The sequence below is a fragment of the Phaeodactylibacter xiamenensis genome, assembly GCF_000759025.1.
GTDB classification, from domain to species: domain Bacteria; phylum Bacteroidota; class Bacteroidia; order Chitinophagales; family Saprospiraceae; genus Phaeodactylibacter; species Phaeodactylibacter xiamenensis.
The window spans coordinates 288,358-333,837 of the sequence record NZ_JPOS01000020.1 but is presented as its reverse complement, the minus strand read 5'-3'; the positions used below and the strand labels follow the sequence as shown (position 1 = coordinate 333,837).

General features: G+C 52.4%; 35 protein-coding genes (1 of these 35 only partly in view). 12 read left to right on the top strand and 23 right to left on the bottom strand.

Annotated features, from left to right (window positions below; all coding sequences use genetic code 11):
* The coding region (locus IX84_RS10470) for a T9SS type A sorting domain-containing protein (protein ID WP_044219729.1) at positions 1–732 on the top strand (732 nt) is incomplete at its 5' end.
* Between the two features lie 87 nt (positions 733–819).
* On the opposite strand, the gene IX84_RS10465 is transcribed toward IX84_RS10470, so the two are convergent.
* The 5 genes from IX84_RS10465 to IX84_RS10445 form a co-directional block, all read right to left on the bottom strand.
* The gene (locus IX84_RS10465) at positions 820–1,044 is read right to left on the bottom strand and encodes a hypothetical protein (protein WP_044219727.1); all 225 of its coding nucleotides are present in this window, start codon (positions 1,042–1,044) and stop codon (positions 820–822) included.
* Between the two features lie 95 nt (positions 1,045–1,139).
* Positions 1,140–3,083: a putative porin gene (locus IX84_RS10460; protein WP_044219724.1), complete on the bottom strand. Its 1,944-nt coding sequence runs from the start codon at positions 3,081–3,083 to the stop codon at positions 1,140–1,142.
* A 136-nt stretch (positions 3,084–3,219) separates the two neighbouring features.
* Positions 3,220–4,668 (bottom strand): choice-of-anchor B family protein, encoded by a 1,449-nt coding sequence (locus IX84_RS10455; protein ID WP_044219721.1) that lies wholly within the window; start codon positions 4,666–4,668, stop codon positions 3,220–3,222.
* A gap of 71 nt (positions 4,669–4,739) precedes the next feature.
* Positions 4,740–5,975, bottom strand: a complete 1,236-nt coding sequence (locus tag IX84_RS10450; protein WP_044219718.1) for a serine hydrolase — start codon at positions 5,973–5,975, stop codon at positions 4,740–4,742.
* Between the two features lie 21 nt (positions 5,976–5,996).
* On the bottom strand, positions 5,997–7,013 hold the full coding sequence (locus IX84_RS10445) for a dipeptide epimerase (RefSeq protein WP_044219717.1): 1,017 nt from the start codon (positions 7,011–7,013) through the stop codon (positions 5,997–5,999).
* A 75-nt stretch (positions 7,014–7,088) separates the two neighbouring features.
* On the opposite strand from IX84_RS10445, the gene IX84_RS33845 reads away from it, so the two are divergent.
* The 3 genes from IX84_RS33845 (at position 7,089) to IX84_RS10425 (ending at position 10,413) form a co-directional block, all read left to right on the top strand.
* Complete coding sequence (locus tag IX84_RS33845; RefSeq protein ID WP_052515928.1) at positions 7,089–8,150, top strand: RpnC/YadD family protein; 1,062 nt, start codon at positions 7,089–7,091, stop codon at positions 8,148–8,150.
* Positions 8,151–8,303: 153 nt separating this feature from the next.
* Positions 8,304–9,731 carry an L-serine ammonia-lyase gene (locus IX84_RS10430; RefSeq protein WP_044219714.1) on the top strand — a complete coding sequence of 476 codons (1,428 nt, stop codon included), beginning with the start codon at positions 8,304–8,306 and terminating at the stop codon, positions 9,729–9,731.
* Positions 9,732–9,810: 79 nt separating this feature from the next.
* Positions 9,811–10,413 carry a bifunctional nuclease family protein gene (locus tag IX84_RS10425; protein ID WP_044219712.1) on the top strand — a complete coding sequence of 201 codons (603 nt, stop codon included), beginning with the start codon at positions 9,811–9,813 and terminating at the stop codon, positions 10,411–10,413.
* Here the strand turns inward: IX84_RS10425 and pdeM are convergent.
* The 5 genes from pdeM to IX84_RS10400 all read right to left on the bottom strand — a co-directional run bounded on the left by pdeM (position 10,410) and on the right by IX84_RS10400 (position 17,846).
* Complete coding sequence (pdeM, locus tag IX84_RS10420) at positions 10,410–11,084, bottom strand: ligase-associated DNA damage response endonuclease PdeM (protein ID WP_044219709.1); 675 nt, start codon at positions 11,082–11,084, stop codon at positions 10,410–10,412. The two genes, IX84_RS10425 and pdeM, sit on opposite strands and share 4 nt — an antisense overlap.
* 6 nt (positions 11,085–11,090) lie before the next feature.
* Positions 11,091–12,341 (bottom strand): alpha/beta hydrolase, encoded by a 1,251-nt coding sequence (locus IX84_RS10415; RefSeq protein WP_044219707.1) that lies wholly within the window; start codon positions 12,339–12,341, stop codon positions 11,091–11,093.
* 185 nt (positions 12,342–12,526) lie between these two features.
* Positions 12,527–14,980: a ligase-associated DNA damage response DEXH box helicase gene (locus tag IX84_RS10410; RefSeq protein ID WP_044219831.1), complete on the bottom strand. Its 2,454-nt coding sequence runs from the start codon at positions 14,978–14,980 to the stop codon at positions 12,527–12,529.
* Positions 14,981–15,031: 51 nt separating this feature from the next.
* The gene (locus IX84_RS10405) at positions 15,032–16,522 is read right to left on the bottom strand and encodes a Na+/H+ antiporter NhaC family protein (protein ID WP_044219705.1); all 1,491 of its coding nucleotides are present in this window, start codon (positions 16,520–16,522) and stop codon (positions 15,032–15,034) included.
* Positions 16,523–16,562: 40 nt separating this feature from the next.
* Positions 16,563–17,846 carry a D-alanyl-D-alanine carboxypeptidase/D-alanyl-D-alanine-endopeptidase gene (locus tag IX84_RS10400; RefSeq protein ID WP_044219828.1) on the bottom strand — a complete coding sequence of 428 codons (1,284 nt, stop codon included), beginning with the start codon at positions 17,844–17,846 and terminating at the stop codon, positions 16,563–16,565.
* 112 nt (positions 17,847–17,958) lie between these two features.
* Here IX84_RS10400 and IX84_RS10395 point away from each other — a divergent pair, with 112 nt between their 5' ends.
* Positions 17,959–19,857: a serine hydrolase domain-containing protein gene (locus IX84_RS10395; RefSeq protein WP_052515925.1), complete on the top strand. Its 1,899-nt coding sequence runs from the start codon at positions 17,959–17,961 to the stop codon at positions 19,855–19,857.
* Positions 19,858–19,936: 79 nt separating this feature from the next.
* Here the strand turns inward: IX84_RS10395 and odhB are convergent, their stop codons facing one another.
* Positions 19,937–21,232, bottom strand: coding sequence for a 2-oxoglutarate dehydrogenase complex dihydrolipoyllysine-residue succinyltransferase (odhB, locus tag IX84_RS10390; protein ID WP_044219703.1), 1,296 nt, complete (start codon positions 21,230–21,232; stop codon positions 19,937–19,939).
* Between the two features lie 185 nt (positions 21,233–21,417).
* Positions 21,418–22,347: an SdiA-regulated domain-containing protein gene (locus tag IX84_RS10385; protein WP_044219700.1), complete on the bottom strand. Its 930-nt coding sequence runs from the start codon at positions 22,345–22,347 to the stop codon at positions 21,418–21,420.
* 198 nt (positions 22,348–22,545) lie between these two features.
* Here IX84_RS10385 and IX84_RS10380 point away from each other — a divergent pair, with 198 nt between their 5' ends.
* Positions 22,546–23,874: a hypothetical protein gene (locus IX84_RS10380; RefSeq protein WP_044219697.1), complete on the top strand. Its 1,329-nt coding sequence runs from the start codon at positions 22,546–22,548 to the stop codon at positions 23,872–23,874.
* 214 nt (positions 23,875–24,088) lie between these two features.
* Here the strand turns inward: IX84_RS10380 and gyrB are convergent, their stop codons facing one another.
* From gyrB to IX84_RS30915, 7 genes are all read right to left on the bottom strand, one after another.
* Positions 24,089–26,050, bottom strand: coding sequence for a DNA topoisomerase (ATP-hydrolyzing) subunit B (gene gyrB / locus IX84_RS10375; RefSeq protein WP_044219823.1), 1,962 nt, complete (start codon positions 26,048–26,050; stop codon positions 24,089–24,091).
* A 146-nt stretch (positions 26,051–26,196) separates the two neighbouring features.
* A complete protein-coding gene (locus IX84_RS10370) occupies positions 26,197–27,381 on the bottom strand; it encodes a TonB-dependent receptor (protein ID WP_052515923.1) in 1,185 nt (394 codons plus the stop codon).
* An 18-nt stretch (positions 27,382–27,399) separates the two neighbouring features.
* Entirely contained in the window at positions 27,400–28,083 is a 684-nt protein-coding gene (locus IX84_RS10365) for an ABC transporter ATP-binding protein (protein WP_044219695.1), read from the bottom strand.
* Positions 28,084–28,107: 24 nt separating this feature from the next.
* Positions 28,108–29,346: an ABC transporter permease gene (locus IX84_RS10360; protein WP_044219694.1), complete on the bottom strand. Its 1,239-nt coding sequence runs from the start codon at positions 29,344–29,346 to the stop codon at positions 28,108–28,110.
* A 17-nt stretch (positions 29,347–29,363) separates the two neighbouring features.
* Entirely contained in the window at positions 29,364–30,578 is a 1,215-nt protein-coding gene (locus IX84_RS10355) for an ABC transporter permease (RefSeq protein ID WP_044219691.1), read from the bottom strand.
* Positions 30,579–30,586: 8 nt separating this feature from the next.
* The gene (locus IX84_RS10350; RefSeq protein WP_081968696.1) at positions 30,587–31,390 is read right to left on the bottom strand and encodes an outer membrane lipoprotein-sorting protein; all 804 of its coding nucleotides are present in this window, start codon (positions 31,388–31,390) and stop codon (positions 30,587–30,589) included.
* A gap of 29 nt (positions 31,391–31,419) precedes the next feature.
* Entirely contained in the window at positions 31,420–32,004 is a 585-nt protein-coding gene (locus IX84_RS30915; protein ID WP_052515921.1) for a TetR/AcrR family transcriptional regulator, read from the bottom strand.
* A 280-nt stretch (positions 32,005–32,284) separates the two neighbouring features.
* On the opposite strand from IX84_RS30915, the gene metF reads away from it, so the two are divergent.
* The 6 genes from metF (at position 32,285) to IX84_RS10315 (ending at position 42,719) form a co-directional block, all read left to right on the top strand.
* Entirely contained in the window at positions 32,285–33,241 is a 957-nt protein-coding gene (metF, locus tag IX84_RS10340) for a methylenetetrahydrofolate reductase [NAD(P)H] (RefSeq protein ID WP_044219689.1), read from the top strand.
* Between the two features lie 59 nt (positions 33,242–33,300).
* Positions 33,301–35,799: a M14 family zinc carboxypeptidase gene (locus tag IX84_RS10335; RefSeq protein ID WP_152604985.1), complete on the top strand. Its 2,499-nt coding sequence runs from the start codon at positions 33,301–33,303 to the stop codon at positions 35,797–35,799.
* A gap of 111 nt (positions 35,800–35,910) precedes the next feature.
* Positions 35,911–39,159: a T9SS type A sorting domain-containing protein gene (locus tag IX84_RS10330; protein ID WP_044219687.1), complete on the top strand. Its 3,249-nt coding sequence runs from the start codon at positions 35,911–35,913 to the stop codon at positions 39,157–39,159.
* Positions 39,160–39,190: 31 nt separating this feature from the next.
* Positions 39,191–40,462: a fumarylacetoacetase gene (fahA, locus tag IX84_RS10325; protein WP_044219685.1), complete on the top strand. Its 1,272-nt coding sequence runs from the start codon at positions 39,191–39,193 to the stop codon at positions 40,460–40,462.
* A 14-nt stretch (positions 40,463–40,476) separates the two neighbouring features.
* Positions 40,477–41,922 (top strand): D-alanyl-D-alanine carboxypeptidase/D-alanyl-D-alanine endopeptidase, encoded by a 1,446-nt coding sequence (dacB, locus tag IX84_RS10320; protein WP_052515919.1) that lies wholly within the window; start codon positions 40,477–40,479, stop codon positions 41,920–41,922.
* 74 nt (positions 41,923–41,996) lie between these two features.
* Positions 41,997–42,719, top strand: a complete 723-nt coding sequence (locus IX84_RS10315) for a class I SAM-dependent methyltransferase (protein WP_044219682.1) — start codon at positions 41,997–41,999, stop codon at positions 42,717–42,719.
* Between the two features lie 9 nt (positions 42,720–42,728).
* Here the strand turns inward: IX84_RS10315 and IX84_RS10310 are convergent, their stop codons facing one another.
* The 4 genes from IX84_RS10310 to IX84_RS10295 form a co-directional block, all read right to left on the bottom strand.
* On the bottom strand, positions 42,729–43,997 hold the full coding sequence (locus IX84_RS10310; protein ID WP_044219679.1) for an adenylosuccinate synthase: 1,269 nt from the start codon (positions 43,995–43,997) through the stop codon (positions 42,729–42,731).
* Between the two features lie 152 nt (positions 43,998–44,149).
* A complete protein-coding gene (locus IX84_RS10305; RefSeq protein ID WP_044219676.1) occupies positions 44,150–44,497 on the bottom strand; it encodes an STAS domain-containing protein in 348 nt (115 codons plus the stop codon).
* Positions 44,498–44,514: 17 nt separating this feature from the next.
* Entirely contained in the window at positions 44,515–45,015 is a 501-nt protein-coding gene (locus IX84_RS10300; protein ID WP_044219674.1) for a Fur family transcriptional regulator, read from the bottom strand.
* Between the two features lie 19 nt (positions 45,016–45,034).
* Positions 45,035–45,480, bottom strand: the 3' portion of a protein-coding gene (locus IX84_RS10295) for a RelA/SpoT family protein (protein WP_044219671.1). It continues 1,789 nt past the right edge of the window; only the last 446 of its 2,235 coding nucleotides appear in the window; its start codon lies off the right edge, out of view — the gene reads right to left on this strand; its stop codon occupies positions 45,035–45,037.

Genomic DNA, 45,480 nt, shown 5'->3' with positions numbered 1-45,480 from the left:
GCCATCAACAGCAGCAGCGGACGCGTAGACTGGAACCCCTGCTTCTTCAAGCTCAATGCCGATAGGCAGATGGAGTGGGTTCGGGAGTTTAGGGGCCGGACTATGGGGCCCATTTACGCTATTGTGAAAATCGCTCAGGCCACGGACAGCAGCGGCTACCTTGGTGTCAGCCGGATTGCCGACTTCGAGTCCGCAGAAGAACCTCTTAATGGCATGTGGGTCATGAAGGTATCCAATGCAGGCGATAGCCTCTGGGCACGGCACTTTACCCTTATCAACGAAGAGCCTGGCATGCCCGAGCCCATGGACCTCAAAGCCACCCCCGACGGCGGCTACATCGTCTGCGGCGCAATCGACCCGCCCGATGACGGGGGCGTCCACCCCCTGCGCTACGGCTGGCTCCTCAAGCTCGATGAGCACGGCTGCCTCGTGCCCGGCTGCCACCTGCCCAACAGCACCGCGCCGGAGCCCGGCACACCGCCACAGCTCGCCCTCTTCCCAAACCCTGCCCGCGATTTTATCAACTTTGAGCTGCGCGGTGCCCGCCCTGCCCCCGATGGGGCTTTCCGCATCCTCGATATGCAGGGCCGGCTTTTGCAAAGCATACCGGCACGGGAGGCCCTGGGCACGGTGGTAGTGCCCGTGCAGGATTGGGCGGCGGGGGCGTATGTGGTGCAGTACCTGGAAGGCGGGCAGCTCAGAGCAGCGGAGCAGTTCTTGAAAGTGGAGTGAGGCAAGTTCCCATTTGCATGCTCAGGCCGCGATTCCATAATCGCCGCCTGAGTTGGTATGGCACAAACAGGCCAAAGTCAGAACTATTCACACCCCACAACCCGGCGCACGCCAGTCGTCCACATCTTGCCGCAGTTTTTTCAGGTAAGCGGCAATTGCATCTGTACCGGCGATCACTTTGTCCTGCTCCCTTAGTTCCGGTTCCACAAGCTCAGGCGAAGCTTGCAAGCGGTAGGCGACGACCATCTCCCGGAGCTGGCTTTCCCAGCTTTCCACTTCCTTATCGTACTCCGGATAGTAAATAGTGATCATTTTTTGTAACGTTTTGAATGGGGCAGGTATAAAGAAAGTGAAGAATAGGTAGATGTCTTAGGAGCGCCGCCGGGGGGACCAGGCGGTGCTCTTTTTTAGTCCAAAAACCGCCAGTTGATCCCAATCCGGAAGACCGCCCGGTGGTAAGGGTACAGGGCCGTTTGGTAGAAATAATCATCCAAAAAAGCAGCCGTGCCGTTTTCCCATTTGAAAAAGGCCCGGAACCGGGTGACTTTCATCAGGAAGAACGCATCCGCTGCGGGGTAGAAAGGGATGGTCTGCTCGTCCTGCAGCTGAAACTGCCCGGTGATAGGGTTGTAGTAATTGGCGCGGAAGGCTTCATTATAGCGCAGGTCCACGCCCAGCTTGACATCCAGGACCCGGAACCACTTACCGGCATAGTAAAAGCTATGCTTTCCAAAGAAGGTGGGTAGGCGCAGGACCTCCTGTGAAGACTGCTGAAGGGCGAACAGGTTATCGAAGTGCAGGTTCCAAAACAGGTTGAAGTTTTTCTCGACGATCAACTGCCCGATGCTGATGGGCACACCGGTCTGTTGGGGTAGCCCGTCGGTGCCAAAGTAAATGAAGTTGTTGAGCAGGTGATAGCGCGCCTCGGCACTAAACTGAATGCCCGGCAAAATATACTTGCCCTGCAGGGTAGTCGACAGGGTTTTATCAAAGTTATTGCGGTAAAGCTGCCGCTCAGAAAGGTACATGCGGTGCTGCATAAGGGTGGGGCTGTACAACTGACTAACGCCCCTGAGCTCCAGCTGACCAAGCTTTTTGAAATCAAAGAACAAGTCGCCGCTTACCCGGTAGTCCCCGGCATTCGCCAGCAGGCCCAGGTGCCCCCGCAAATCGATCAGCAGGCGCTCACTTGGGTTGAGGCGGTAGCGCCCCGTCAGAAAGAGGTTATTCAGGGTGGAATCCCCATTGGTCTGCACCAGCTGATGCAGGGTATGCACAGCACCCACTTCCAGCAAGTCACGTTGCTGCACGGCCTCGTCTCTGCCCTCCCCCCTCAGCTTAAAGGTCGCCAGTTTGAACTCATTCTCGTACTGCCGGTGGCGCAGGTAAAACCGGGCGCCCCGCGGGTCGATCAGAAAGGTCGGAAAGCGGTTGTAGAAACTATCCACTGCGGGATTATAAGCATCGGCATATTTGTACAGGCTGTTTTGGAACCGGGCCTTGTGTGCAATCGTGTAAGCCCGGCGCGTCCCTTTGATGGAATCCTGCCCCCCACCGAAGCGGTAGTAATGCGTGTAGGACACTTCGCGGTGCGAGTGACGGGTGCGGGCATCGCCCAGAAGCACTTCGGCAGCGCTTGGGCTGCTGAATTCACCGCCCAAAGCAGGCTCTTCCCACACCCCGCCGTTATCTTCCATTTGAATGGTATTGGCGGCTACGCTGAAAAATGCCTCATAGCGGTTATTGGGGTGCTGAAACCAAAGCCCGTTGTTGAAGGTGGTATTCCGTACGTTCTGATTGGGGTACTGCGTGTTCTCTCCAAACTGCGTAATACGGTCGTAGTCCAGCGTATAGTTGAGCCCGTTGGCAAAGTTGCGGGAGAAGTCGGCCTTGGTGTAGCTATCTGCCTGCTCGGAGCCTATGGTGTGGGCGAAAATAGAAACCGGCTTTTCCAGCCGATAGTATTTCAGCTGATCGCCATTAGTCATGTACAGATCGTACTGATGCTGCCCGATATCAAAGCCACGGCGTTCGGGCACCTCAAAAACGATAGGCTCATGGGCCGACCCCAGAATACCCAGCTGCCGGTAATCGAGCCGGCGTCGGCGGGTGGGGTCATACTGCCGGAAGAAATCATCGAGGGTCGTGTCCGAAAAAGGGATTTCCAGATTGGGATTGTCTGCATAAAAGTAGAACACATCAAAGGTGTCGAGGAGGACATCCAACTGATCGAGCCCCTGCTGCTGTCCTTGCTGCTGCTGCCGGTTCGCACCGGGGAACTGTGCCGAGGCCATCTCTGGCAGGGCAAGCAGCGCAGCAATCAGGGGCAATAAGGTCAGAATCGGCTTCATGCAGTTCTTTTGAGGCGGCAAAGATAGGAAGAAAACGCATGTAGCGCAGTATCTATGCACCGGAAGCCAACGCTTAACATTTTGTTGAGCTTTACAAGGGAAGAGGCGGAGGGGTTGTGCCCCCGCCCTCCTGATTTTACTGTAGCAATACCTTCAGGGTATGTGCACCATGCTCTCCGGTGATGCGCAAGGCATAGAGCCCGCCGGGCAGACTACCAGGGCGGCTGAATTCCAGCTGCTGACGCCCTTTGCTTAGCGCGTGGGTCCCAAAATCAGCAACCTGCTGCCCATTGAGATTCCAAAGTGAAAAATGAGCCGGTGCCACGGCCTCGGGCAATTCCACAGACACACCAATTGTGCTTTGGGCAGGCTGCGGAAACACAGACACCTGCGCGCCTTCCACCCATTCCGCCACACTTACCGGATTGAGGCAGTCGAGGTTGACGGGCTCTAATTGCTGATTGGCAGCGCAGTTGTCGCCCATGCCTTCAAAAATAAACAGCCCCTCCTGCATGTCGGAGACCAGGATATTGCCGGAAGGCAGGAGCGGGTAGATACCCCAGGCGCCTTTGTAGCTTGTGCCATTGGGTTCATTAGAGGTATCGTAGTACAGCACTTTCTCCGGGTTGGCAGGGTCTGAAATATCGTACACCACAATGCCATCGTAGTAATAAGACACATACAGATAGTCGCAGGCCACAATCTGATTGTGGGTAATGCTCGTCGGGTTATTAGTTTCGGCATCAAAGGTCCCGGTGATTTCAGGTTCACAGGGGTCACTCACGTCAATGGCTTTGATATCGTAGCCGTGGTTTTCATCCGCCATATAGTAGTACTGCCCGTCATCCGTCAGCCAGCCGGAGTGGTTGTAGCCCCGGAATGGATAGTCGGTGATGGTGCTTATGGTTTCCGGGTTGAAAGGGTCCGAAAAGTCGACCATGGCAAATCCGGATCCGCCTGCGTTCAGAAAAGCTATGCCGTCACGCACGTACCCATCGTGAATATGCCCGACATTCAGCCCGCCGAAGTTGTTGTACTCACCGATGTAATCGAGGTTGAGCGGGTCAGAAATGTCGTATACCCGTAATGCAGAATAATTTTGCGGCCCGCCGGTCAGGGCGAATCCGTACAATTTGGCATGGGTTGTATCAATGAAGATGTTGTGTGCCGTTTGGATACGGGTCGGCGCATCATAGGCAACGATTACGGTGTCCGGCAGCTGAGTGATGTCCATAATTTGCAGACTGCTTTGCCCTTCGTCGCATACCGCATACAGGTAACCGTTGTAATCATGATAATCGCGGTGGATGATAACCGGTCCCTGCGCAGCGCCCGCCACAAAGTGCGCTTCAAAGGGCTGCGTGGGGTCCGTTACATCTATGAAGTGCGTCCCTGCGGTAGACCCAAGGACAGCGTATTCGTGCCCGTTGACAGCAAGGCCCCAGATTTCATTGTAGATGTTGTTGTAAAAGGCTGACCCAACCAGATTGGGATCGCTCCAGGTACCCAGCAGGTTAGCTTCTTCCTGTGCAGACAAGGAAGATATACCCAATAACAGGGCTAAAGACAGTAGCTTGATTTTCATACCATTTGTAATTTTAAACGAAAGTAACAATTTCCAGCCCTTCTATCGGTCAACTTGCTGACAGAGTGCCCCTACCTTTCCGGGAATATAGGCTCATACTGCCGCTCGCGCTCCAATTCGTACTGATAAAGGATGCGCCCAATTTGTGCCAGCACCGGGAAACCAATTGTATCGTACTCGTACACCCCTTCGTTGTAAACCTGATTGGCGTTGACGTGAATATTGGCAGCAACCATGAACTCCACCTTGTTTTCATCATCCACTACGTAAGCCACATCAGTAAGAAAGCCATAGGCATCGCCCACCTTATTGAAAATACGGATATGACCTGGTATAGCCGCTTTGGAATCGCCAAACAGGAAGAATTTGACATAGCTGTCCCAATCGGCATACTGCGGATACGCAGGGTAGTTGCTTTCCCTCGGCAGCATGCTCATGTACTTTCGTAAAAATTGATAATCAGCCGGGGTAAGGTTGAACCGGCGATGGACGGGCACCGCATCCGGAAAAAGCACGGCCTGCAGCATATCGTGCAGTTCCTGCAACCCGACATGGTTTTTATCTCTAAAGTCGAAGGGAGCAGGTACAATTTGCCCCTCCCCGTCCATATAGCCCAGGCCGCGTACTTCTTGCTTTAGATGCAAGGGGCTTTCAAAAGCACTGTACACTTCGCCCTGATGGTACAACAGCCTGTTGCCAGAACCCGTAAACGTTACCGGATTGGTGTACCGGTTGGACTCGGCATCATAGCCCGGTGCGGAAAGCCGGTGGATGATGCGGGAACGGGTGTAGCCTTTTTCCTGCAGCTTTTCGTTCAGATAAGCCTGCCCCAGGAATTCATAAAGGCGGTTGTAGGCATCGTTGTCGCTGACCAGGAAAATCTTTTTTATGTAATGCGCAACCGAGGGCAGCCCTTGCGCTGCTGAGGTATCTGCACGCACGGCCGTTTGTGGTGTCTGCCCTTTGCCGGTAAACATAGGCGTCTCAGCATCAAGCCCCTGAATGCGCAGTTCATTGAGTTTCTCAAGCGCCAAAAAGGCGACAGGCATTTTCACGGTACTTGCCGGATAAAAATACAGATTGGAATCTACGCCCAGGTAGTGGGTGGTAAAGGCAGGCTGATTGTCTTCATTCCGGTTAATTTGGGTGTAAATCAGCTGTAGCTGAAACTTTTCCGGAGCCGCCATTACCGCCTGCAAAGTGCTGTCCCCGGAATTCCGCAGGATCTTTTGCAGTAATGCACTGTTCGATTGGGAAAAGCCATACCGCCCAAACAGCAGTAAGGCAAAAAGAAAAATCTTTTTCATACTAAAGTTGGTTTTTAAGCTTCAGGATTGCCGCAAAGCCGCTCCCGTACCATTCCGGTTAGGAAATACAACACCATCCGGCCTTACTTCTACTCCGACAGCCGGGTCTTCTTTTAACAAAAGTGCCCCGTCCATATCCACGTAATCAAGCAGAGGGAGTAGCTGAGCAATCGCAGAAATGCCCACCGAAGATTCCGTCATACAGCCCACCATTACCTTTAGCCCAAGGCTGCGGGCATGCTCTGCCATGCGGCGTGCCGGGGTAAGCCCTCCGCACTTCATCAGTTTGATGTTGACCCCGTGGAAGAAGCCATAGCAGCGGGCCACGTCTGCTTCACCGTGGCAGCTTTCATCGGCGATCACCGGGAGGACAGATTCGGCATACACCCGCTTCATGCCCTCCCAGTCATCGGCTTTGAGCGGCTGTTCGATAAATTCCACGCCCAGTTCCTTCAGGCGGGGCGCGTAGGCAATGGTTTGGTCAGCCGTCCAGGCCGTATTGGCATCAATGCGGAACACGGCATCCGTTTTGGCCCGGAGCGCCGCTATAATTTTAAGGTCATGGCCGGTGCCCAGTTTGATTTTGTAAAGCGGCCAGGGCTGTTCAGCCATTTTAGCCGCCATTTCCTCCACACTCGCTATGCCGATGGTGTAGTTGGAACGTGGTGTAGTGGCTCGCTCCATTCCCCAAAGTTCGTACACCGGAGCGCCGTGCACTTTGCCAAACAAATCGTGGAGGGCTTCGTCCAAAGCACAAAGCAGAAAGGGGGCATCTTCCAGGTGAGGCTGCAATTGATCCCAAAGGATTTCGGGCGACTTCAGGGGGAGGGCTTCAACGACCGGGCGCAGTGCTTCCAGGCGTTCGGCCATCTCGCTCAGCGCAACTCCGTAGTAGCGGATCTCAGTAGCCTCCCCAAAACCGGAATGAATGCCTTCCGAAAGCTCAACGATCAGGCTGGGCGTTGCATCGCGTGAGCCATGGGCAATGGAAAAGGTGTGTTTGAGCGGCAGCTGGAAGGTGTGAATGTGGAGCCTCATAAGCTTATTTGTTTGAATTTATTTATTGCATTAGTGCGGTTTTTGTCTTATTTTTGGGGTACAATCACTAACGCGATGCCCCGAAAGATCAGAAAAGATATCCTTTGGAAGGGAATTCTCGAAGACTGTTTTGAGGATTTCTTTGCCTTCTTTTACCCGGACGCAGTCGATGATTTCGACTTTTCCCGTGGTGTAGCCTTTTTAGATAAGGAGCTGGAAGCCCTGTTTCCGGAAGCTCAGGAGAAAGACCGCATAGCAGACAAGCTGGCTAAAATCTTCACCGCTGATGGGCAGGAGGAGTGGGTACTCATACATATTGAAGTGCAGGGCTATAAGGATGAAGATTTTGCTAAGCGGATGTTCACTTACTTCTACCGTATTTACGACCGGTATCAGGTGCCGGTGCATGCGATTGCTATACTTACAGATGAGCAGAAATCTTATCACCCCAAGACATTCGAATATCATTTTTTGAAGACGCACTTGCAATATGAATTTGATACCTTTAAATTAAGGAATTGTACGGCAGCTGATTTTCAGAAAGTACCAGACAACCCTTTTTCAATTGCTCTGGAACTGGCCTGGGAGAGTTTCCAAAAACGCCCGGACCAGGAACTCTTGGAATTGAAACTAACGTTAATTAAAAGATTATTGAAGGCAGGGCACAACCGGCAAAAAGTTTCCCGTGTCATGGACTTCATTAAGTTTTACCTAAGCTTTGAGCATATGGAAACAGAACTGCAATTGGATTACCTCATCGATTTAGTCGAAGGCAAAAAAGAGCCCTTCGGCATCCGTGAGCGCATATTAACTGAGCTGGCCCGGCAGTATAAGGAAGAGGGCCTGCAGGAAGGACGCGTGGAAGGACGCGTGGAAGGACGCGTGGAAGGACGCGTGGAAGGACGCGTGGAAGGGCGCGTGGAAGGGCGTGAAGAAGGGCGTGAAGAAGGGCGTGAAGAAGGGCGTGAAGAAGGGCGTGAAGAAGGGCGTGAAGAAGGGCGTGAAGAAGGGCGTGTGGAGCTACAAAAAACCTTGGCCCCAAAACTGATCGCCAAAGGTTACACTATAGAGGAAACGGCCGATTTCCTGGAAATTACGCCAGAAGAAGTTGAAGCCATACTACGCAGCCTGGACTAAACTGAAGGCTAACCCGGCCATTATTATCGTGTTTAGAATAATCACTACGCTTTTACTTTCGGATGTTCCGGAATTAACCGACTTTTGCTTCCGCAAATGAACTAAGCTTGTTACCACAAGATACAAAGCAAGCGACCTAACCAAACCAAAACCATGGAAGCAATCAGCGTATTTGATATGCTTAAAATAGGGGTGGGCCCATCCAGCTCGCACACTTTGGGGCCCTGGCGCGCAGCGGAGCGCTTTTGCAAGTCTCTACATCAGCAAAATCTATTACCCCGTACCGCCAAAGTAGAATGTCACCTTTACGGCTCTCTGGCACTTACAGGCCGGGGGCATGGCACAGATATTGCCGTCATGTTGGGCCTTAGTGGAAAAGACCCCGTCACCATCCCCATCCCTGAAGTCAAATCTGAACCGAACCGTATTCATGCCGAACACCTGCTTTACTTAGATGGGCAGCACCTCATTGCCTTTAATCCCGACCAGCATATCATCTTCCATTATTCAGAACGCCTGACGGAACACGCCAACGGTATGACCCTCATTGCCTTCTCAGAGCAGGACGAGATCACCCTTGAGGAGACCTATTTCTCTGTGGGTGGCGGCTTTGTGGTTAAAGCAGGTGAAACGATAGAAGCCGATACTGTCAAACTGCCCCACCCTATAAATTCCGCACGGGAGCTAAGCCGGTATTGCGTAAGTCATGACGTGGGTATCTGGCAGGTTGTCCTTGAGAACGAAAAGACCTGGAGGGAGGAGGCGCAAATCAAGGCAGAACTGTTGAAAATATGGGGCGTCATGCGCAATTGCGTTTATCGGGGGTGCCATGAAGAAGGGATACTGCCCGGCGGACTCGAAGTAACCCGGCGCGCGCCCGCCCTTTTTCAGAAACTGGTTCTCCCCTGCGAATACAGCAACGCTGATGAGTGGCTGAAATGCCTGATACAGTGTGATTTTAAGTTCTCCAAAATCCTAAAATGGATAGGCTGTTTTGCCATGGCAGTCAATGAAGAAAACGCCAGCTTCAGCCGCATCGTCACCGCGCCTACTAACGGTGCCGCAGGGGTTATCCCGGCAGTACTCATGTACTACGTTTGCTTTTCTGAAAAGGAGAACGTGACCGATGAAGATATCGTCCGCTTTCTGCTCGTGGCCGGAGAGATTGGCAGCCTATTCAAAAAAGGAGCAACCATTTCGGCAGCCATGGGCGGTTGCCAGGCTGAAATCGGAGTGTCTTCCGCAATGGCGGCAGCAGCGCTGACAGAAGGGCTAGGCGGCACCGTAGCTCAGGCCCTGATGGCCGCAGAAATCGCTATGGAACACCACCTCGGCCTCACCTGCGACCCTATCGGCGGGCTCGTGCAAATCCCATGCATAGAGCGCAACAGTATGGGAGCTATCAAGGCAATCACTGCCGCAAATATTGCTCTTGAAAGCGACCCGGAAAAAGCCAAAGTCCACCTTGATGAATGCATCAAAACAATGTGGGAGACCGCTCAGGATATGAACCACAAGTATAAGGAAACGTCACAGGGCGGACTGGCCGTGAATATTTCGATCAAAGTGCCGGAGTGTTAAACCTACTAATTGACCGAATGTGCAACAAACCGCCGCCCTGACTGTATAGATAAGTACTACATCAGAAAAGCGCATACCCATGGATAAAATACCACTCCGAATATTAGGTCAGGCAAAAAGTGACTCTACCCCTGAGCACTTCATCATCATTCTGGAAGATAGCAGAGAATCCCGGCGGCTCCCTATCGTTATCGGCCCTTATGAGGCTCAGGCTATCGCCATAGGGCTGGAAGGCATCAGTGTAGGCCGGCCGATGACGCACGACCTCCTGAAAAACACCATTGCCGCTTTCCAGGGAGCAATCAAAGAGGTGGTCATTGACCGGATAGAAGAGGGCGTGTTCCACGCAAGGCTTCAGTGCGAAGATGCCTCCCGTAAGCAATTTTCCATTGATGCACGTTCTTCCGATGCCATCGCCATGGCTGTCCGCTTCGATTGTCCGATATACACCTATGAGCCTGTACTTTCTGAAGCCGCCTTGCCAGCAGAGGATACCGAAATCATTTACGAAGGTGATGCCCCAGAGCCGAAATCCGCTCCTGCTCAACCCGACCCCGACAAGCCCCTGCATGAGTATCCCAGGAAGGAACTAGAAACTTTTCTTGAACGAGCCCTCGAACGGGAAGACTACGAAAGTGCTGCCAAACTAAGGGACGCAATTAACAATAAATTAAACAATTAAAACACCTGGACTACACGCTCCTCTGCCAATACATATACTTGGTCACCAACCTTAGGCTTGATCACTGCTGTACCGGTAAACGCGCCAAAGGCTGGCAGCAACACCTGTTGCGCACCAAACCAAAAACAGGGCAACCTCATACGTTGCCGCCCCATACCTTCTAATACAACTCCCGGATGTATATGCCCTGCAAGGTTGCAGTAGCCTTCCGGCACCTCTTCCATAGGGTGGTGCGACAGTAGAAAGGGCCCCACCGCATAAGGCTCCTCATGCACTTTCAGGCGCGCCGCCTGATAGGATTCTGGGGTAAGGATGTCATGATTGCCAACGACCAGCTCAAAACTAATATGATCAAACTGATGAGCCATGGCTACCAACTCTTCCCAATCCGAATTGTAGTCACTGTGAAAAAGATCACCCAAAAACAGAATTCTATCTGGCTGAAAATCCCACAATAAACTGATGAGCCGGTCCCAATTTTCCTGCCCTACTGATTCCGGAACGGCAATCCCCGCTTTCCTGAAGTGCTGCGCTTTGCCCAGGTGCAGGTCAGCGATCAACAGAGCGGTTTCCTCTTCCCAGTACAACGCACGAAAAGGGTGCAGCCAGAAGTGCTGCCCCTTTATTTCATGCAATTGGATCCCCTTGATTTGGCTCAGCTCGTTGTTCATCGTGGCTTACTGAATCACAATACGTTGCCTTACCGCAGCGCCTTTGTTATCAGAAGGGCGCAGCTCAATTACATATATGCCTCCTGGTAATGCAGGTAAATCGATCAATTCCGTAGTACCTGCAGTAACAACCTGCTCTGCTACTGACACACCACTTATACTAAACAACCGAAATTGCACCGGCCCGGAATGCCCTTCCACCATCAGTCGGAGTGGCTGTTGCGCGGGGAGCGGATTGGGAAAAGCACGGACGCTAAAAGAGGGCTCCAGGGTTTTTGCATCTGAGATTTCACCACAAATCTGATCAGCCAAAAACATAGCTGTTGCGGCTTCCACCTCTGCCTCATACTGGTCAGCGTTATCCCCAAAATAACTGACGTGACCATTGCCAGGATAAGTAATCAGGCGGCTTTCCACGCCCACCGCTTCTGCCTGTTGGTCCATGCTGAAGCTGCCTTCCAAATAAACCAGTACGATCGGGCCTGCGAAAACCAGACCATTCCCGTACACTACTATGCCATCGCCCTCATCGTGTACGCTGAATTGTGGTGGGTCATCCGCATCTATAAAGCTGGCATCCTTCAGGGCACCGGAATAATTGACCAATCCTGCTACAGAAGAACTATACTGATAATTATCGCTGCTATTGCCTTCAATGCCCCCGTTATTCGCAATGATGTTCTGAAGGTAGTTTGGGATATCGTCGGTCTCGTCCAAATGGGCAACATGAGCAGCGGTGATAGCCCCCGCAGAGATACCACCGGCAAAAATCAGATTGGTGTCCACCCGGAACTGATTCGAGGTCGCCGCATCCTCCCGGAGGTGCCGGATGGCCGCTTTCATATCCCCAATCGCCTTGACCACCACATCGTGCATTTGATTGGAATCCACAGGAATAATGGCGTCAAAGAGACGGTAGTCAATCGTAGCTGCGACATACCCTTTACGAGCCAGCGACCGGCATAATCCATCAAGGTCTTCCCGCTGACCAAAAACAAATGCGCCTCCGAAGGCCATAACCACCGTGGGACGAACAGATGCGGTATCTCCTTCCGGCTCGTACACGTCCATAAATAAATCCTGTACGTTGCCGCCTATCGTGGTGTTGGAGCCAAACTGAACGCCCGTTGTCACGGTTACCCCGTCAAATACATCCTGCCGGTAGCGCTCGCCATCGCAGCTGGAGTAGTCTTGTGAAAAAAGAAGCGTAGCGCCGGTCAGAACCAGCATCCAAGTGAGTAGAAGTCTTTCCTGCATGTCGTTTGTATTTAGTAGGCTAATCTATCAAACTGATTAACAGCTGATTAAAAAGTTTAAAATCCAGGTGCAAAAAAATGCTCAGGCCTGAAAATATTTCCAATAAGTCGATCTAGTCGCACTAGTTTCCGAAAGGTATCATTTTTGTGCCGCTCCTCAAGGTTGAATTTTGACGCCGGCACGTCTTAATCTTTCACTAATTGCAATTTCATACGCTTTATCCGGTCCTCAAGTTTCTCGCTACTGAGCCTTTCCCTCAGCCGGTCTACGATAATAGGAAAGGCAAACGGGGTAAAACGCCCCGGATGGGTCAGCACAATTTCCTGCTGACTGATACGATGAAGCGCCGCCCGCAACCGGGCTTCTTCCAACTGAAACGCCAGGACCTCCTCATAGGCCTGCATTAGCAGTAAGTTCTCCGGCTCGTAGTCGTTGAAGACCTCAAAAAACAGCTGCGAGCTGGACTGCAGATGCCGCTCTTTCTTTTGTTTGCCCGGGTAGCCTTTGAAAACCAGCCCGGCAATACTGGCAATATCACGGAACCGGCGTTTCGCCATTTCCGCTGCGTTAATGCTGGCTTGTATGTCTTCCCGCAGGTTAGCAGTGCTGAACAATCCGGCGTTAAGCGCCTCCTCAATCGGTATTTCTGTGTCCGACAACAGCTCGAACCCATAATCATTCATAGCAATGGAAAAGCTAATAGGCCTCAGACGTGAAATCCGGTAGGCAATCAATGCCCCCATCCCCTCGTGCACAAAACGCCCCTCATAGGGGTAAACCAACAAGTGGTGCCCTTCCCGGCTGGTAAAGGACTCCATCAGCAACTCCCCCTCTTTCGGCACCCGGGAGCGAGAAGCCTGCGTCTCAATGAGTGGGGTAAGGCTTTGCAACTCAATATCGGTGAGCTCTGCCCGGCTCAACTGCGCCATTTTGAAGCGCAGAGAAGCTGACAATTGGGAAGACAGGGGCAGTTTACCGCCCAGCCAGGCTGGAATTTTTCCTTTCTTCTTGCGGCTCTTTTTGACCTGCACCATCATGTCCTTGATCCTGACCAATTCCAAACTTCGCCCGGCAAACCAAAAGTTGTCACCCGGCTTGAGCTGTGTGACAAACCATTCTTCAATCGTTCCAATAAACTTACCACCCACGTACTTCACCTTCAGAGAAGCATCACTGGTGATGGTGCCTATCTGCAGCCGATGGCGCATGGCGACCCGGCGGCTTTCCACCTTGTACAGCCCGTCCTGAACCTCCACTTTATTGTACTCATCGTAGGCTTGCAGGGCCTGACCTCCCGAACGGATGTAGACCAGGCACCAGGCCCACTCCTCATCGGTAATGCTGGCGTAAGCAAAAGTGCCCCTGACTTCCGGTAAAATTTCCGCCGGGCGAAATCCTTCAGAAACGGCCAGTGTCACCAGGTACTGCACCAGCACATCAAAGGAACGGATGTAAGGCAGGCGGCTTTCCAGCTCTCCATTTGCGATGGCCCGGCGCAATGCAGCCGCTTCGATGAGCTCCAGGGCATGTGTGGGTACAAAGTGAATTTTACTAGTCGCCCCCGGCTGATGCCCGCTTCGGCCGGCACGCTGCATAAACCGTGCCACGCCTTTGGGGCTACCAATCTGTATAATGGTCTCCACCGGGCGAAAATCTACGCCCAGGTCTAAGCTCGATGTGCAGACTACTGCTTTCAACCGGGCTTCGTGTAGCGCATCCTCCACCCAGTCCCGCAGTTCCCGGCTGATGGATCCGTGGTGCATAGCGATGGCGCCGGCCAGCTCAGGCGCTACATCGAGTAGCTTTTGGTACCAAATCTCGCACTGCGCCCGGGTATTCGTAAAAATCAGGGTGCTTTGGCTGCCATTGATAATGGGAATGATCTTTTCCACTAGTTTAATGCCCAAATGCCCCGCCCAGGGAAAGCGGTCCACCTCATCCGGCAGCACGGATTCAATTTCGATGACCTTAGGAATATCTGCCCGGATGACCCGGCATTTTTCAGGGGGTGTATTGCCCATCAGCGCGGCTACCGCTTCTTCCATATTGCCAATTGTAGCAGAAATACCCCAGACTTTCAGGTCAGGCAGAAAGCCTTTGAAGCGGGACAGGGCCAGCTCCATCTGCACGCCACGTTTGGAGCCAATGAGCTCATGCCATTCGTCGACCACCACGGCTTGCAGGCTGCCGAAAAACTTGGGGTAGCCTTTACTAGCCAGCAGTAGGTGCAAGCTCTCCGGAGTGGTGATAAGCACCTGTGGAGGCTTACGCTTTTGCTTTTGCCGGGCGCTCGAACTTGTATCTCCGCTCCGCACAGCAATTTCCCAGTCCAGCCCCAAATCCTGAGCTGCCCGGTTGATGGCCGATTGAATTTCCTTGGTCAGTGCGCGGATAGGGGTAATCCAAATGGCTTGCAGACCCTTCTCGCCATACTGTGGATGCTCAGACTGAGCCCGCAAGCATTCCAGAAGTATGGGAATAGCCATAGAATAGGTCTTCCCGCTACCGGTAGGGGCATTGACTACCCCGCTGTAGCCCCCCAGATAGGCACGCCAAGCCTCCAGCTGAAAGGGGAAAGCTTTCCAGCCTTGCTTTTCAAACCAGTCCTGTCCGGTCTTGATCCAAGGGTCATTTGGCATATCAATAGCATTGCCAAAAGCTAACAGCACGCCGGTAGGATGGTTCTCATTTTATCCGGCCAACCCAATGATAAGGTAAAACAGTGCAGCAATCCCCCCCGCTGTCAGAGCATATGGCAATTGGGTCCGGACGTGGTCAATATGGTCGGTGGCAGAGGCCATGCTTGAAAGTATGGTCGTATCGGAAATCGGTGAGCAGTGGTCCCCAAAGACACCGCCACCCAAAGCTGCGGCTATGGTCATGTACACATCCGCTCCCATACCTTTAGCCATAGGCACTGCAATGGAAATCATGATGGCAAAAGTACCCCAGGATGTCCCCGTGGAGAAGGCAATAAAACAGCTCACCAAAAAAACGATAAAAGGCACAAAATTCGGCGAGAGCCAGGCTTTGGCCACATCTGCTACGTACTGACCCGTGCCCAGCTCTTTACAAACCGCACCTATGGCGAAGGCAAACATCATGAGGAGCGCCAGCGGCATCATGCCGGAAATGCCCTTTAGCGTCAGGTCTATCATCTCCTTCCACTTCATAATACCCTGGAACCGGTAGAGGATCATTGCAAAAAGAGTGGAGACAATTACGGCAATAAGCACTGAAGTAGAGCCAGAACCCTGACCAATGGCGTAGGTTACTTTTTTGAAGAAGGTGGCTTCAGGCATGCGCTCCATGGCACCTGCCCAGCCGGTCACCGAAAGCATAACGGGCATCATAAGCACCATGACCAGAATAGGCAGAACCATATTGTAGGCTTTGGGCTTCACCCCCGGAACAGTCTCCACGTCTGTGAGTTCATCGGAAATCATAGGCTGAGCCCCATCATTGAGCAGTTTGCCTTCCTCCCGCGCCCGGCGTTCCGCTGCCCGCATCGGACCGAAATCCTTTCCGGAAATCACGATTATGAGCACCAAAATGAGCGCCAGAAAGGGGTAAAAATTATACCCCACTGCCCGGATCATCGTAGCGAAAGGATCGGTAAAACCTTCTGCCACCAGCAGCGACATAATAAACGCGCCCCAACCATTGAACGGGATAATGATACTCGAAGGTGCTGAACTGCTATCCGCCACATAGGCCAGTTTTTCCCGGGAAATGCCCAGCTTGTCAAATACCGGGCGGTACAAAGCGCCCACCGTCAGCACGGATATGCTGGATTCCACAAAAATGAGCAAGCCGGTCAGCCAGGCCAGCAGCTGCACGATAATGCGGTTACTCCCGCTCTGCTTTTGTTCGTAGTGATGTAGCAGGCGGTTGACATGCTTAATGAAGCCTTCCACCCCGCCCGAACGCTGAATGAAAATAATCAGTGCGCCAACCAGCGCACAAAACATGATGGTACGGGTATTCCCAGGCTCCTGAAAAACATTGACCAGCGCCTCCACCGTATCGAAGCTGCCCTGTATGGGGTTGAAATCATCTATGATCATCCAACCTAACCAGATCCCAAACAGAAGGGAAACATAGACCTGCCGCGTCGCAATAGCTAACACAATTGCAATCACCGGGGGCAGGAGGGAAAGAAATCCGTAGTCGCTGATCATTTTTAGGGGAAATATACGCCCGTTGCCTGGCTTTAACAAATCAGAAGTTATCACGGATGAACTCCAGCACTTGCTGCATTTCCTTTTTGACGGGGGCAGTGCCCTGCACGTAGTTGTTGTGCATAAAGCTGAAAATGAGCTCCCGGCCAGAGGCGGTCAGCAGATAGCCGCTCAGGCAGTGCTTATTGCTCAGGGTGCCGGTTTTGGCAAATACGTAGGGCTCGCCCTGACGGTTAGCGTAGAGGTCTTCAATGGTGCCGGAGACGCCACCGGCGGGGAATACGCTGTGCCGCCACGTTGCGGGCTTTTCCTGCCGGATAAGATCAAGCACGCCGACCATCGTCCGGGGCGTAAAGAGATTGTACCGGGACAAACCTGAGCCATCGCGCCACAGCAGGCGGTCCGGTAAGCCGGCATAAAGGCTGTCCTGCGCATAGCGTATGGCTTCAGCCGTGCTTTGACTGCCGGATATTTTCTCTGAGCAGGCGAGCAGCAATTGCTCGGCAATGAAGTTGTCACTTTCCTGCATGAGTTTACGGTAAAGCGTATCCGGTACAGCCCGGTAGTGCGTCTTTACGTGCAAGGGCGGCAGATGGGTCAGGTCCAGGCAACCGACCGGTTTGTGGAGGGTGTCGCTCAGCAGTTGGGCAATCAGGGTAGGCGTGACATTAAAGGGGCGCGTACGCTCAAATGGCGGGCCGGATAGTGCCGGGTCATTATACTCAAAGTCGTTGCTATATTCTCTGCGCAATATCCGGGGGTATGTACCGTCCATCCGGGGGTTATAGACCAGCCTTTGCCGGAAGTAGGGGGGATAAGCAGAGATGCCTTCACCGGTTTTGATGCGACTAAAGTAGACCTGATTGCCGTACAACGGGAAAGAAGATTTCTCAGGTTGATAGCTGTACCCGTAATCATCCCAGGCCCAGCCGGGGCCAAAGCGTTCGTCCTTGTAATTATGTGCGCTGAAGAATAACTGGCAGGTCGTGTCCTTTAACAAAGCCAAACCTACCGTATCTCCTGGTAATGCAGGGTGCAGGAACATGGGGTCGCCGGTTCCCCAAATTACCATAGAATCTCCGGTGACGGCATACCGGAAAGCCGGAATGGAGTCTCCCAAAACCCGGAGTGCAGTATAGAGGGTAAAAATTTTAGTATTTGAGGCCGGTGTAAAGTATTTACCAGCATCTTTCTCCATCAGAAAGCGCTCCTGCTCCGGGTCGTAAAGGGCAAAACCAGTAAAGATTTCGCTAAATACCTCCGACTCGTACAGCATGCGGTAAAGAATATCCAGGCTTTTGTCTTCCTGCTCTGGCTGAGCCATAAGGGTAGCGGATATCAAAAGGAAAAATATGGGTAAGCATCGCTTCATGGGAATTGGAGTTCAGATGTGTACTTTTGTTGCAGCACATTAATATGACAAAATATAAACTTAAATGCAACGGGTACTTCTACTTGCTTTTCTTTTTTCGGCCCTGCCCCTGCTCCTGACCGGGCAGCCTTCTGAGGACCTCAAAGCCAGCCTATCCTTCAAAAGGGCAGAACAGGCCACCACCGTCTTAATCAATCAGGACGAACTGCTGCCCCTGAAACGGCTGGATACTCTACGTATTGCTCACATCAGCTTCGGGCAGTTGCAAACCGGCCCCTTCCTCGAAACCCTGAACAAATACGCGCCGGTAACGCACGTCAATACGCCTTTTGATATTACGGAGGAGTGGCTGGCCGAACAGCGCGAAAAATTTAACCTGTTTATTTTGGAACTGGAAGACATCCCTGTTGCCGGACAGGTACCAGCCGTATACAACTACCAGGATTTCATAAAGCCACTCATTGAGCAATTGCCAACACTGGTGTTTATCAACGGCGACGGCAGCGTGCTTCAGGTTATGCCTTTCCTGCGTAAAGCCCACGGCATGCTCATTACGCCCTCTCACGAAGAGATGGGAACCGTGGTGGCAGCCCAGATTGTTTTTGGGGCAGTAGGCGCTCAGGGCAAACTACGGGGCGGCCTTAGGGGCACAGACCTGCGGACCGGCGACGGCTACACTTACCCCGGAGGAGAACACCTCCGATATACCCCTTTCGATTATGCAGACCTGAATCAGGCTTTGCTTGAGGACAGTATTGCGGCTATCGTGGAAGAAGGGATTGCCAAAGGTGCTTACCCGGGGGCTCAGGTCCTCGTAGCCCGGCATGGCAATGTGGTGTACCACAAGGCATTTGGCCACCACACCTTTGAAAACACACAGGCAGTCTCCATAGATGACCTCTACGATCTGGCTTCTGTCACCAAAATATCATCGGCTCTGCCTGCGCTGATGAAGCTGCACGGAGAAGGGCAGTTCCAGCTCAATGCACCGCTCGAAAAGTATATGCCCGAATTTAAAGGCTCCGACAAGGGTGACCTGACTTTCCGGTCCATGCTGGCACACAATGCCCGACTGCGGCCGTGGATTCCGTACTGGAAAGGCACGCTCCGGGGGCATAGCCGTTATCCCTGGCAAAAAAAATGGGACAACGAGCGCGTTAATGACGGGCGATTCCGCTGGTTTACCTTTAAGAAAGACTCCTCGAAGCGATTTCCCATCTACGTGACTGACGATCTGTGGCTGCATCGGAAGTACAAAAAACGCATTTACAAAGCCATTAAAAAGTCGCCTTTGAATGAGGAGCCGGGTTATGTGTATTCCGGGCTGCTGTTTTACCTGTTGCCTGAAATTGTGGCAGACCTGACCTCCACCGCCTATACCGAGTACCTTGACCAGAACTTTTACCACCGGTTGGGTGCGTTTTCTCTGGGTTACCGTCCATTGGAAGAGTACTCTAGGGAACAAATCGTCCCTACGGAGCAGGACACCTTCTTCCGCATGCAGCAACTCCATGGCTATGTGCACGACGAAGGCGCAGCAATGATGGGTGGTATCTCCGCCAATGCCGGGCTGTTTGCCAATGCCGGCGACCTGGCTAAGCTGATGCATCTCTACATGAATAACGGCCGGGCTACAGGCGAACAGCTAATCGACTCTGCCTCCGTGGCGGAATTTACCCGTTGCCAGTACTGCGATGAGGGCAACCGCAGGGGGCTGGGCTTTGACAAGCCTATGATTGAGTACGACTCTACCCGGAGTTATGTGGCAGCATCCGCAAGCCCGGCAAGCTTTGGGCACAGCGGCTATACCGGTACCTTCACTTGGGCAGACCCGGAGAGTGGGCTACTACTGGTCTTCCTGTCCAACCGGGTTTACCCTACCCGGGAGAACCGGAAGCTCTATGAGCTAAACATCCGGCCCCGTTTGCACGAGGTGCTCTATCAGGCGATATTGGAAGATTAAATCCTGATACATTACACACAAAAGCCCCCGCCAACCAATGCTGACGGGGGCTTTCTTTTATACCGGTAAGGCAAAGGATCTACAGGTCAAGCAGCATACTTACCGGATCTTCAATGTATTCTTTGACTTTCACCAGGAAGGTCACGGAAGTACTACCGTCAATCACCCGGTGGTCGTAGGACAGGGCCAGGTACATCATCGGGCGGATTTTCACCTCACCGTCAATCGCCATTGGCCGGTTTTTGATGCCGTGCATGCCGAGAATAGCCGACTGCGGCTCATTCAGGATGGGCGTGCTCAGCAGGGAGCCGAAGATGCCGCCGTTGGTGATGGTGAAGGTCCCTCCTGACATTTCCTCAAGGGTGAGTTTGCCGTCACGGGCTTTGATTGCCAGTTCCTTAATTTTGTACTCAATTTCTGCAAAGGATAGCGACTCCACATTGTGTACCGGAGGCACTACCAGGCCATTCGGTGTAGAGACCGCGATGGACACGTCAGCGTAGTCATGGTACACCAGATTGTCCCCGTCTAGTTTGGCGTTCACATCAGGCATTTCCATGAGTGCCTTGGCACAAGCTTTCGCGAAAAGCGACATAAAGCCCAATTTGATGCCGTACTTCTCGACGAAGCGTTCCTGGTACGTTTTACGCAGCTTCATCACCTCGGTAAGGTCCACCTCATTGAAGGTGGTGAGCATAGCCGTTTCGTTCTTCGCACTGACGAGGCGCTTGGCAATGGTGCGGCGCATACGGCTCATCTTCTTTGAGGAAGTCTCCCGACTGAAGTTTTCGCTGGAAGAGAAGACAACCTGCTTAGCAGGTGCTTCCTTTGCCGGAGCCTCTTTGGCCGGTGCCGGGCTGGGTGCCGGTGCCTGCTTTTTAGCTTCCACGGCTTTTTGAGCATCATCTTTAGTGATGCGGCCGTCCTTGCCCGTACCTTTGACCGCCTGCGGGTCAATATCGTTTTCCTTCAAAATTTTAGCAGCAGCCGGAGACGGATGACCGGCAGCGTAGCTGTCTTCGCTTTCAGAGGCTTCTGCCGTGGCAGGCTCTTTCGTTTCTTCCTTTTCAGGAGCCGGTTCTTCCTTAGCAGGTGCATTGCCCTTTGGCGCATCTCCACCACCACTTTCTTTACTGACGCTTGTGTCGATTTTGGCTACAAGTGCACCAATTTCCAGGTCATCGTCTTCCGCCGCTACGTGGATCAGCTTACCGGAAGCTTCTGCCGGGAACTCCAGCGTGGCTTTGTCCGATTCAAATTCGCAAATGGGTTGGTCGAGTTCGACATAGTCGCCGTCCGCAATTAGCCATTGGGAAAGGGTCACTTCCGTGACGGATTCTCCGATGGTTGGGACTTTCATTTCTACTACGCTCATAAGGGCAGTGGGTATATTGGGTTATGAAAGAGTTTTGCCTTCGTGCTGCCGAAAAGCACCACAATAATCAGGTAAATACAGCACTTAAACAAGCTCAACGCGCCTTTTCTGGCCTTGACTTATATAGTTTGCTATATATTTGGGAACAACACCCTGAACCGACAAGAGGTTCTTGGGCCAGGCCGCTAATTCCGTGGTTTTAAATTGAACCGGTAGAATTTGGGTGTGCCGCCTTTGCCTTCATTAGACAGGTAGAGCCCGCCATTGGGGTCAAAGCAGAGGCCCTCAGGTTGTGGGTGTACTTTTTTGCTGAGCTTCTCAATGTGCAAAATCCGCCCGGAGCGGTCGAGCACTAAAAGCATCTTACCAACCGAAGAGGTAATGTACAGATGCCCGGTCAGTGGGTGAATCGCAATAGCAGAAGGACTGAACCCAAAGGCTTCACCGGGGTCAAAAAACTCCATCAGCTTTTCCAGTTTCCGAATGGCCGGGGCCTGATCGAGGTAGTGCCGCACGGAGTCCGCATCCACAAAATAGACCGGTTGTTCCTGTAGTACTTTTTCCTTCAGATCAAAGGCATATATCCCTTTCTTGTGGGGGTACTCCACCTCATGCCCGGCCTGTGCCTTGCAGGCCAGCAAAAGGCGGTTGTTGGCTTTATCATAAGCCAGCCCCTCGACATCGTTATCATCATTGAGGAAAAAGTTGTATTTCTCCACGGTTTGATTGGCTTTCGCCGGATTCATTACCTCATAAATGGTCCCCGTACTTTTAACGACATAAATGGTATTGCCCACCCATTCCACGCCTTCGTAATCGCCGTCTTTCCAAAACTTTGCCTCCCTTGTGACCTCCCCATTGTAAGGATTGATAAAAAAGAGGATGCCCTCTTCGTCTTGTACGGCTACGAGCTCCTCTCCGTCTTCTGAAATACCGAGCCCGGAAATTTCCTCCAGTTCATTAGGCAGTTTAAAAGCCTCGTCCGGATCATCAAGCCGGTAGTCAAAAGAAAAATCCGGAGCCAGCGTGAGGCCTGTAGCCTGATCAGCAGCCTTGTCATTGGCGGGTTGGCAACTCAGGAGTGTCATGACGAGTCCATAAAGTATGGGCAGCATAAAGTTGTTTTTTTGGGTCATGTGGTTGATTCTACCTTGTAAAGTAGCCGTTAGTAAAGGATATAGTAGGATTGCACGCTTGCTAACGGTTTTGAAAACGCAAAAACCTTTGTATTTTACGCCTGATAATGCAGCTTTTTCTTCAAAAAGCCAAATATCTCTAAAATCTGTATTTAATCAACCCCAAATTACGCGCTCATGTTTTTCAAATATTTCGTTTGCCTTGCACTTCTGGCCTGCACGTCTGCACTATTGGCGCAGAATGACCTTTATGATCTTAGCCAGTACAAAGCCCGCTATGAACGGCGGCCCGGGCTTTCACTTGATAGCCGTGCTTCAATAATTGGCTTCTATGACAGAACCAGAAGGCCAAATAACGATTTTGGTATCCTTTCATGGGGGAATGGATTTCTCAACCGCCTTACGGATACGGTCATAGCGACGAATTCGATCCGGTCAACGCTTAGCCTTAATGTAGATTCCAGAAACAATTCCTCGCCCGTTCAGCTTCCTTCAACAGAAACCACTTACAGTTTGGAAGTCGATTTATCCATGAGCCGGCTTTTCTATAAACCTGGCAGCAATAAATTTTGGGGATGGAGTGGAGGGCTCGATGCTACGCAACAGGGCAATAATACACCCGATGATTTCGCTGCGTCGAGACTATCATTGACGCCTTCCCTTTTCAGAGGCATGGGTCGGATTGAATTTGCAGAGGACGCACTGCTGGCTACGTGGATCATGCAGGATTTAAAAGCCGCAGGGGTCGTTAATACCTATGCCAGTGAAAATATTGACCAACTAGCCCAAACAATTACTGATATTATTGGCAACCGGGTCTTTGATTTCCGCCGACGCCGAATTTATGAGCTTAAGCAACTTAATCAAACGCTCCTGGAATCGGGCCTTATTGAGACAGAAAGCTTCGACCTTTTTGCCATTCTCAATGATAACTGGGCATTTGCCAACCGGGCCACATTGAGACATGGCTCGCAGTTCACCTACGGTATTCAGGGCGCCGCAATGGGACAACTACTAAGAGATGATGAACTCAACAACATCAGAAGGGTGGATCTTTCGGGCGGTGCATTTCTGGAATATGAACGGCACCGTATTGTTCCACAAAACAATGGCAGCCACGGCTTCGGGGGGAGGCTGGATATTCTGCATATATTTGAGGGGACACAGGTGATCGATAACGATTTTGATATCGACAGAGAATGGTGGCAAGCTTATTTTTCTTTATTTTACCGACGGGTGTGGCTGCCCAACTCCCGCTCCCAATTGATTTTGACTAATCAACTCCTCATCAATGAGTGGCTTTCCTCCAGCGTTGGGCCCAACCCAGGTACCAGCACTCAATTCAACAGCTCCAGGCTCCGCTCTACCTTGTCTATAAATTATTTCCTGAATTATAATTGGACCATGACCTTGCTAGCGAATTTGACTGCCAATCATAGTCAAAACCCCAACCGATGGACCTTGTCACATAATATCTCCTTGCGTACTACCTACTTTATCTTTTAACCGCTTTCTATACATTCCTGCTGATAGTACCCTGAAGCCTTCCTTTCAATTGGCCAAAATTTGAAAAGGCACTGTGTGGAATGGCGGCCTCAAGTCTTCTTCCGGGATCAATTCCAAAAGCAAGTCCCCCACTCCTGAAAAATAACTGCCAGCTCCAAGACACAAAGTCTCGGAACCGGCAGTTATTATTGTACGCTTTTGTAAAAGAGATAGCTTACACGTCTACGTTAGCGTATTTCGCATTAGCCTCGATGAAGGCGCGGCGCGGCGGTACCTCATCCCCCATCAGCATGGAGAAAATATCATTGGCGACCTGCGCATCGTCAATAGAGACTTGCTGCAGGATACGGGTATCCGGGTCCATCGTGGTTTCCCAGAGCTGCTCCGCATTCATCTCGCCAAGACCCTTGTAGCGCTGTACTTTTACGCCACTGTCATTCTCTCCTTTGCCGTAAGCCGCAACGGCTTCCTTACGCTCGTCTTCTGTCCAGCAATAGCGGAACTGCTTGCCTTTCTTCACGAGGTAAAGCGGTGGTGTGGCGATATAGATATTGCCATTTTCCACCAATGGGCGCATGTAGCGGAAGAAGAAAGTCAGAATTAAGGTTACAATGTGACTACCATCCACGTCGGCATCACACATGATAATGATCTTATGGTAGCGCAACTTTTCCATGTTCAGTTTACGCTCCCCATCTTCGGCTTCCTCAATAGAGACGCCTAGAGCCGTAAACATATTCTTGATTTCCTCGTTCTCGTAAATCTTGTGCTCCATGGCTTTCTCCACATTGAGGATTTTACCCCGTAGTGGCAGGATAGCCTGGAACCGGCGGTCACGGCCCTGCTTGGCTGTTCCACCTGCCGAGTCACCCTCTACCAGGAAGAGCTCGGACTCATCCGGGTTGCGGGAAGAACAGTCCGCCAGCTTGCCCGGCAGGCCGCTACCCGTTAGCACGTTCTTGCGCTGTACCATTTCGCGGGCTTTGCGGGCCGCGTGGCGGGCAGTGGCTGCCAAAATGACCTTATCAACGATCTTCCTGGCCGCCTGCGGGTGCTCTTCCAGGTAATGGCCCAGCACTTCGCCCACACAGCGGGAAACGATACCGGTCACCTCAGAGTTGCCCAGCTCACCTTTGGTCTGCCCCTTAAACTGTGGCTCCGGCACTTTCACCGACACGACAGCAGTCAGACCTTCCCGGAAGTCTTCCCCGGAAATGGCAAACTTCAGCTTTTTAAACATCCCGTTATCTTCACCGTACTGCTTGAACAGGCGGTTGACGGCGCGGCGGAAGCCATTGACATGGGTACCGCCCTCCCGGGTGTTGATATTATTGACATAGGAATAAATGGTCTCCGTGAAAGACGTGTTGTAGTGCAGTGCGACTTCCACCTCAACGTTCTCCTCCTTGCCAATCACATGGATAGGCGCATCAATGAGCGCCGTACGGGATTTGTCCAGGCTTTTGACAAACTCTTTCAGACCGCCTTCCGAATAGAAAGTCTCAACAGGGTGTGCACCTTTCTCGTTGGTCACGCGCTCATCCATAAGGGTAAGCGTGAGACCACTATTGAGGTAGGAAAGCTCCCGCATCCGGTTGGCCAGTATATCGTAGCTGTACTCCAGCATACTGAAAATCTCCGGGTCAGGCTTGAAAGTGATAAACGTTCCATTTCGGTCTGTGGTACCGATCTCAGCTACATCGCCCTGCGGCTTCCCTTTTTTGTAATGCTGCTCATAGACTTTCCCGTCACGGTGAACTTCCGCGCGAAGGTCCATGGATAAGGCATTCACACAAGATACCCCCACCCCGTGCAAACCACCGGAAACTTTATAAGTATCCTTATCAAATTTACCACCAGCGTGCAGGACCGTCATGACCACCTCCAGTGCTGATTTCTTCAGCTTGGTGTGCATATCTACCGGAATACCCCGGCCATCGTCCTTTACCGTGATGGAATTGTCTTTGTGTATGATCGTTTCAATGCGATTGCAGTAGCCAGCCAGGTGCTCATCGATGGAGTTGTCAATAACCTCCCAGACCAGGTGATGAAGCCCTTTGGTGTCGGTACTTCCGATGTACATACCCGGGCGTTTGCGCACCGCCTCCAATCCTTCCAGTGCCGTGATATTCGAGGCACCGTACTCCCCGTTTTGGGGCTTTTTTTGTTCACTCATATTTTCTGTGCTCATCCTGCAAAAATACGCAAATTTTGCCGTTTTTTCTAATGCAGGAATGCCTTACACCGCCTTTTTAAGCCCACTTAACGCTTTCTTATGAGAATGGCCCTGCGCGCGCCTGAGAACGCGCTGCTGCGGAGCCCTTAGAAACTCCATTTCAAGCGAAAGAACACGGCCTGAAGCGGGCTCCTGTACCCTTCTGCCTCCTGATCGAAAGCCAATTGCCCGATCAGGTCGAGGTCCCAGTTGGCCCGTATGGAATAAGTCAGTGTGGGATTGACAAAAAGGGCGTGCACTTGCACCGGGCTGTAGATGACCGCAGCACCGGCGTTAAAAAGAGGCGTTACCGGGTAGGTGGCTTGCGCAAAAAGAGCATGCCGGTAGGGGTACAAATTTCGGGCAGAAAGCTCAAAGGCGAAGAGCCCGGTGATGCTGTTGCGGATGCCGCCTTCACTGTTGTACAGGTAGCCCAGGCTGGCATACAAAGAATTGGAAAAGGAGTAATCCAGCCCCAGCGTAGCGGCAAAAGCCGGATCGTCATCCGAATCCTGCACTGGCAAAAAGTAGGTGAATTCCCCTTTTAGGCCTGCATCGCCCAGATTGCCGGCCCAGCCACCGCCCAATGCCCAATCGCCCCGGGTGTAACCTGCCAGCACCTGGAAATCGTAAGACCATTTATTGAACCGCCAAAGCCCGGCCATCGTCGCTTCATCAATATCATCAAACATGCTAACGGCCAACTCCACACTCGATGCGAAGCCGGTATAGTACTTCACCCGAAGAGCATCGCTGCCGGGCCGCTCTTCATAGTCGAAGTCGGTAAAGGCAAAGGCATTAAAAATATCGTTGGGGTTCCAAACCGTACTGATGCCCCAGTTGATGCGCTGCCGCCCCAACCGTACTTCCAGCTTGTCGTTGACGTACTCCAGGTACAGGCGGTCTAGCATGGTATGCATCACCCAGGCCCGCTCGTTGAGGATGACGTGGGACAGGTCGAAGTAGTCATTGTTAACATCGTCTACCTGATCGCCGTAGCCGGGACTGGCCTGCACAAAACTGCCGTAGAAAACCCGGGTCCGCAGGTCAGCCCGCACCGTCCAGTTATCATCCGGGTACCAACGGAAGTTGAGGCGGTTGTGGATGAGGTTGTCCTGAAAGAAAGTATCTACCAGCTTGCCCTGCGACAAATCCGGATAGGCGTCATTGAAAAACAGCAGGGTCTGCATATTTTTCAGGTAGCCGTTGACGGTCCAGTTGCGGGGCTCGTCTTGTGCCTGCAGTGGGGCCAGGCTCATGCCAAGCACCATCAGTAGCAGTATACGTTTCATGGTATAAGCAGTTTTCGGTTACCGGCGTAAATCTTCATCCACCTTTCCATCCACCAGTGTAACCACCCGCCGGGCACGGTCGATGACACGCTGATCGTGGGTAGAGAAGACGAAGGTGACGCCCTCTTCCTGATTCAGGCGCGCCATGATGTCCAGCAGGTTGGCCGTTGACTCAGAATCGAGGTTTGCCGTGGGCTCATCGGCGAGGATAAAGGTGGGCTTGGGCGCTAAGGCCCGGGCCACAGCCACCCGCTGCTGCTGCCCGCCGGAGAGCTCAGCTGGGCGTTTGTGCACTTTGTCTTCCAGCCCTACCGCTTTCAGAAGCTCATCAGCGCGGGCGTGCCGCTCGGCTTTGGAACGGTTTTGCAGCAGCATCACAAACTCCACATTCTCCCGGGCGGTCAGCACTGGAATGAGGTTGTAGGCCTGAAAGACGAAGCCAATATGTTCCTTACGGAAGTCGATCAGGGCATTGTCCGACATTTGGGAGATATCCTCTCCTCCTACCTCCACGTATCCGGCAGTGGGGCGGTCCAGCCCGCCGATGATGTTCAGCAGGGTAGTTTTGCCAGAGCCCGACGGCCCGACAATAGCCGTAAATTCACCGGCTTCGATTTCAAGATCGACGCCTTTGAGGGCCTTGACCGGTATTTTATCAGGGTTGTAGACTTTTTCAACGCCTTTGGTGGTGATGACAGCCATGTTTTTGTTGTTTTTTTCTGGTTGTTAAAAGCTATGCAGGGCATCCACAGGCTTGAGGCGGATCGCCTTCAGCGCCGGATAGATGGCTGCCAGTATAGCTGTAAGGAAAACCCCAATTGCCATTTGGGAATACACGCCAGGCTCTACGTCGAAATAGATGATTTGCGACAAGCCGTAGCTCGCCATGCCTTCGCTGTAGGCCGACATATTGATGCCATTTTCCCGTACATAATTGATGGTCAGGTATCCCAGCAGGAGCCCGATCGGAGTGGCTACGATACCTAATAATATGGTTTCAAGCACTATCATGGAGAAGACACGCAGCTTGTTCATACCAATAGCCATCAGCATACCGAGCTCCTTGATACGCTCCAGTACCGCCATCAGCATAGTGTTGATAATACCGAAGACCAGCGCCAGCAGAATCACCACCAGGTAAATCATAGAGACATTCTGAATTTGCGATTCGTACAGCTCCAGGTCGGGGGAAACTTCCCGGTAGGTTTTGACCTCCTGCCCGGGCAGGGCTGTTTCCAGTAATGCGGCCACTGTATCCACCTTATTAACATCATTCAGCAGCAGAGCGGCTTCGTAGACCAGGTCAGACTGTACGGTAGTGGTATCCGCCTGTGCAATGATCAGGCGATTCAGGTCCTCGCGCTCCACAAAGACGGTGCCGCCATCAAAGGGCGTATTGCCGGTATCAAAAATACCCACTACGCGGAAGGCTGCAGCCGTAATCTCCCGGTCGAGCCCCTGAAAGGTCAGTACCATTTTGGAACGGAGCTTGAGGTTGAGCTTTTCGGCCAGCTCCTGCCCGATTAACACGGCATTGCCGCGCATTTCCGGAAAGAACTCGCCCTCCACCAGTTTCTCGGCTATGGCGCTTACCGCTGCTTCCTGCTCCGGCTCCACGCCTTTCACCATCACGCCCCGTGCCCCCTGACTGGAAGAGGCCATACCGCTAACCACCGTGCGCATGCTGTAGGCCTGCAGCTGTGGCAGTGTTTCCAGTTGGGTGCTTAGTTCAGATGCGGGAGGCAGTTGCTTTTGCAGGTCGTACTCTTCTGTGAAGCCCGGCGCATGGATTTGCAGGTGCCCCACGCTGTTTTCAATGGCGCTGTTGACGTAGCTTTTCATCATACCGGTGGCAAAGCCGGTAAGTGAAAGCGCCGCCCAGATGCCCAATGCAATTGCGGAAATGACGACCCAGCTCCTTGTGGGGCTCCGCCAGACGTTCCGCCATGCCATTATTGGTATCATACGTTTGTTATTTTTGATTAACCCCGCATGGCCTGCACCGGCTGCAGTTTGCGGATTTTGAAAATGGGGTACAGCGCCAGCACGGCCGTAAGGATAAAGACGTACAGCGCCTGAGTCATAAAAATCTGCATATCAAAGGTGGCCGGAAAGATGGGCTCAAAGCCAAACTTCTCCAGTGAGCTCGCCATTTCCCCACCAAAACGGATGGGGTTGACCTTGAAGTAGTACACAATAGGCATGCTCAGCAGAATGCCAGATAAAGCGCCAAGTACACCAAGCAGGATGACTTCCACCCACACCGAGAGCGCCAGTTGCCAGCGCTGAAGCCCGATGGAAATCAGCACGCCAAACTCATATTCCCGCTCCTTGCTCATCATCAGGATCGTGCCGAATATGCCGAAAGCAATGATCATATAGAGGATGAAGTAAACGATGACGTTACCGGCAGTATCGAGCTCGCGGGCCTGCACCAGATCAGGCAGCAGTTCCTCCCAGTCCATCACTTCATAGGCGCTCGTGTCCAACTGCGTACGCAGAGCAGCTACTACAGGTTTGATATCATCCTGGCCGCTCAGTTTCAGCGCCAGAGAAGTGGCGAGCCCGGGGGCACCGTAGAAGTACTGGGCTGCGGGCAATGGCAGGTAAACCATTTGCTTGTTAAGGTCAGGAGAGCCGAATTTCGCGATGCCTTTGATCGGGTACTTCCCGGCGGCATTCACCCCGCGGTAGCCCTGACTGATCAGGACCAGGGTGTCGCCAAGCGCCAGCCCTAATTTGTCCGCTACCCCGCTGGCTACCAGTACAGCCTCATCGCTTTCTGTAAGGTATTCCCCCTCTACCAGGCGGTTTTCCAAATCGGTCATCTTGTTTTCCACATTGGGCAGAATGCCTGCCACCAGGACACCAGAGGTCGTTTCCCCGGCTGCAGCCAGAGCAAAGGATTCCAGGCGGGGCAGTACCGCTTCCACGCCTTCCACCGCACCAACCTGCTCCAGAGAATCTGCCAGAAGGAAGGCCTTATCAATCGATTGTTCTTCCCAATATCCATCCTGATGGACCTGCACGTAGCCGAAGTAGTAGTTGACAACGTTGTTGATCATATTGTCCCAGGCGCCCCGCTGCAGGGAATCCATAAAGGAAGCGAACAGCACCGCGAACAGGATGGACGCTGCCGTGATAAAGGTACGCCTGCGGTTGCGCCAGATGTTGCGCCAGGCCATTTTGAATAGCATAATCGATGTTATTTAACGCGCTTCATGTTCTGTATGGAGAAAAATGAAGGCTGAATGGGTTCGTTGAAATCGAGGCTGAGGTACTCCAGGCGGGTTTTGTGCCCTTCTTCATCGGCAGGCACCACTTCCAGTACAGAAGGGATGACCCGGCCGTCCATCTCCCTCACCTGCTTACCGTAGATAGTCTGCACGAGGTAGCCATCCTCATCGTAAAATTCGCTTTTTAACTGCAAGTACTCGTCTTTGCTGATCCAGATGATAATCTCGCCCCAAACGACCGGTGCATCCGGCTTTGGGGTCATTTTGATCTTATAGCAGTTCCGGTCTTCCAGGGTTTCTGTGCCCAGTAATTCGTGCTCGTAGTCGGTGACGATGCTGGACTCCCTGACCAGGTCATCGTTGGTAAAATCGGAGCCCATCCAGGACTGCATCATCATGGAAGGCGGCATCTTAATCGTCCGGTCGATGGTCGGTTGCCAGTTCCAGATTTCCTTTTCGCGCTTGAGGAATGCGGTGCCTTTGTCGCGGGCAGGGGCGGTCACCAAAGTCAGAGAATACTCCGTGCCTTTGGCCCAACTCTTGAGCGTCATTTCCCGTTCCCAGGTGGGCCGGATGATGGTCATTTTGATGGTTGCGATATTGGACTCGCCCCGCATCTTTTCGTCGGCTTTTTGGATGATTTCCTTTGCGGTAGGGTCATTAGCAGTGGGGTAAGACCAGTTGTGTATTTTATTTTTCGGGAAGCCCTTTTCTGCGATCAGTGTGCCGTTAATGAATGGCAGCAGGAAAAGCAGCAGCAGTATGCGTTTCATATGGTTGTGTTTTTATTTTTCTCCGTCATTTATGGTTTGAGGTACCGTTTGAGCACCATTGCTTTCATTTGTTCGAGTGGATAGCCCTCCGGCATTTGCACAAACTGAAGGGCGATCCCGTCCATGACTGCACTGTAGTACATGGCTTCTTCCTGAGGGTTAGGTACGTCCAATTGGGCAAATACCGCAATGACTTTCGCCATGGCCGTGCCTTGTTTTTCCATGAGTTGGGGCATAATCCCCTCCAGGATGTCTTGCTGAAAAGCCAGTGCAGTCAGCAACCGCCAGAATGCCGGGTCTTTTTGCAGCAGCGCCAGTGTGCCTTCCGTGAAAGCCCGGAGTTGTTCCTGCGGGCTGTCGTTTTGAGTCAGTGCCTGTTCCAGCAGGGCCTCCCCAACCTCCACTGCGTGCAGGATGATGAAGTGCAGCAACGCTTCCTTGCTTTCAAAGTAGTTGTACAGCAGGCCTTTTGAAACCCCTGCCGCCCGGGCAATCTGCGCAATGGAGGTGCTGTGGAAACCTTGCTTCCCAAAGAGCTGTAATGCTGCATTTGCGATTTTCTCCATGCTCTCGTGCCGCATGGCTTCAAACTGTTTTTTGCTGCGTGGCGACATAAATTCAGATTACACTTTTTCACTAATCCAAGGGTTGAACTATTATTGACCAACCGTTCAGTCAAAAGTATTTTAAAATGGAGTCGTTTCCAAGAATCCACGGCCAAAGTCCTTTTTTATCCGACCAACAGCGCGCCCCTTTCGATTAAACAAAGGGCGTAGCAAGCGCAATACTCCTACCTCTTGTCAAAGCGGTGCAAGTTTTGAGCTTATGACAGATATATGTGGCATTTTACAGACGCAGTGCTTAGCTTTGCCGTGTTTTTATTGAAAACCAAGCATGAAAGTCACAGAATACTTCGAGAAAGCCAACGGGCAAACCCTGATTTCCTTTGAGGTGCTCCCCCCGCTCAAGGGTGGCAGTATGCAGGCCATTTTTGATACCCTTGACCCCCTCATGGAATTCAAGCCTCCATTCATTGACGTCACGTACCACCGGGAGGAGTTCATTTACAAAATGCGTTCCAGCGGTTACTACGAGAAGACGGCCATCCGGAAGCGCCCGGGAACGGTGGGCATCTGTGCAGCGATCATGCACCGTTATGGTGTAGACGCTGTGCCTCACCTGATCTGCGGAGGTTTCACAAAGGAAGATACGGAGAACGCCCTGATTGATCTCAACTTCCTCAATATCAACAACGTTCTGGCCCTGCGCGGCGATGCCCGGAAATTTGACGGGAAATTCGTTGCGGAGGAGCACGGCCACGCCTACGCCATTGACCTGGTTAAGCAAATTGCAGAGATGAACGAGGGCAAGTACCTCGACTCCAATATTGAAAAAGGTGCAAAGTCCGACTTTTGCATCGGCATTGCCGGTTATCCGGAAAAGCACTTTGAAGCGCCCAATATGGACGCGGACATGGAGTTTACCAAAGCTAAGATTGATGCCGGTGCCGACTACATCGTCACGCAGATGTTTTTCGACAACCAGAAATACTTTGACTACGTCGATAAATGCCGCGCCAACGGTATCAACGTCCCTATCGTGCCGGGGCTGAAGCCAATGACCAAAAAGTATCAGCTCAATGCCCTGCCCCGCATTTTCCACATTGACCTGCCCGACGACCTCGTAAGGGGCATAAGGGACGCCAAAGACGCCGAAGCCCGCCGTCAGGTAGGTATTGAGTGGTGCATTCAGCAGTCCAAAGAACTGAAAGCCGCCGGTGCCCCCTGCCTGCACTATTACACTATGGGCGACTCGAAAACCATACAGCAGATTGCAGAAGCGGTATATTAACAGCAGGGAAAGCAAAAAATCAGTAGTTTTGCGGGCTAATGTTGAAAATCCAATCCTGCATGAGTTCCCGATTCCTGCTAATTTGCGCGGCTTTATGGCTGCCCCTTCTGCTAGATGCTCAATTGCTTTCCCCCTCGGCGTTTTTGCCTCATCAGCACGGTGAGCAGTTCACTCCTCACCATATTGTCGTTGATTATATGGAGCACGTGGCGGCCCAAAGCCCGAGGGTTCAAATTCAGCAATACGGTACTTCCTACGAGGGGCGCCCGTTGCTGTTGCTCACCATTTCCGACCCTGGCAACCTGGACCGTCTTGAAGACATCCGAAAAAACAACCTCCGCCGCGCCCGGCAGATCGAAGGGGAAACTTCCCCGGAACTCGACAAGGCCATTGTTTGGCTTAGCTTCGGCGTGCATGGCAACGAGGCCGGAGCCACCGAAAGCAGCATGAGCGTACTGTACGAACTGGTCCGGGAAGACAACCCTCAGGCCAGTGAGTGGTTAAAAGAAACCGTGGTTTTGCTGGACCCCGCCCTCAACCCCGATGGCTACGCCCGCTATACAGATTGGTACCGGCGGGTGGCTCCAGTTATCAACACGCCCGAACGGGCGACGCTTGAGCATCAGGAGCCCTGGCCGGGCGGAAGGGTCAATCACTACCACTTTGACCTCAACCGGGACTGGGCCTGGCAAACGCAAACCGAAAGCCAGCATCGGATGGAGGTTTATCAGCAATGGATGCCGCATCTCCACGTCGATTACCACGAGCAGTATCCGGATAATCCCTACTACTTTGCCCCGGCTGCAGCACCATATCATGAATTCATTACCGACTGGCAATCGGATTTCCAGTACGAAATCGGGCAGAACCACGCCCGCCACTTTGATCAGCAGGGCTGGTTGTACTTTACAAGGGAGGTATTCGACCTGCTCTACCCCAGCTACGGTGATACCTACCCTACTTTCAATGGCGCGGTGGGTATGACCTATGAGCAGGCCGGGCACGGCATTTCCGGCAGGGCCATACTGATGGAAAACGGCGACACCCTGACCCTGAAAGACCGTATTGCCCACCATACCAAGACCGCCCTTTCCACTATTGAGGTGGCCTACCGGTCCCGATCAGAAATGCTGGAAAAATTTCAAGCCTACTTCGACAAAGCGCTGCGCGACCCAATGGGTGAATACCGGTCTTATGTTATCAGTAAGGATAATCCGGTGGGCAAGCTCAAGGCACTCACCCAGCTGCTGGGCCGCAACAACATCCAATACGGCACAGCCACAGACAGCCGGAAGCTTTCTGCCTTTGACTACCAAAAAGGAGGAAAAGCAAGCGTGGCTATCCAAAAGGGAGACCTGATTGTGAGCGCCTATCAGCCTCAGTCCGTGTTAGCACAAGTCCTGTTTGAACCCTTCCCAAAGCTGGAAGACTCCCTAACCTACGATATCACCGCCTGGGCGTTGCCTTATGCCTACGGCCTGCAGGCTTTTGCCAGCGCCGAAAAAATTAATGCTGACCCTGGCTATACCCTCCCGGCAGTGACGCCGGTTACTGCCGACAAGCCTTACGCCTACGTGGCTCCATGGACTTCCGTAGCTGATGCCCGCTTTTTAGCCGCTTTGCAACGGGAAGGCATCAAAGTCCGGTCTGCAATGGCTTCTTTTGGCATTCAGGGTGAAGATTATGAGGGCGGCACTTTGGTCATCACCCGGGCCGACAACCGCAAGCTGAGCGGGTTTGACGAGAAAGTCCGGCAGATTGCTGAAGCACACGGACAACAGCTGAAAACCCTGAAAACCGGATTTTCGGATGAAGGCTTTGACCTTGGCTCTGACAACCTCAACTTCCTCAAAGCACCAAAAGTGGCCTTATTTGCCGGCAGCTCCGTAGATGCGGGCAACTACGGGGAAGTTTGGCACTTCTTTGAGCAGGTGTTGGAGTACCCTCTATTCCTACTGGAAGCTGACCAATTGTCTTCCACTGATTTGGACGAGTACAACGTCATCGTATTGGCAGAAGGGCGTTACAGTATTGACGAAGCCAGCAATCAGGCCCTACAGCGCTGGATGCGTCAGGGCGGCCGGTTGATTGCTCTGGGGCAAGCCAACCGAAGCCTTGCCGGCCAATCAGGCTTCAACCTTTCTTCAAAAGAGGTCAAGACCGAATCAGAAGAAAAGCCTGCTCCTGAGACCTATGGGGGCAGCAGCCGCCGGGCGATTTCCAACTATATACCTGGCGCGATTTTCCCGGCAAACGTAGATAGCACGCATCCATTGGGCTTCGGGCTGGGCAAAACTTACCACAGCCTAAAGACATCCGGAGCAGCCTACCAATTGCTGAGTGAGGGCTGGAATGTGGGCTATCTGGAAGATCCGGTAACCCCAATTGGTTTTGCCGGCAGCCAGGCCATTAGCAGGCAGGGGGGCACTTTGGTATTTGGCATCGAAAACAAAGGACAAGGTTCAGTCATTTACCTGATTGACAATCCTTTATTCCGGGGCTTCTGGGAAGAGGGTCAACTGCTGTTTTGCAATGCCCTGTTCCTGGCCGGCCAGTAAATACGGAATGTCGGGATCGAGCCAAATGCACAGTATCAATTGCCTGCAATGAGGAATTGTAGTACATTGGTGTATATCCGGCATACAATGGGAAAATCATAGAGACACAGCATGCACAATCGTCTGCTTATTTTGCTGCTCCTTGCGGTCAGCCTGGAGCTCTTTGGACAAAAAGCGGTACCTGTACCGGGTGCATCGCCCTTGTCAGAAGTGCCTGTTATTGCCCTAACTGCGCTGGACAATGAAGCACTCCTTCAGGAAGAGCTGGACAGCCGCGGCCCGGAACGCCCCCCCAGGTTCGCCCAACGTCGGGAAGTGGATATCCGACCCACAGAGACTGGATTATGGGAAGATCTGCCTAATGGCGATATGCTCTGGCGGCTTCGCATTCAGTCGCCCAATGCTCACTCCATCAATTTAGGCTTTACCGAATATTATATGCCTGCCGGAGGTCGTCTCCTGCTCTATGATCCGCTACAAACGGAAATTCTTGGGCCCTTTACTCCTTCCGACAACGAAGGGCATCAGCAACTCTGGACACCTGTGCTGGGCGGTGACGACCTGGTACTCGAGGTGGTTATTCCAGCCCACGAGCGCCCCAACCTCCGGCTTCGCCTCACCAGTATCAACCACGACTTCCTTAACTTCTTTGGCGTTACAACCGGCGCCTGCCACCTTGACGTACTCTGTGGCGAGGCTAATGGCTGGGGCATAGTAGACCTTTACCGGGACGTGATCCAATCGGTAGCGGTCTATGGTATGGGGGGCGAAACCTTCTGCACAGGGGCACTAATCAATAATACCGACAATGACTGCCGCCCGTACTTCCTTTCCGCTTTTCACTGTGATGTAACGCCTTCCAACGCCCCCTCAGTGGTCGTTTACTGGAATTATCAAAATTCATACTGCCGGCAGCCGGGTACCGTAGCCAGCAGTAACCCCGGCAATGGCAGCCTCAACAACTTCAATACAGGGGCTACCTACCGCGCAGGTTACCAGCCTTCCGACTTTGTGCTTTTGGAACTTGACGATCCTATCCCTTCCTCTTCGCAGGCCTACTTTGCCGGCTGGTCCCGCGAAGCCACCCCACCGCAAGACACCGTGATTTGTGTACACCACCCCGACGGAGCTGAAAAACGCATCAGCTTCGCCTTCAACGATACTTATCCGGGTATTTGGGGCAATGGTAATCAGGAAGTCCCTAACGGTAATCACCTGATTGTGCCGGACTGGAGTGTGGGCAGTACTGAAGTGGGTTCCTCCGGCGCACCACTGTTTAATAAGCAGGGGCGGATTGTCGGACAGCTTCACGGCGGCGGTGCGAGCTGCAGTAATGACGAATACGATGCCTTCGGCTGGATCCGGTCAAGCTGGGAAGGAGGCGGCACCTCTACCTCCCGCCTCAAGGACTGGCTGGCACCCAATGGTGAAAATTTGTTCTTTCTCGAGGGGCGGTTGCTGTCCAGTTGCAATGCCTCTATTTTTATTCAGCCGTCCGTCACAGCGATTTGTATTCCCGGCACTGCTGACTTTGAAATAGAAATCGCAGAGGCCTTTACCGGCACCGTGAACCTGGAAGTTAATGGATTGCCCGCTGGTGTAGACTACAGCCTGAGCCCGGCCACTGCTTCCGGTGGCAGTACCGTTACCCTTACGCTCAATGCTTACGGACCGAGCCTGACGACCGGCATGCTCAGCTTCTCCGTTACTGCTGCTGATGAATACAGTTCGGTTACGGAATCTACCTCTATTTTTCTGGTAGCCGATGCTCCTCAGGCAGTCGCCACTTCCTACCCTGAGCCCGAAGCCGCAGGGGTCTCCCTTGCTCCGGAATTCTCGTGGTTGCCCGCAGCAAATGCCACCGGCTACGATTTGCAAATTTCAGTCGACAGCGGGTTCAGCAACCTCGTGGCGTCCTTATCGAATCTGGGCGGCACCACCTATCAGGGCGCAACGCTGGATGCCTATTCGAACTACCATTACCGGGTGCGGGCCCGCAACCTCTGTGGACCCGGGGACTGGTCGGAAGGTGTTCGGTTCAGCACTTCTGCCATCCGGTGCGAAACCGTAAAGGCCACTGAAATCCCGCTTACCATATCCAGTAGCAGCCCGAATACCATTTCTTCTGCATTGGACCTCGATGTAGAAGGTACGATAGGCTCCGTTTCCTTGCGCAATATCGAAATCGACCATACCTATGTCGGGGATTTATCGGGTATGCTGCGCTCTCCGGGAGGTACGGCCGTACAGCTTTTTGACCGCCCTGGCTTCCCGCTGATCCCATTTGGCTGTCCCGGAGACGATCTTTTCCTCCACTTTTCCGATGATGCGGATGCCAGTCCTTTTGACCTTGAAGGCACCTGTGGTAATGAACCTGCTATCTCAGGGGAATTCCGGCCCGGGTCGCCTTTATCCAGCCTCATTGGCGAAGTCGCTGCGGGTGAATGGCAACTTATCCTTTTTGATAACTTCAGCCAGGATGGCGGGCAACTCAAAAACTGGGAAATAGAAATATGCACAACCTACCCGCCCGCAGCCGAGGTTTTTCTTGAAAGCGATATCCTGGAAGCATGCACCAACCAGATACAGACGTTTGAAATTTTTGTCGGTACAGGATTTATACAGCCGGTGGAATTAGGCATAGCCGGTCTGCCCGATGGGGTTTCCGCCACATTCCAACCCGAAGTGGCGCTGCCCGGGACTTTTGCCTCCCTTACGCTGGATAGCATGTATTCCGTTTCCGAAAACGACATCCTTATTTATGGGAGTGATGGGAACACCATACACTTCTGTGAATTAGAGCTTCAAATTGGAGCCAGGCCCAATCCGCCGATTTTGTTTAACCCTGATAATGCATCGCCTGTATTCCAGGGGGAACAGTCCTTCTCCTGGTCTCCTTCGGTGGGGGCAGATAGCTTCCGCTTGGAAATTAGCCAGGATACCGCATTCCAGTCCCTGACCTTTAGCAAAACCGTGGCTCAATCTTATTTTTCGTTGCCCTCGGAGCTAGATGCCGGCCCTTATTTCTGGCGGGTGGTCGCCCTGAATCGCTGCGGGACCCGGTACAGCCCAGTATTTTCCTTTTTTAAAGAAGGGGCAGTCACCGCCACACGCGCTGAAAATCCGATCAGGGATGCGCGCATTTTCCCCAACCCCACTACCGGGCTGCTCCATGTCTGGCTGCCAGCAGGCTCAAACACTGTCAGGGGCAGGCTCTACAACGTGCAGGGGCAATTGCTGCAGGAAACACTCCTCCCGGAAAAGAGCACGCTCAGGTTGCAGGCTTTCCCGGCAGGCGTATACTGGCTTCAGCTCCAAATGGAAGATCGCATGGAAGTACACAAAGTAGTGCTGCAGTAATTTTCCTACATTTGCTCAAAACCAAATTGTAATGATCAAAGCAAACGACCCTAAGCTTAAGTCGTGGGTGCCCGTACCCAAGGGCAGCGATTTCCCGATACAGAATTTACCTTTTGGCATATTCAAAACACCGGGCCTGACCCCGAGAATGTGCACTGCGATTGGAGACCACATCGCAGATTTGCAGGTATTGTCAGAACATGGCTTTTTCGATGACCTTGACGTGCCCCGGGAAGTCTTTGCCCAGCCGACGATTAACAATTTTATGGCTTTGGGCAAAATCAAAACCCGTGCGGTCCGCAACCGCATTTCCGAAGTGCTTGACGATGACCTGGAAGACTGGGATGCCAGTCAGCTGGCAGATTACTTCCTCCACCCACAGCAGGAGGTGGAAATGCTGCTCCCCGTTGAAGTGGGCGATTACACCGACTTTTACTCCAGCCGCGAGCATGCCACCAATGTTGGCACCATGTTTCGGGGCAAGGATAATGCGCTAATGCCGAACTGGCTGCACCTGCCTGTGGGCTACCACGGCCGTGCTTCTTCGATTATTGTTTCCGGCACACCGGTACGCCGTCCTATGGGGCAACAAATCCCCAATGATGCGGAACAGCCGGTCTTTGGCCCTTCCAAACTGCTCGACTTTGAGCTGGAGATGGGCTTTGTAGTGGGCAAGTCTACTAAGCTCGGCAGCCGGGTGGATGTGGCGCAGGCAGAAGAGTACATCTTCGGGATGATGCTCTTCAACGACTGGTCAGCACGCGACATCCAAAAGTGGGAATATGTGCCGCTCGGGCCTTTCCTGGGCAAGAGCTTTGCCTCGACCATTTCGCCCTGGATCGTCACCCTTGATGCACTGGAGCCATTCCGTACGGCTGGCCCAAAGCAAAACCCTGAACCGCTACCCTACCTGCAAATAGAGGGTGCAAATACTTTCGATATCCATATCAGCATGGCCATTCAGCCGGAAAACGGTGAAGAGAAAACGGTTTGCACCTCCAACTTCAAGTACCTGTACTGGAGCATGGCGCAGCAACTGGCGCACCATACTGTCAATGGATGCAACCTCCGGGTGGGGGACATCATGGCATCAGGTACGATTAGTGGGCAGGAGGAGTCCTCTTATGGCTCTATGCTGGAGCTTACCTGGCGGGGCACTAAGCCTATCGCCATGCCCGATGGCAGCGAGCGCAAGTTCATCCACGATGGAGACACTGTGACGATGCGCGGATACTGTGAGCAGGACGGATTGCGTATTGGCTTCGGTAAAGCAGCAGGGAAAGTGCTTCCTGCTCAACCTTAAAAATCCGCTTTCGCATGTTCAAGTACCTTGCCCTTGCCCTGCTGATGTTAAGCTTTAGCCAGCCCGCTACTGCACAGAGCAGCTGGCAGAGGGCCGCCGACCGATTGGCGGCGAGCCCTGCTCTGAAACACGGCAGCATCAGCTTATGCGTCATTGATGTCGCTTCCGGTAAAACAGTGGCGCAGGTTGATCCTGATTTAAGCCTCAAGCCAGCGTCCAACCTGAAGGTCCTCACTACTGGCAGCGCCCTTGCTTTGCTCGGCCCGGACTACCGCTTTTCGACAAAGCTGCAGTACGAAGGCACCATCAATAAAAGCGGCGTACTTGAAGGTAATCTTTTCCTATATGGCAGCGGGGACCCTACCTTGGGCTCTCCCTTGCTGGAAGCAGCCTCTGGTCCGGAAGAGACGCTTCGCCTGTTTCGGTTAGCGGTGCAGCGGGCCGGCATTCGCCATGTTAAAGGCAGTGTGATCGGAGATGCCTCCGCTTTTGGATCGCAGGCTTACTGCCGGACCTGGCAGTGGGAAGACATGGGCAACTACTACGCTGCCGGTGCCTGGTCGCTCAACTGGCACGAGAACCTGCACGAACTACATTTTAAACAAACAGCGGAGGGGAAGACACCTCCGATATCCGGCACCACCCCCTTTGTACCAGGCCTGACCTTTAGCAACGAGGTGGTCTCTGGCAGCCCGGGCTCCGGCGACAACGCTTATATTTTCGGCGCGCCCTACCAGATGGAACGCTATGTAAGGGGCAGCATCCCTGCCGGAAGCGGCACTTTCACCATCAAAGGAGCACTACCTGACCCTCCCTTACTTTTGGCACAGACACTGCAACAGGAACTGTCTGGGGTAGGTATCCCCGCCGGGGGAGCGGACCGGTCCTTTGTGGCAGCTAATTCAGAAAAGACCACGCTTTACACCCACTACTCTCCTGCCCTTTCCGCTATTGTGGAACGGACTAATATGGAGAGTATCAACCTCTACTGTGAAGCGATGCTGCGCACAATTGGATGGGAGCAGAGTCAGGAAGGCAGTTACGCAGCTGGCCATAAAGCCATACAGGAATACTGGGAAAGCCGGGGCCTCAGCTGGGAAGGAGTTTTTCTGGACGATGGCAGTGGTTTGTCAGAGGGCAATGCGGTACCTGCGCGCTTTCTCGCCGCCTTCATGCGTAAGATGGCCCTCGGACCAGCCGATGTGTTCCAGGCCTTTGAAGCCTCCTTGCCGGTAGCCGGAAGAAGCGGTTCTATGAAGTATGCCCTGAAAGGCACTGCGGCAGAAGGGCGTGTTTTAGCCAAAACCGGTACGCTGGAGCGGGTACGTGCACTAACCGGTTATGTGGATACGCGCGATGGGCAGCGGCTGGCTTTTTCCATCATCGTAAACCGTTACGAAGGCTCAGGAGGTAAAATCCGAAAAGCCATGGAACAGTTTCTGCTGACTTTGTGCCAGTAGGAAGACCTACAGCAAAGCCTATTATCGTTCAGATTAAGCAACGGTTTACTAACTTTGGCGTAAATAAATTCTTTATGCTACACCGACTACTGTTTTTCCTGCTTACCGCAACGCTGATCTGGTCTTGCCAGCCTTCATCCTCTTCTTCTTCGGAACAAACGGCCTACCCTGATCAAATTACTGAAACCACACCAACAGAGGCGGCAGAGGATACTGTCACCGAAACCAGAGCCCGGGTAAAGGAAAAAGAGATGTACGAGAATACCAACCGGATGGTGTGGCAAAAACCGGAGATGATCCTGAGTATGCTGGGCGACCTCGACAATAAAACAGTAGCCGATATTGGAGCAGGCACCGGTTTTTTTGCCAAACGGCTTACAGAGAAAGCAGAAAAGGTCATTGCTATTGATATTGACCAGCGCTTTCTCAATTATATCGACAGTATAAAGGTACTGGAGATGGATGAAACCGCTGCACAACGGCTGGAAACCCGCCTGGCCTCACCCACACATCCTAACCTTGAGCCCGAGGAAGCAGATGTCATTATGATTGTCAACACGTTTATGTATATCCGGGATAAAGATACCTACCTCAGGACCCTACGCAAGTGCTTATCTGACAATGGCCTGTTAATGATCGTTGACTTTAAACGGAAGCGTACGGACATAGGCCCTCCTTCCACCATACGGTTGCCCCTGTACAGGCTCGAAGAGATGATGTACGAAGCAGGTTATCAATCTATAAAAACCAACGATACTGCATTGGATTATCAGTACATTATCACGGCACAGAAGTAACTACTCCGGTTAACGCACGATTAGTTTTTCCCGTTCGGGCCCGGTAGAAACCATAGATATCCTTACATTCAGCTGTTGCTCTATGTAAACAATGTAGTCTTTAGCAGCTTCTGGCAGCGCATCGAAGGCTGTAATACCGTCGAGCGTTACCGCCCAGCCCTTTCTGGATTCAAAGATGGGCTCCAACTCCTGATCACAAATATCGTAAGGCAGGGCTTGCGTTTCCATACCGTCAATCTTATAGGCAATAGCCGCACTAATGTCCTCAAAAACATTCAGGACGTCGATTTTTGTCATTACCAGCTGAGTGACGCCATTAACCATAATGGTGTAGCGCAGCTGAGGCAGGTCAATCCAGCCGCAGCGCCGAGGGCGGCCAGTGGTTGCGCCAAATTCACCGCCTTCCGCCCGAAGCCGTTCACCGGTCTCATCGTGCAGCTCAGTAGGGAACGGACCGGAGCCTACCCGGGTACAATACGCTTTGGTGATACCGATGACCTCGCCAATTTGGCTGGGTGCTACGCCTAAGCCGGTGCATACACCAGCAGAAATGGTATTGGAAGAGGTAACGAAAGGATAGGTACCGTAGTCAATATCCAGCATAGAGCCCTGTGCGCCTTCAGCAAGGATCTTCTTGCCGGCTTTTAATGCTTCATTGATGTAATATTCACCATCCACCATTTGCAGGGCACGCAGCTCATTGAGGCACTCCATCCACCGGGCTTCTTCCGCCTCCAGATCGAAATCGACAGGGGGATAAATCTCCAGCAGGCTGAGGTGCTTTTCCTTAAGCGCGAGGTAACGCTCCATAAAATCAGGACGGGCTATATCACCGGCCCGCAGGCCATTGCGGCCCGTTTTATCCATGTAAGTAGGCCCGATACCTTTGAGGGTGGAACCAATTTTGGCCTTCCCTTTGGCATTTTCGGAAGCCGCATCCAGCAAGCGGTGCGTGGGTAAAATCAGGTGCGCTTTTTTCGACACCAGCAAGCGATCTTTGAAGCTAACACCTGCGTCCCGGAGCTTATCCAGCTCTTTAGACAGCGTAATCGGATCAATGACTACACCGTTGCCGATCAGGTTTTTCTGTTCCATGCGGAAAATACCGGAAGGGATCGTGTGCAGGACAAACTTTTTGCCGTCAAACTTCAGGGTATGCCCAGCATTGGGCCCGCCCTGAAAGCGCGCTACTATATCGTAATCGGAAGCCAGGTAATCAACAATTTTTCCTTTTCCCTCATCGCCCCATTGCAGGCCGAGGATTACGTCAATCGCCATTTTTTAAAATTTAGAAACCCGGCTGCCGTCTACTTGGTGGCCGGGAAAGTGTCTTTTTGTACAAAGGGAGCAAATTAACAAAACCTGACGGAATACCAGTATCCATCAGGTTGAATAATCCTAAGATTTCTTGAGTTAAGGCAGAGAACGATTTAGTTTTGCTGTACTTTTTGCAATGCCTGCTCAACGGAAGTACTCATAACAAACATAGGTGTAAGCTTAGTCATATCCAGCAAGCTCTTCACCTTTTCGGAGACATTAGCTACAACCAGACCTCCGCCACTTTCCGTAGACCGGGCCCGCATCGTAAGGAGGAAATTGAGCCCTACGCTATTCATGTATTCTACGGCAGCAAGGTCTACCACAAAGGATGCATACCCCTCGCGCAGCTTGTGCTCTACAGCCTTGATGATCTCGCGGTTGGCGTGCTCGCTCAGCAAATCCTTAATTTGGAGTACCTGTATGCCGTCTTTTTCGGCAAGAGAGTAGTTTAAGTTCATGGGTGCAGTGATATTTCTTACGGTTTAGCCGCCTCAGCGTCCGCATTTACGGCAGCAGTCCGGGGGCAGGCACCATCGCACTGCCCGTAGAGGTTGAGAGAGTGGTGGGTGATATTAAACTTTAATAACTCTCCCATCATACTCTTGATTTGCTGAATACGCGGATCGCAAAACTCAAGGACCTTACCACAATCAACGCAGATCAGGTGATCGTGTTGTTTGTAGCCGTAAGACTTCTCGTACTGCGCCAGGTTTTTACCAAACTGATGCTTCTTCACCAGGTCACAATTTACCAGCAATTCCAAGGTGTTGTAAACTGTTGCCCGGCTCACCCGGTAGTTTTGGTTTTTCATGTGGATGTAGAGCGCTTCGGCATCGAAGTGGTCTGTACGCTTATAGATTTCTTCCAAAATCGCAAAGCGCTCCGGGGTCTTCCGGAAGTTGTTCTTCTCAAGGTGGGAGGCAAAAATATTTTTAACCTCTTTGATGATTTCCTCTTGTGTTCTGCCCGCACTCATATCCAGATACTTGTTAAAATTAATCTACCCTAGTAACAGTAGAGATGTTATCTAAGTTCTTGAGGCCCTGAATAGCCATATACAGCTGGTCTGTATTTTTTACCAGCAGACTGATCTGACCGGTGAAGTAGCCTTCGTTCCCTTCGATGCTAAAGGAACGGATATTGAGCCCCAAATTGGTGGAAATACTGTGGGTAAGCCGCTCAATCACACCCGGCCCATCGTCAATACCCGTGATTTTCAGATTGACCACAAAGGTGGAATTGGTGGTAGACACCCACTCGGCCTTCATGACCCGATAGCCGTAGTGTGCGATCAAATTGGTCGCATTCGGGCAATTTGAACGATGAATCTTCAATCCGGCATTAGCCGTCAGGTAGGCAAAGATGGCATCGCCCTGCACCGGGTTACAGCAACTGGCGAAAGAGTAATCAAAGCGCTCCGCCGGTTCTCCGTTGATCAGCA

What these genes read in the sequence shown, in the direction of transcription:
- IX84_RS10455 (WP_044219721.1), bottom strand. Translation starts at nt 4,668, where the DNA reads ATGAAAATCAAGCTACTGTCTTTAGCCCTGTTATTGGGTATATCTTCC.
- metF (WP_044219689.1), top strand. Translation starts at nt 32,285, where the DNA reads ATGAAAGTCACAGAATACTTCGAGAAAGCCAACGGGCAAACCCTGATT.
- IX84_RS10395 (WP_052515925.1), top strand. Translation starts at nt 17,959, where the DNA reads ATGCAACGGGTACTTCTACTTGCTTTTCTTTTTTCGGCCCTGCCCCTG.
- IX84_RS10425 (WP_044219712.1), top strand. Translation starts at nt 9,811, where the DNA reads ATGGATAAAATACCACTCCGAATATTAGGTCAGGCAAAAAGTGACTCT.
- IX84_RS10465 (WP_044219727.1), bottom strand. Translation starts at nt 1,044, where the DNA reads ATGATCACTATTTACTATCCGGAGTACGATAAGGAAGTGGAAAGCTGG.
- IX84_RS10385 (WP_044219700.1), bottom strand. Translation starts at nt 22,347, where the DNA reads ATGCTGCCCATACTTTATGGACTCGTCATGACACTCCTGAGTTGCCAA.
- IX84_RS10450 (WP_044219718.1), bottom strand. Translation starts at nt 5,975, where the DNA reads ATGAAAAAGATTTTTCTTTTTGCCTTACTGCTGTTTGGGCGGTATGGC.
- IX84_RS10335 (WP_152604985.1), top strand. Translation starts at nt 33,301, where the DNA reads ATGAGTTCCCGATTCCTGCTAATTTGCGCGGCTTTATGGCTGCCCCTT.
- dacB (WP_052515919.1), top strand. Translation starts at nt 40,477, where the DNA reads ATGTTCAAGTACCTTGCCCTTGCCCTGCTGATGTTAAGCTTTAGCCAG.
- IX84_RS10360 (WP_044219694.1), bottom strand. Translation starts at nt 29,346, where the DNA reads ATGATACCAATAATGGCATGGCGGAACGTCTGGCGGAGCCCCACAAGG.
- IX84_RS10400 (WP_044219828.1), bottom strand. Translation starts at nt 17,846, where the DNA reads ATGGCTCAGCCAGAGCAGGAAGACAAAAGCCTGGATATTCTTTACCGC.
- IX84_RS10430 (WP_044219714.1), top strand. Translation starts at nt 8,304, where the DNA reads ATGGAAGCAATCAGCGTATTTGATATGCTTAAAATAGGGGTGGGCCCA.
- IX84_RS10315 (WP_044219682.1), top strand. Translation starts at nt 41,997, where the DNA reads ATGCTACACCGACTACTGTTTTTCCTGCTTACCGCAACGCTGATCTGG.
- IX84_RS30915 (WP_052515921.1), bottom strand. Translation starts at nt 32,004, where the DNA reads ATGTCGCCACGCAGCAAAAAACAGTTTGAAGCCATGCGGCACGAGAGC.
- IX84_RS10350 (WP_081968696.1), bottom strand. Translation starts at nt 31,390, where the DNA reads ATGAAACGCATACTGCTGCTGCTTTTCCTGCTGCCATTCATTAACGGC.
- IX84_RS10415 (WP_044219707.1), bottom strand. Translation starts at nt 12,341, where the DNA reads ATGCAGGAAAGACTTCTACTCACTTGGATGCTGGTTCTGACCGGCGCT.
- IX84_RS10355 (WP_044219691.1), bottom strand. Translation starts at nt 30,578, where the DNA reads ATGCTATTCAAAATGGCCTGGCGCAACATCTGGCGCAACCGCAGGCGT.
- IX84_RS10365 (WP_044219695.1), bottom strand. Translation starts at nt 28,083, where the DNA reads ATGGCTGTCATCACCACCAAAGGCGTTGAAAAAGTCTACAACCCTGAT.
- gyrB (WP_044219823.1), bottom strand. Translation starts at nt 26,050, where the DNA reads ATGAGTGAACAAAAAAAGCCCCAAAACGGGGAGTACGGTGCCTCGAAT.
- IX84_RS10405 (WP_044219705.1), bottom strand. Translation starts at nt 16,522, where the DNA reads ATGATCAGCGACTACGGATTTCTTTCCCTCCTGCCCCCGGTGATTGCA.
- IX84_RS10300 (WP_044219674.1), bottom strand. Translation starts at nt 45,015, where the DNA reads ATGAGTGCGGGCAGAACACAAGAGGAAATCATCAAAGAGGTTAAAAAT.
- IX84_RS10330 (WP_044219687.1), top strand. Translation starts at nt 35,911, where the DNA reads ATGCACAATCGTCTGCTTATTTTGCTGCTCCTTGCGGTCAGCCTGGAG.
- IX84_RS10370 (WP_052515923.1), bottom strand. Translation starts at nt 27,381, where the DNA reads ATGAAACGTATACTGCTACTGATGGTGCTTGGCATGAGCCTGGCCCCA.
- IX84_RS10460 (WP_044219724.1), bottom strand. Translation starts at nt 3,083, where the DNA reads ATGAAGCCGATTCTGACCTTATTGCCCCTGATTGCTGCGCTGCTTGCC.
- pdeM (WP_044219709.1), bottom strand. Translation starts at nt 11,084, where the DNA reads ATGAACAACGAGCTGAGCCAAATCAAGGGGATCCAATTGCATGAAATA.
- IX84_RS10380 (WP_044219697.1), top strand. Translation starts at nt 22,546, where the DNA reads ATGTTTTTCAAATATTTCGTTTGCCTTGCACTTCTGGCCTGCACGTCT.
- IX84_RS33845 (WP_052515928.1), top strand. Translation starts at nt 7,089, where the DNA reads ATGCCCCGAAAGATCAGAAAAGATATCCTTTGGAAGGGAATTCTCGAA.
- IX84_RS10410 (WP_044219831.1), bottom strand. Translation starts at nt 14,980, where the DNA reads ATGCCAAATGACCCTTGGATCAAGACCGGACAGGACTGGTTTGAAAAG.
- fahA (WP_044219685.1), top strand. Translation starts at nt 39,191, where the DNA reads ATGATCAAAGCAAACGACCCTAAGCTTAAGTCGTGGGTGCCCGTACCC.
- IX84_RS10310 (WP_044219679.1), bottom strand. Translation starts at nt 43,997, where the DNA reads ATGGCGATTGACGTAATCCTCGGCCTGCAATGGGGCGATGAGGGAAAA.
- odhB (WP_044219703.1), bottom strand. Translation starts at nt 21,232, where the DNA reads ATGAGCGTAGTAGAAATGAAAGTCCCAACCATCGGAGAATCCGTCACG.
- IX84_RS10445 (WP_044219717.1), bottom strand. Translation starts at nt 7,013, where the DNA reads ATGAGGCTCCACATTCACACCTTCCAGCTGCCGCTCAAACACACCTTT.
- IX84_RS10305 (WP_044219676.1), bottom strand. Translation starts at nt 44,497, where the DNA reads ATGAACTTAAACTACTCTCTTGCCGAAAAAGACGGCATACAGGTACTC.